Raw genomic sequence first — 57,671 nt, 5'->3', positions numbered from 1 at the left:
ATCTTTCGAACATTTCAAAAGGAAACAAAAAGAACAACTATCAACAAAAGCTTTTGAATCCACTCCCATTGTCATCCAAGATACAGACCCAGCTTTAGAGAGTTATTGGTCAGAAGAGTTCAGGCGTTGGAGAAAAATAATCCAAATTTCAGATTGGGATCATAGTATTTCTGATTTTTTAAGAACCTTTCCTGTTTTACCGGAGGGAAGTTCAGAATTTTCTCATTACTTTTTGCCTTTGAACCCGCCTTACGGACTCCGCAAACACGAAAGAACTGGACCCGAAGAAAAACTTTATTCCAAGATTGGAAAACGTTTAGAAGAACTTTTAAAACTCACAAAAAATCATCCCAAACTCATTGGTTTTATCCTTTGTCCTACGGAAGAAAAATGGAGTGATTGTATGAGGGAACTTCGAAGTTTTTCAAAAAAAACGATTCATGTCACTCATGGAGGAATCGACTTACGAGTATTATACTTTCATTCGGAGGGAAAAAATGAAAGACGTACAAATTGAGTCGGGATGGAAAGAAGTCCTGAGAGATGAATTTGAAAAACCTTATTTTTCCAACTTACGCGAGTGGGTAAGAGATCAATATAAATCTTCTACTGTATTTCCTCCGGCAAAATTAATCTTCAATGCATTTGATTCTTGTCCTTTTGACAAAGTCAAAGTGGTGATCCTTGGCCAAGATCCTTACCATGGCCCTGGGCAAGCACATGGACTTTGTTTTTCCGTCAATGACGGAGTTCCCTTCCCACCATCCTTACAAAATATCTTTAAAGAAATCGCGGATGATTTGCAAAAACCCATTCCTAAATCAGGAAACTTAACTCATTGGGCAAACCAAGGTGTTCTTCTTCTGAATGCCACTCTGACTGTACAAAAAGACAAGGCAGGTTCTCACCAAAATAAAGGTTGGGAAGAATTTACGGATGCTGCGATCAAAATCCTTGCTGAGAAAAAATCCAATATTGTATTTTTATTATGGGGATCCTTCGCGCAGAAAAAAGAAATTTTAATCCCACCAAACAAACATTTGATTTTAAAATCGGCGCATCCTTCTCCTCTCTCTGCCTACAGAGGATTTTTAGGAAACAAACATTTTTCCAAAACAAACGAGTATTTACATTCACAAGGAAAAGAACCCATTGACTGGTAACGAAAAAAAGGGATATTTTTTTGTCTTCCTAACGGGAGTATTCTTTGCTTTCGAAGTAATTGGTTTTAAAGAACTTTTTCGTAGATACAATTTGGCTCCGGAAATGGCAGCTTTATTTGGAGTTGGATTTGCTTTTTTAGCGGTCACACCATTTTTTCTGAGTTCTTCTAAACGAAGAAAAAAAGTAATCCTCACAATCCAAAGAGACGGTTTGGTTTTACTCCTTGGTACCTTTTCCAATGCGATGGGAATTGTTTTGTATTATTATGCACTCAAACAAACCGATCTTGGTCCCGCGGCAATCCTCATCAAAACAACGGTTTTATACAATGTGATTTTGGGTGTTGTGTTTTTAGGAGAACGTTTTAAAGATCGCGAAGTATTTGGCATTGTACTGGCGATGGTTGGAATTTATTTAATTTCCACTTTAGAAGGTCAGATTAATCTTTTATCTGCGTTTTGTATTTTGATTAGCGCATTTTTATTTGCTATCCAAAGCTATATGATCAAAAAATACATTCCCGAGATTCTTGGCCTCGAGTATGCTTATTTGCGATTGTTTTTGTTATGTGTGTTTTTCTTTTTATATTCGTTAAGTATTGGTTCTTTTTTAATTCCTAAGTTGCCAATCATTGTTATGCTAGGATTTTTTTCGTTATTAGGTTATTTTTTAGGTAGAGCTTTTTATTTTGAAGCGCATAATTTTTTACCGATTAGCAAACTCAATGCAACATTACTAATTGAACCAATTTTTTTAATGTTTGTTGGGATTTTCTTTATGAATGAACCATTAGACTTGCAAAAGTTAGTTGGAGGAGGAGTGATTCTACTTGGACTTTATTTAATTGTTTTTCATAAACGGAAGGGGAAACCATGAGAGAAAAACCAACGAATCTTTCTGAAAAGGAAATTGAAAGTCTCTTAGATACCTACAAAGAATGGGAACTTGATACAAAAGATGGGATTCCTTTCTTAAAAATGGAAAAAGAATTTCGTAATTTCACAGAAGCCTTTTCGTTTATTACAAAAGTAGCCTTGGTTTCTGAATCAATTGACCACCATGCAGAAATTTGGAATGTATACAACAGACTTCGATTGCAGTTGTTTACTCACGAAACAAATTCTCTTACCACGAAAGATAAAGAATTTATCACCTTACTCATGAAATAAAAAAAGCCGGGGTTGGAATCCAACACCGGCTTTTGATAAAATCAGTAAATGACTGATTAGATTTCGATTTTGTAACCTACGCGGTAAGTTTGTCCACCGATAACCACTGGGTATGCAACCCAAGGAGCAAGAGCAGAAGCACCACCAAGTGAAGCAACACCACCAACTCCCATTCCTGCAGAAAGGATCGTTTCCAATTCGAAGAAAAGGTGACCTTTGTCAGTGATTTTTGTTTGTGCACCCACTAACCAGTTTAAGCCGATTCCGCTAGCACCAAAACGTACGTTTTCTTTGTGGATTCCAGAAGTAGGAGCGTCACCAAGTAAAGAACCACCAGGTCCAAGAACTCCCGGAGCAAAAGTTTGAAGTCCAGGGTTGTTGATTGTTCCAGAAACTCCCCACCATCCTTGGAAGTAGTTCACACCAGCACCAACGTAAACAGCAGTGTCGTTAGCAGCGTTGTAAAGTTTGATTCCTAGGTAAGTAGGAACAGTCCAAGCAGTATAAGACCATTCTTGGTCTAACCATTTGTAACCCATTACAGTTGAAGATGTATCACCACCAGCGATTTTGGTAGTATAGTTTACGTTGATTCTCCAGAAAAGGCTATTGATTCCAAAAACCCCTTCTTTTTCGTAACCTACGTTGATGTTACCACCCACCATAGCTCCGTTTGTTTTTGCACCGATTGCACCACCAGTTGTTCTTTTCAAACTGATGAGAGTGTTTTCAGCGTAGATTGCTTTTTGTGGTGTTCCGTAAGCGGTTCCGTCTGCACGGAGTCTAGGTTGACCAGAATCGAGACCATCTTTTGTGATGGTTCCACCGAGTTGAGCAAGGTCAAATTGAGCTCCAAGACCGATCATAAAATAAGAACGAGGACCTGTTTGTGCGCTTAAGCTACCAGCTAAGCACAAAAGTAAGAACCCCATCATTCCAAAACGTAGAGATTTCAGCATGCGATGATTACTCCTTAGTGAGTTGTTTCCTGAATTTTTTTCGTACCTGTGGACAAACGAATGCAAGTGAGCAGTCGTTCATACCGACAATTGCAATGAAACTAGTCGTTCTTCTAGGATTTGTCAAATAAAATTGTTAAATTTAAACGAAAATTGTGTTAAATGTGGTAAATCGAATGAGTCTAATGCCGTCTAAACAAGTTTTCCTTATTTGCAGATTGTTCTTGCTTTTTGTTCTGTTTTCGACCGAACGGTTTGGATTGGAACGAAAGGTGATTCGTTTTTCAGGCGAATTGGTGCATTGGGAAGCATCTGGTGAAGATCCACAGTTCCGATTCCTCGACCAAACCAACCTCCGAGAAAAAACCATCCATTGTGATGCAGAAACCATGAGGCTTGGTCTCGGAAACCAACCGTTCGAAAAACGCCATATTGAAGGAAAGGCAACACAACTTTCGCCCACCTCCGATGTTTGGTTATGTGTTGGCCGGCTTCATATTTTCCAGAAATACCAAGTTTCTGTTAGTTCCCCTTCTCCTCAGTCCAAAAGAATCCAAGGCCAGGTCATTGAAGCCGATGGGGAAACTGGTCAAATCGTTTATTTGGTCAGGGGGAAACGCTCCTATTTGACCATTGAACCTGGACTTGCCAGGGAAATGGCAGAGGCACTTTCAAAAATGCAAACAGTAGAAATCAACGGAGACTACCATTACGATCGGATAAAACGTTATTACCGAAAAGACTGATGAATTTTTGTTCGTCATTAGGGCCCATTTCTTTGGAATGGACTGGATGCAGGCTTTTTTGGTTTTAGCAAACGGAACGGTCATGAAGGGCCGATCCTTCGGTGCAAATAAGAATTCGATTGGTGAGGTAGTCTTTAACACCTCTATGGCGGGATATCAGGAAATCATCACTGATCCTTCCTACAAAGGCCAACTCGTGACCCTCACTTATCCCATGATCGGGAACTACGGTATCAATCCAGACGATATGGAATCGGATAAGATTCAGGCTTCTGGACTGATTGTCAAAGAATATGTCAAACGACCTTCCAACTTCCAATCCAAAGAAACTCTGAGTGAGTTTCTGATTCGGTTTGGAGTTCCGGCAATCGAAGGAATAGACACACGAAAACTAACACGCATTATTCGAAACTCTGGTGCAATGTCTTGTGGGATTTTTATTAGCGAAACCTATGAAGATTCTTTTTTAGAAGCAGTGAAAAACGCACCTTCCATGGAAGGACAAGACCTTGCTCAAGTGGTCACTTGTGAAAAACCATATGTATTTGGTGCTCACTCTCCTAGCAAATTTAAACTTGCTGTGTATGACTACGGAATCAAAAGAAATATCCTCAAACTTCTAGACGCAGCAGGATTCAACGTTCATGTATTCCCTGCCAAAACCAAAGCAGAAGACTTATTAAAAGAAGGATTTGATGCTTTTTTCTTATCCAATGGGCCAGGGGATCCTGCACCTTTGGATTATGCCATTTCTTCTGCAAAAACAATTATGGATGCAAAAAAGCCTCTGTTTGGAATTTGTTTAGGGCACCAAATCATCGGTTTGGCTCTCGGAAAAAAGACAGCCAAACTGAAGTTTGGTCACCGCGGCGGAAACCACCCTGTTCGAAACGAAGAAACTGGAAAAATTGAAATCACATCCCAAAACCATGGATTCCATGTTCTTGGTGAGTCAACAAGTGAGATGCCAATCACAAGGATCAATTTGTTCGATCATACGGTTGCTGGTCTAAAAACCAAAGGCCTTCCTGTGATGGCAGTCCAGTACCATCCAGAAGCTTGCCCTGGCCCACATGATTCCGCTTACCATTTCCAAGAATTTTATACTATGGTAGAATCCTCTAAATCGTAAGATTTGGCTAAATAGCGAGGTGATTCATGTCATACGGTGAAGATAAAAATTTTTGGGGAATCCCATACGGAACTGAAATTTCAGCAGAAGCATTTGTAAAAGATATTTGGGACCCAAGTACAGACGAAATCCTAACACCAAAACAATTTTTTGGACTTGGTTGGGGAGTCAACCTACATGCCCTCGGTAGACGAGTGGGCGTGATCAAATAGTACTCTTTTCAAAATTACAGAAAACGCATCTCTTCCTTTTTGGTTGAGATGTGTTAAGTCAGCAAAATACTGATACTCATCTAAAAACACAGATTTAAAATCTAAAACTTTTATATTCTTTCGATTGGGATCTGCCGAAATCGTTTTAAAAAACCCATCGGCAACTAAGTTCGCATCTGTTTTCAATATATCCTTTTCCATCTTAGGTGAAAATGGAATCCGAAGGAATACTATCTCTAAATTTTGTTTTTCCCAAAGGCGAACACATTCGAACCACAACTGAATGGATAAATCCCGCTTTCCTGCTAATATCTGAGTATTTAAATTTGGAAAAACTTCTGATTCTAATAATGTGGGATCTTCACCTATCGATTTCCATACCCAAGCACCTTGTTTGTTTTTTATACTATCTTGAATGTATAAATACTCTTGTTTTCTTCTTGAGATATCATTTTGTGCAGCCGGATCATACACCAAACGATTGATATTTGAACTAAGGCCAAAATATGGAAAAATCTTAACAATCAATTTCCAGCTCAAATCTGTTAGGTTAGAAAAGTATGCCTTCCTGAGCAAAGGATGTGTGATAGTATATTTGGACAAATTTCCAAAGGAATAAAACAATTGTCTGTTTGCATCGGTGACTGAGTTTTTACTCGTATTTAAGGGAGATAAATTTACATAAACTTTCTTTAGTTTAGGTAGTTTGTAGACAACATCTAAAGAATCGGAAAGAATTCCTTCCGGTTGTTGGCTTGGTTTCGGTAGGTATAAAATTTCCTCTTTAGACAGTCCTTCGATTTCTGCAATTGTCTCAGGTGAAATCCCACTAACAATCTGACTGTCCCCTAAAACTAGAACCTTTGCTTTCGTCCGAATCGTACGTTCATTTGCAAAATACCAATAAACAGAAGTTGTCTCACAGAACTGAATGATCCATTCTTCTGTCATATGCATAAAAAGGGAAATAGCCAATAAGGTGATAAAAAGCAAACGTAATTTCATAATGAATTCTAAAATTGAAAATAGAAAAAATCCTGTTTTCCAAACGGAGAAAATAATGAAAACCAAAGGAACAAAAAGAAAAAGATAAAAAGAAATGAATATGGCTTTGTGGATATAAAAAAGTTCGGACGGTCTGTATCTTTTTTTTCCTGCCAAAAATCAAAAAGAATTAATGGCAATGCTGTCCAAAGAATCATCAAAGGTATGGAAGAAAGATTTGGAAAAGAAGATAAATTTTGTAAAATTAACTTTGTTTCAAAAGGAGACTGGATACGAAATAGTAACAAGCCCATTGAAAAACTATAAAAAGTAAAAAAGACACCGAAAAGAGATATAAAACCTATATTCTCCTTCACCAAACCGTAATGTTTTAGACAGCGATAGAGAACCAAACATAATCCCAAATAAATTCCCCAAATCACAAATCCGTAACCTGCTCCATGCCAAATTCCGGCAAGAAACCAAACCACCATTAAGTTTGTATTTTCCCGAAGAAAACCATGACGATTTCCACCTAACTTAATATAGACGTAATCCCGTAACCATGTTGAAAGAGAGATATGCCATTTGGACCAAAACTCGGATGGATTCGAAGAAAAGAATGGCCTTTTAAAATTATTCATAAGCTGAAAGCCCATCATCTCCGCAAGACCCATAGCACAAAGGGAGTAACCAAAAAAATCCGCATACACTTGAAAAGCAATGACTGGTGCCACAATCCATAAAATTCCAGGTTCCAAAGATTCAAAAGACGGAGCATGGATTTCTACATACCGGGAAAATGGATCAGCGATTGTGGATTTAATGAAAACCCCCCATAAAAATAAAGAAATGCCATTCCATATCTTTTCTTTGGTGATGGTTTGTTTCGATTCTATTTGTGGGATTAGATTTCCTGGTCTTTCAATTGGCCCGAGCAGTAAAAGCGGGAAAAACAAATCATAAATTGCAAAAGTGAAAAAGTTTTTTGTAGGATTGATTCGTTTGTCATAAACTTCAATTAAGTAACTAATGTTATGAAATGTATAAAAAGAAATTCCAATTGGTAAAATAATTTCAGGTTTCCAAATAACTCCAGGAAAACCAAAACTAATCTTTAAATCAGAAAACAACTGCCAAACAAACACAAAATATTTAAAGGCGGCAAGATAGAGTAAATTTGCACTTACACCAAATATAAATATTACCTTACGTTTTTGACCCAACTCATTCGCAAGGTATCTTGCCAAAGAGTAATTAAAAATTACGGAAGTTAGCAGTAAAATGGTGGGTTTAATTCCCCACTGCGAATAAAAATATATTCCAAAGAAAAGAAGTAGGTACTTTCGAATTCGGTTAGAAACGAAATAGTAAATTGAATAAAAGAATATAAAATGAAAAAGAAAAGAAATCGAATTAAATAACACAAAGTTACTTAGGCTTCTTCAACCATTTCCAAAAATTGATTTTTGTCCTTGGTATCATCAGGATAAGACAAATTTAGAACCCGGTAAGTGGCACGAAACGAACCAATGATGGCTTCTTCTTTTTTTGCAAAAGAGGATTTGATTTTTTTGATGACTACTTCGGTTTCTTCTTTGTCTTTTCCATGAAGAACCATTGCAAATTTTCCTTGCCCAACTCTAGTAAAAAAGTCCAATTCCCCGATATGATCCATCATTGTTTTACGAAGAACATCCGCATAACGAGCGAATGTTCCAGCCCCTACCAAATGAACCATTCTGGATACATTTTGAATTTTGAATAAAGAAACGGTAAAATTTAAATTCATCTGAGATGATTTTTCGATCTCGCTTAAAATTCGAGATTCTAAAGGGTTGAATGGGTTTCTAAACAATGCTTCTTTTTCTTGTAGGATCAAAAGATTTGCAAATACAGGAGCAGAAGTTTCAAGAAGAGCTACGGCAACATCCCTTGTTGTGTCAGTCCAGGCAGTACTAGTCGAATGGACAACTACCATTCCCACAAGCCAATTGAGATTGATGATGGGAAGGATGGTAAACTCGCTCATAATCCCTAACTCATCATTTGTAAAAATAGATTTCAGCTCCGAGTCTTCTCTAAAATTTTCTAACTTATAAACACCAGGAACGTTGGATACCATCCCTACAATATCCGAGTCCTTACTGAGTTTAAAATCTTTGGCTCTTTCTGGCAAAATAAAATTAGAACCAAACACGATATAGTCGGATCTTGTTTCGGAATCCAAGACCAAAAAGGAAAACTGTTTTACGCCCAATTTGTTTTTAATGTTATCAATAAGAAGATCATAGGCTTCGTCCATTTTACGTACACGGGCGAATTCTCTTGCAGATTGTAAGACAGATTCATTGATTCCAATGACTTCTTTTGCCTGTACTAAATTGTCATTCATCAACTCAAATTCAGATACTCTTTCAAATACTGAACCCGCGATATCACCAACAATTTTCGCAAATTCTAAATCATCGGTGATATACTCTTCCCCATTGATCAGTTTACCAAGAGACAATACTCCAAAACACTTTTGACCGTGCCGAATGGGAACGAGGATTTCAGAACCCATTTCATTTAATAAATTCAATTCTCGGTTGGGCAAACGAGACGATTTAAATTCACCTGCATAAATAACAGTTTCAGAATCAGAAATACGGGAATAGATTTCATCGTTTGGAGAAAGATACCAAGAATCCTTAGATGGAATTCCTTGTGCAGCGACAGCTTCCCATTTCGGATTTTTGGGGTTTGTAGAAGTTAAAACAACAACTGAATTGCAACCTACTTGTCCAATTAAACTATAAACTAAGTTGTCAAAGTAATCAGAAAATTCTTTGGAAGAAGCAATTTCCTTTGTGATTTCAAAGATGGCTTGGTAATTTTCGATTCGTTTTTTGGAAGCAAGATGATAAGACATTGGTGCAGTTCCAAAGTCAGACTCATCATCAAATAATACATCTTCGCCGATCGGAGCTGGATCATCCTTTGTTTGTCTTAACGGCTGTTTGGCCGCTTCTCTTTTTGCATCGTTTTCCCACTCATCAAAAATGTTTACTTCTGGAAGTGGGGCATCGGGTTCTGCAATATCATCATGATAATCACGATCAATTAAATCATCACCAAACTCTGGTTCGTTTGCCTTTGTTGATTCAGGAGTTGGTGTTGGCTCCGGTGTTTCTGGAGATTCAGCTTCAAGTTCAGGTAATGGCTCTTCATCGGTAGGCAAATCAAAATCTAAATCTGGCTCTACTAAAGACTCGGAATCTTCGTCTGAGATTGGTTGGTAATCATTCGGACCATTTTCTAAATCGTTTTCTAATTGTGGGAGAGGGTTTTCATCCCATTCTTCATCCGCCAAGTCACCAAAGTCGGCGTCGGTCAACTCGGGTATATCACTTAGATCAAACTCTTCTTCTCCATCGGGATTTGGAAGATCACCAATTTCTGTAGCAAGAGTATCTGGAAAACTATCGTCTAACCATTCTGAGTCGGAATCTGCAATTGGAACCGAGTCTATGATTGGAGATTCAGGTTCTTCTCGAAAGTGTTCTGCCTTTTTCAATAAAGACGGCTTGTCTTGGGAATTTGTTTGCGATTTTGGAGTCTGGGAACCCGAAGTCTTTTTAATTTCTTCGGCTCTATCGAGAAGTCCCACTTTATAACTCCAATTCTTTCATCATTTTTTTATATAACTCGAAGTATTGTGATTTCGAGAACTCTCTGATGACCTCATCAGGAAGATTACCAAGTAGGTTGTCTAAATATCCTAGAACCTTTTTGCGATCTCCAACAGATAGGTTTTCACCACCTGCATCAGCAAACGCGTTTTCTGCGGAAGATCGTTTTTCTTCTGGCGCAGAAACATCGGATTTACGGAGTTCTTCCAATGGAGAAAGTTTTCCCTCCATTGCATATTCATCTAGATCAACTTCAAATTCTTCTGAGTCATCGCTTGCAAGGGTTGGTGTTCTTGTTTCTTTTGATAAGTCAGGAACGGATAAATCAAAACTATCATCAACGGTCGAATCAGAAGTGAAATCACCAAAATCCATTTCGGCTTCATGTTCTACTAGATTATCTTCATCATCAATTTGTTCGGATAAAGAAAATTCTTCTTCGATTGGAAGATCTGCAATATCATCCAATCCTTCTCCAGGAAGTTCTTCACCAAGAATTTCATCTAAACTTTCTGGTGAAAGAGTGATATCTTCCTCTTCCACATCTTCTTCTTCAGAGGCAGTAATGTTTTCTAATTCCTCCATCGATAAAGCGATGGATTCGTCTTCTTCATCTTCTGCCATCAAATCGGATTTTGGAGTCAGTTCCTCTTCGTATGGGAGTGGTGCCCTATCAAAACTATCAACAAGCTCTTCTTCTGAACTTTCTTCCGTATCAGAAGCAGAAGCAATGGATTCCAATTCTTCCATGGAAAGAGCAATCGGACCTTCTTCCTCTTCCTCAGAAGATTCAAATCCTTCCATCTGGCCTTCAAGACCTTCGAGAGAACTTTCTTCTTCAAGTTCTGATTCGGTTTCTCCTAAATCAAAACCAAAGTCATCACCAAGATCTGTTTCTAATTCATCGGTTTCTTCAATATCCAAATTTACAGAATCATCAGACTCTTCGATTGGATCACTCGCAATGATATTTCCTAATTCATCTGGACTTAAGGTAATGGATTCATCTTCTAATTCTTCGTTTAAGATGTCGGAAGTTGGTTCTTCATAGCCCTCTTCTTCCTCTTCAACTGCTTCGCCAGAAATATTTTCTAACTCTTCTAAAGATAATGTAAGAGGACCTTCATCCTCTTCTTCTTGCAAAGTAGGTTCTTCTTCAGGTGTTTCAAATTCTCCACCTAACAAATCAAATCCACTGTCGTCATCAGAGAAACTTGGTAACTCTGATTCTTCATCTGATGTTAAAAATTCTTCTTCAGAACCTAATGTTTCTTCTAAACTGGCTTCTCCACCTGCTCCAAGAATACTTCCAAGTTCTTCATCAGATAAAGTAAGATTTTCGTCTTCTTTGTTTTGACCAAATAATTCTTCTTCTTCTGGATCCACAAGAGGTTTGAATTCACTGTCCTCTTCTTCATTTCCAGGACCTAAATCATCTTTAGGTATAAACGAATCTTCATCATGATCGGTTAAATCAAACTGTGGTTTACCTTCTTCATCGAACGTAAGGTTTGTATCAATTTCCGAATCGTCTAAATCTAAATCAAGATCAGATTGTTCATCGATTAGATCATTTTGATGATCTTCTTCTTCAAACTGAGGACGTTCTGGTTCCCCTAAATGATCTTCCTCTTCCAAATTTCCAGTGATGTTTTCTAGTTCTTCTAGAGAAAGGGAAATTGGGCCATCTTCTTCCTCTTCTAAATCCTGTTTGGATTTTTTAGAAGTTAGAATTCCATCTTCACCATTAAGAATTGATTCAATTTCCTTATCCAGATCGATCAAATCATCATCGAACTCTAATTCAAGGTCTTCATCATCAATATCGTTATGTGTTTGTTTGGTGGGAGTTTTGGGTTTTTGGTTTTCTGACTCTTCTTCATAGTCAGAAAAATCAGCATGAATGTCTTCATCATGCAAAATGGGGTCTTCTTCCCCAAGTAAATTTAAGTCAGAATCTAAATCTATATCTAATAAATCATCATAGGAATCGGAGGAAGCAACCATGTCCGAAATGGAATCATCTTCATCATCAAAAGCAGAGATATCATCTAGGTTTGGGGCTTCGATTCCAGGTGAAACATCCAAATCATCATCACCCATATCAAAATCATCCAAATCCAAAGAAAACGAGTCTTCATCGAGTATAGGTTCGATGTTTTCTAGATCTTCGTTTTTATTCTGTTCTTGATCCGCCATTCGCCTCGATTACCGTTTTCCCAAATTTAGTACCTGGCCATCCTCTAACGGCTGTTCCAAGATACTGTCCTCCATTTTGATTTGCGCTCCGGGTAAGTATCCACCCGCCATTTCAATCAAATCCTTTCCATTTGAACCCGCTTCCAATGAATAAAATCCGGGATTCAATACGGGTCCCTCAATTCTAACACGAATCGGCTCTTCAGAATAGATTCTTTTTCGCAAATCAGGGTTTTCCTTTAAGTAAAAGAATCCGGCAAATAGTATCGTTACCAATACGGAACGTCGAATCCAATCTATAGCCAAAGGAAATCCCCCTCTGGTTTATTTTCGGCAAGAAGGGGGGAAAAAAATTAACGTTCGTGCAGTAAAATGCGAACTTTTGCTTTCTTTAGTAGAATTTCTTTGTCTTTGGAAATGGGAAGGGCTTCCGCTTCCTCGAGGAGTTCTACCGCGTGGTCATGGGACAAATCGTCTTCAGAATCCCCACCTTCGGTGAGAACTCTGATTTGGTCATTTCTCACTTCACAGAATCCTCCATCGATGGCGATTCGGAACTCTTTTCCAGCAGTATGCAATTTGATCAGCCCAAAATCGAGTTGGGAGACAAGAGTTGCATGGCCTGGTAAAATTCCAAAATAACCGACAGAACCAGGCAAAATCACAGATTCTGCCTTGCCCTGGTAAAGGATTTTGTCAGGAGAGATGACTGTTAAAGTCAGTTCTTTACTCATCCGAATTAACCTTTGAGTTGTTTCGCCGCTTCGATTGCTTCATCAATCGATCCGACCATATAGAATGCTTGTTCTGGAAGGGTGTCATACTTACCTTCGATGATTCCTTTGAAGGAACGAATCGTGTCTTCCAATTTTACATACTTTCCAGGTCGACCAGTGAACTGTTCTGCTACGTGGAACGGTTGAGAGAGGAATTTCTCCAAACGACGAGCACGAGATACTAGGATTTTGTCATCCTCTGAAAGTTCGTCCATACCAAGGATCGCAATGATATCTTGTAGGTCTTTGTATCTTTGAAGGATTCTTTGTACTTCACGAGCTGTGTTGTAGTGATCTTCCCCAACAATTTGTGGGTTCATGATTCGTGAAGTGGAATCGAGTGGATCCACAGCAGGATAAATCCCTTTTTCAGAAATGGCACGAGATAATGTCGTTGTCGCATCTAAGTGAGCAAACGCAGTTGCAGGAGCCGGGTCAGTTAAGTCGTCGGCAGGAACGTAGATCGCTTGCACCGAAGTGATGGAACCACGAACCGTAGAAGTAATCCGCTCTTGTAATCCACCCATTTCAGTAGAAAGAGTTGGTTGGTATCCTACCGCAGATGGCATACGACCAAGAAGTGCCGATACTTCGGAACCTGCTTGAGAGAAACGGAAGATATTATCTACGAAAAGTAAGATGTCTGATCCGGATTCATCACGGAAGTTTTCTGCCATAGTCAAAGCAGAAAGTGCGATACGAAGACGAGCACCTGGTGGTTCGTTCATCTGGCCAAAACAAAGAACTGTTTTGTCAATTACGCCAGATTCTTTCATTTCGTTCCAAAGGTCGTTTCCTTCGCGAGTTCTTTCACCCACACCAGCGAACACAGAGTAACCACCATGTTGTTTTGCGATGTTGTTGATGAGCTCTTGGATGAGAACGGTTTTCCCTACCCCAGCACCACCGAATAGTCCTGTTTTTCCCCCTTTGATATAAGGAGCAAGAAGATCGATGACTTTGATCCCTGTTTCAAAGATCTCAGTTTTTGGTTTAATTTCTTCGTAAGAAGGTGCATTTCTATGAATTGGTAATTTTTTTACGTCTTTTGGAAGGTCACCGAGTTCGTCGATTGCCTCACCGAGTACGTTAAAGATACGACCAAGAGTTTTTGTTCCTACTGGAACAGAGATGGGAGCTCCTGTATCAACAACTTCTAATCCTCTTTTTAGTCCGTCAGTGGATTGAAGGGAGATCGCACGAACTGTGTTGTCTCCAATGTGTTGTTGCACTTCTGCTGTAATTGTTACGTCTTTGCCGTTTACTTTCGATTGAATTTCTACAGCATTGTAGATCTCAGGCATATTCCCGGAATCAAAACTGATGTCCATTACCGAACCGATGATTTGTTTAATTTTACCTTTATTCATATATACTCCGAAAGACCTTTGTTAGGAGATGGCTTCCGCTCCCCCTACGATTTCTGAAATTTCCTGTGTAATTTTTGCCTGACGAACTCGGTTGTAACCGCGGGTTAGAAGTTTGATCATCTCACCTGCTGCGTCTGTCGCCGCTTTCATCGCCACTCTTCGTGCAATGTGTTCGGAAGCTACCGACTCCAAAATGATCTTAACAAAAGTTGTTTTGATCACCATTGGGAGAAGGTTTTCCAAAATTGTTTTTGGATCCGGTTCATACAATACTTCCGGACCAGAAGAACCTTTGGCACTTGTATCTTCCATAGATAACGGAAGAACAGTTGTTATTTCCGGAGATTGAGTTGCTGCCGAATAATAATGAGTGGAAATAATTTCAACAGAATCCACTGATTCATTTGCAAAACGTTCCATAAAGTAAGAAGCTAGATCGTTTGCTTCTTTACTGCCCGCTTTGTCATCAATATTGGTATGTGTTGTTACCAACTCAATCTTTGCAAATTTAAAGAAAGCAATGGCTTTTTTTCCTGCTGCGTGAACTTCTACTTCCACACCTTTTGACTTCAAGTCTTCGATACGGTTTTTGACCATACGAAGAAGATTGGAGTTAAAACCACCACATAACCCACGGTTTGCGGCAATTGCAAGGATAGCAACTTTACGGATTTTGTCCGGCTTCCTTAAGTAAGGGCTGTGAATGATCCCAGCAAGGCTAGACAAAGAAGATACTAACTCACGTGTTAAGTCAGCGTATGGTTTCGCCGCATTCACTTTGTTAGTGGCTTTTTTTGCCTTTGCCGTGGAGACCATCTCCATGGTTCGAGTGATTTTTCTCGTATTTTTAACCGAGTTAATCCTCTTTTTTATCTCACGCGGTGTCGCCAAGATCTTTCCCCTTAGTTATTCTTTGCTAGAAAATGTTCAACAATCGATTTGATTGTTTTTTGTAGAGCCGCTTCTTGTTTTACTTCTTTGGCAGTTCTAATTTCTTCCAAAATTTCAGTGTGTTGTTCTCTCATCGTTTTCAAAAGGAAAGATTCAAATTCTCTAACTTTTGCAGTAGGAATTGTATCCATAAATCCTTTTGTTACAGCAAAGATGGAAATCACTTGTTCTTCTACTGGAGATGGAGAGTTGTTTGGTTGTTTTAGAATTTCAAGAACTCGGTATCCACGATCAAGCTGAGCTTGAGTTACTGGGTCAAGTTCTGTTCCTAACTGTGCAAACGCTTCTAAGTCACGGAACTGAGCCAAGTCAGACTTGAGAGTTCCCGCTACTTTTTTCATCGCTTTGATTTGCGCAGCAGATCCAACCCTTGATACAGAAATCCCCACATCCACCGCAGGGCGAAGGCCCGATGCAAAAAGGTTGGATTGAAGGTAAATCTGACCATCAGTGATGGAGATTACGTTTGTAGGAATGTAGGCAGATACTTCCCCTTCTTGTGTTTCAATGATAGGAAGTGCTGTCATAGACCCACCACCGAATTTATCATCGAGTTTCGCTGCTCTTTCAAGCAAACGAGAGTGAAGGTAGAATACGTCCCCAGGATAAGCTTCACGACCTGGTGGGCGACGAAGTAGGAGTGACATTTGGCGGTAAGCTACGGCTTGTTTCGAAAGGTCATCATACACAACAAGTGTTGCTTTTCCTTCTTCATACATAAAGTATTCAGCCATTGTCGCACCAGAGTAAGGTGCAATGTATAACATTGGTGCAGGTTCCGATGCGTTTGCAGATACGATGATCGTATACTCAAGAGCACCTTTTTCGCGTAACATTTCGATGGTGGAAGCAACAGTAGAAGCTTTTTGTCCAATCGCTACATAAACGCAGATCACACCTTTCCCTTTTTGGTTGATGATGGTGTCGATTGCGATGGAAGTTTTTCCTGTTCCACGGTCACCGATGATAAGCTCTCTTTGTCCACGTCCAATTGGGATCATTGCATCGATTGCTTTGATACCTGTTTGCATTGGCTCATGAACCGATTTTCTCATCGCGATTCCAGGAGCTGGAGACTCAACCGGTCTTGTTTTTTTAGCGTTCAGAGGTCCTTTTCCGTCGATCACTTCCCCGAGTGGGTTTAGAACGCGACCGAGAAGTTCTGGTCCTACTGGAACTTCGAAGATCTTTCCAACACGTTTAACGGAAAAACCTTCTTCAATTTTAATATAATCACCAAAGATTACAACCCCTACGGAGTTTTCTTCTAAGTTGAAGGCTTGTCCTCGAACTCCGTTTTGGAATTCAACAAGCTCTCCTGACATTACGTTAGTGAGTCCGTAAACTCTCGCAATCCCGTCCCCTACTTCGAGAACCGTTCCGACTTCTTCAACTTGAAGGTCTTTTTTGAAGTTTTTAATTTCTTGTTTTAGTACCGACGTTACTTCGTCTGTTTTAATTTTCATTCAAATGCTCCGACTGGGATTTTCTTTTGGAGGAGAGCCTCGCGGGTTCCGGCAAGTTTTGCACGGATCGAGGCATCGATTAAAAAGTCGTCTATAAAGAGTTTGAATCCACCGATAAGGGCTGGATCCGTTTGTTCTGTGACACGAAGATCGCGTCCGAACTTGGAAGAGATAGACTTGGTGATTCGATCTACAGCTTCTTTGCCAAGAGAATCTTTGGAAACAATGCGAAGAGAACTACGATTTTTAAGTCGGTCCACTCCTGTTCTATAATCTTCCAAAATATCCTTGAGGTAAAGGAATCGATTCTTGCGAACCACAAGTGTAATGAAGTTGGCAACAAATTCTGATGCCTTCCCTTGAACTGACTTTTCTGCAGTTCTTTCTTTCTCAGAAGGATCAACTAATGGAGAAAGGAAATAATGGCGAATTGATTCATCAGAAAAGAAAACATCAACTAAGCTTGAAAGTTCCTCTTCTGTTGACTCAAGTGAGTTAGCTTCCTGAGCTAACTCCAAAAGTGCCGTTGCGTAAACCTTTGAAATTTGGTTCAGACTCATTTGATTTTAAGTTTATCGAGTTTTGCGATCTCTTTTTCGACAAAGGAAGCATAGTCTTCCTTCTTCAATTGTTTCTCCAAGATCTCACTCGCGATGAGAACGGACATTTCCACAATTTGGTTTTGCATTTCAGACAAAGCTCTGCTCTTCGCTAAATCAATTTCGCGAATTGCGTTATCTTTAATGCCTTTCACTTCATTGTGTGCTTCTTCCGTCAATTTTGTGCGGAGAGCAACTGCATCTTTTTTAGCTTCATCTACAATTTTATGAGCTTCTTCCGTCGCTTTGAAGAGTTGGTCTTTGTATTCTTTTAAAGACTTTTCTGCTTCTACACGAAGGGTTTCTGCTTTGTTGATATCGCCTTGGATGCCGGAAGCACGTTCTTCGAGAGCATGAAGGATCTTGTCCCATGCAAATTTTTTAAGAACGAAGACAACAACCGAGAAAGTGACCAGGGTCCAGATGACCAGACCCGGATTGACTTTCAGCAAATTGAAGCCGGAAGCCGCGAGGATAACCAAGACTATTGTCCTTGTTCTACTTTTGTGGCACCAGCACCAATTGTTTTGTCAATTGAGCCATTGAGTTTGAGCGCGATAAGAAGAGCGATTACCACTGCGAAAAGTGCTGCACCTTCAATCATACCCGCTGCTACGTAAAGAACGAGTTGGATCTTTCCCGCTGCTTCTGGTTGGCGGCTAATGCTTTCTGCCACTGATCCACCAATTCTACCAATACCGATTCCTGCTCCAAGTAATGCAAGTCCTGCTGCGAGTCCTACTGCGATGTATCCTAAACCGAATTCCATTGTTTTCGTTTCACTCCTGTGTGTTTTATAATATAAATAAAACCAATGTTAATGTCTATGCATCACAGTTCCGATGAACACGGTTGTGAGCAGAGAGAAAATGAACGCTTGTAAAAAGGCTACAAGTAGTTCTAAAAAGTAAATGAGCACCGAACTGAGAACAGATACAGGTGCGATGAGCCAACTTTCGCTCATAAAAATAAACCCAAGTAACGCAAGGATCATTACGTGTCCCGCAGTCATGTTGGCAAGTAACCTCATGGTTAACGCAAAAGAACGTGCAATGTGTGTGACGATAAACTCTAAGGCCCACATTAATGGCCAGAGTGGGAGTGGAACTCCCTTAGGAACCGCATGCGCTACGAAGGAAATTCCTTGATAAGAGAATGCAGTACCGTAGATGGTAAGTAGTGTAATAGATGCAAGAGACAGAGTGACACTGATGTCCCCTGTAGGTGTGATTCCTGACCAAATTTCTCCGAATGTATGGAGAGAATGTGGTGTGTGATCCACTGCCCCGACTGCCACAAGAGCATCAGAAGCGGCAACAGTTAGTTCCCCCACAGATGGGATGAGGCCAAACAAGTTACAGAAAAGGATAAAGAAAAACAAAGAGAAGATGTAATGGTAGTAAGAATGGCCGTGGTGATCAAGAGATGCATCCACAACATTTTCTTTTAAGTAACTAACGAAAGCCTCTACACCCGATGTGAATTTATTATGAACTTTTTTAGGGTTTTTTGAAATCAAATTGGCTGCTGGAATAAAAACGAGGAACATAAAGAAACAAGCAATCCACATCATGGTCACTCGTTTTGTAATGTGGAGGTCAAGTCCACCTACATAATGGTATTTTACGCCGTCATGGTTCACGAAAACATCGTGGTTTTCGGCATCAAAACCATGTTGTCCTTCTGTAACAATCGTACCACCAAAGTTGAGAGGGAAGATAGGAGCATCACCCAAGTGGTGTGCCATGACTTCACTGAAATCGAAGCCCTCTTCAGAGCCGTGCCCTTCCGAATCGTTTGCAAAAACATTCGTAAAACTAAGGGAAAAAACTAATAAAAATGATAAAAAAAACCGATATTTAGACTTATTTTCCACTGAAATAGCTCGCAAATACAAGGAAAAGAAGGTGGACGAAATAGGCAATTAAAAATCCAGAAGTTGCCTCAAAAGGGTACTCTAAGACCTGTAAAGCAGTCAAAATGCCTAGATTTAGAAAAAAGGAGAGAAATACCGTAAAAAAAGGGAACCCTGACTCTGACAATGCGGGAATTTTTCTAGGAAGGAAGCGAAGTTGCAAGATGGCCATTTGGATGGCAAAGGACATGGCACCACCGAAATAAAAAATCAGACGATATCCATCCTCCACCAAACCAGCAGTTAACGGAAGACTTAGAATGAATATAAGAAATAGGTAACTAAAATAGTGGAGATGGAACCTTTTGAGATTGATGGTATTTAGATCCATTGGTTCAAGATGGGAGGTTAGGGATTTGTGGGCAAGTAGGATTGGGGGTGTTTGGGGGATCGGATGGTAGAGATCCCCGCCCTAATCGAACTGGGTGGGGTTATCCACCCGCCACCCAATGGCTACCATATATCACATGTTTGTCGGTTTGTGAAGGCAAATTTGGATCTCCGCATTTTTTATTGAAGAAAGTTCATGTTTTGGTTAATTAACTAAAAAATAATTCTAACTTGGTTTTTTATTTTGGTGAAAGCCCATATTTTGTATTGAGATAAAAGAAAACTTTTCCTACATCTGCATCCGAAAGATCCGTATTGAAGTATAATACTTCTGCAATGTCAGCATCAAGATTTCCATTGCCTAAATAAATAGAATTTGGAGTATCACCACCAGCATAATCATACGAGATAGGAGCCTGTCCTTTTAAACTACCATTCCAATACTCTCGACCAGAAGTCATCAGCACTTGCACTGAACCTATCGCAAGGAAATCATTTTTTGGAATTGGTAAAGCTGAAATTGTAGCGCAACTTGCACCATTCCGACATACGAGATATGAGGAAATTGGATGATCTATAGAAATCTCTCTTCCTTGGCCGCCATGTATATTGATCAAAGTAACCCCACCAGTAATCGTATTGACTAACTTCATTACAAAAAAAACGCTTCCACTATTAGTAACATATAACCCAACTCCACCGGATAAATTCATCCTTGAAACATTTACACTTCTAAATTCAGCTACTGGGTATCCATTGACTTGACCTTTTCTATAAAGTGTATGCACAGTCGGTGCTGAAGCTTGAACAATATGATTTCCATAACCACTAACATCGGACCAAGTCAAAATCGGATCTCCATCATTTAGTGTTAGTTGATCTGCTTTGAACCAAAGCCGAAGGGAACCAGAACCTAAAACGCGAGGAGCCACCATTTGTACAGTGTATTCATTTATACTTCCATCAGCTCCCGTCACAACGTATTTCAGTGGAGAATTATAGTCATTTGAAGTCACTCCAGTCGTTTGTGGGACACCATTGACCGAAACAGATACACCACTTGTCTTAAAGTTAGCAACATAAGATGAAATCGAAACAATGGTTTCGGAAGTAATGACAATCTGATTCCCTTTGATGATCCCCGTGACTCCCAAACTAGGAATCGAATATTCTAAAATTTCTTTGGGGATTGTCGGGAGGTATACTTTACCGCAAGTGGCGCTGCTATCCGAAATTGCCCACTTTAATAGTAAACTGTCTATAAACTTCTGTCCTTTGGGATCGCAGGGATTTTCAGAAAATGGATTTTTGCAAGAAACTATAGATAGTAAGACGAAAAAGCAAAGTGACGAAATGAGTCTCGGCATATGTGATGAACCTTCACTTTCTCAGGAAAGAATGGAAATGAACCTAAACGATGTTAGATCCTTTTCAGGAGTCGGTCCAACGTCAAGAATAAAGCCGAAAATTATTGGTAGAAATTTTGTTTTCTTTCAAGCTTGGCCGAGTTCGTCTAAAATTGCTTTCAGTTGGATTGCTTGGTTTTCTTCGATCCCTGACAAACAAAAAATCTGTTCAGGTATGTCCTTTGCCTTTTCGCGTAAATGTTTTCCATTTTTTGTAAGAGACACAACCACTACTCGTTCATCTTCAGAACTTCTTTTACGCTCTACAAACCCACTTTGTTCTAATCTCTTTAACAAAGGAGTTAGTGTTCCAGAGTCCAACTGCAACCGTTCTCCAAGTCCACTCACAGTCATTTTCTCTTCTTCCCAAAGTACCAACATCACGAGGTATTGCGGATACGTAAGCCCCACCGCCGCAAGAAGTGGGCGGTAGATCTTCATCAAACGGTGCATGGAAGAATATAAAGAAAAACAAATTTGGTTCTTCAAAAGAAGAACCTCATCTGTGGGATTCTTAAGCTTGGACAAGTTTTTCGATATCCTTTTCAATATCTTCGGGCTTCGTGATAGGTGCGTATCGTTTGACCACATTTCCTTGTTTGTCGATCAAGAATTTTGTAAAATTCCATTTAATGTCTACAGAACCAAAAATCCCTGGTGCCTGTTTTTTAAGATGTTGGTAGAGTGGATCAGTATTTGGTCCATTCACTTCTAGTTTAGAAAAAATTGGGAATGTAGTTGAGAACGTTCTTTCGCAAAACAACTTGATTTCTGCATCTGTTCCTGGCTCTTGTTGACCGAACTGGTTGCACGGGAATGCCAAAACTTCCAATCCTTTTCCTTTATAACGATCGTAGGTTTCTTGAAGCCCTTTGTATTGAGGGGTGAAACCACATTCACTTGCAGTATTCACAATCAAAAGGACTTTGTCTTTGAACTGCTCCAAAGGAACTTCCTCGGATCCGCGTTTCACTTTAATTTTGTAAAATTCTTCTGACATGTATTTTCTCCCTAAGTCTTTATCATTTAGATTGCGCACAATTTAATTTTGTTCAATCTTTTTATCAAAAATTTCTCGGATTCGTGCGGTTTTTTTGGGCGGTTCAGGTTGGAATTTATCTATCCCCGCCCTGACTCGGGTGGGGAACTAGACCCGCCACCCAATACCGTCGCCTTAACACAGCCGCACAATTCAGGCTACCACCTACTCGATTCCCCAATATTTTTTACAAAAAAGTTCCTAGTTTTGCAGAATTGACTCGCTTTCAAAAGAGAAACCAATCGTAATGATACGAATTTTATTTCGCATCTCGAAAAAGATATTTGGAGCAAACAATGAATATACAATTGGTCTTACGGCCTTTGTTGGTATGTGCCCTTTTCCTTTTGCCTGGTTTCCTGGCGGCTGAAGGAGAACTACCATCCCCCCCTACCATCGATAAATCTGATACAGCTTGGATGTTAGTTTCTTCCGCATTTGTGTTTTTTATGATCCCTGGACTTGCCTTGTTCTATGGTGGTATCGTCCGTTCCAAAAATGTTCTATCAACCATGATGCATAGTTTCGTTGCCATCATCGTGATGACATTACAATGGACTATCTTTGGGTATAGTTTTGCTTTTTCAGGTGAGAACCCGTATATTGGAAATTTCGATTTAGCTTTTCTAGCTGGAATCAATCTTGATTCCGTAAAAGGTTCGATCCCTACTTATGTGCATTTTTTATTCCAAGGAATGTTTGCCATCATCACACCCGCACTGATCTCTGGGGCAATTGCAGAAAGAATCAAACTATCTGCTTATATAGTATTTATTCTCGTTTGGTCAACGTTAGTTTATGATCCAGTAGCACATTGGGTTTGGGCGGATTCGGGTTGGCTGTTAAAAATGAATGCACTTGATTTTGCTGGAGGTACTGTAGTCCATTTAATTTCAGGGATTGCTGGACTTGCCGCTGCTATTGTCATCGGGAGAAGAAAAGGAGATTCCGGCCTATTAACTCATCCAAATAACATGACTTATACGTTACTTGGATCTGGGTTATTGTGGTTCGGATGGTTTGGTTTTAATGCCGGTTCTGGACTTTCTGTGAATGGACTTGCAGCAAGAGCTTTTTTAGTGACACTCATTGCACCAGCGGCTGCTGGAGCCAGTTGGTTACTCATTGAATGGTTACATACAAAAAAGGCAACTGCACTCGGTGCCGCTTCCGGAATTGTTGCAGGTCTTGTGGTCATCACACCTGCTTCTGGTTATGTGGGCGTCCAAGGAGCTTTAATCATGGGAGCCTTAGTGTCTCCATTATGTTATATGGCGATTTTACTCAAAGGCAAACTTGGGTATGACGATACACTCGACGCATTTGGAATTCATGGTGCAGGTGGTGCCTTTGGTGCGATTCTAACTGGAATTTTCGCACTTGAACTCGCTGAAGGAATGACTTTAGGAAATCAATTGACTGCACAGGTTATCAGTGTGGTTGTCACAGGACTTTATTCTTTTGTTGTTTCCTATATACTTGCACTTGTAATTGAAAAAACAATCGGTTTCAGAATCGAAGAAGATAAAGAAATCACCGGACTCGACCAAGAGATTCATGGTGAAAAAGGATATGATATAAGGTAATCAGTATGAAATTAGTAGTCGCAATCATCCAACCACATAAGTTAGAAGAAGTAAAAAACGAACTTACTAAAAACGAAATCTATCGTTTGACCGTGAGTGACGTACAAGGGTATGGCCAACAAAAAGGAAAAACAGAAGTTTTCCGTGGGCATGAATACCAAGTGAATCTTCTTAGAAAAGTGCGATTAGAAATCGCAGTTAATGATGAGTTCGTCAAACCGACTGTGGATGCCATTCTAAAAGCGGCAAAAACGGGACCAGAAGGTAAAATCGGAGATGGAAAAATTTTTGTAATGCCACTTGAAGAAGTGATTCGCATTCGTAGTGGAGAACGCGGAAGCAAAGCCATCTAACAAAAACTTGATGATCCGAGGGAATTTTTCCCTCGGATTCAAAACTCAGGTTGTTACTTGGCCGAGGATGTATTCCTGATTGGACTTTCCACCTGGAACAAATGGATACACTCCCCAATCAGAAGGGATTCTTACTTCAACTAATGCCGGGCATTTCTTTTCTAAAACTGTTTCTAAGTCCTGAACTCCCGATCTCCAATCCCATTCATAATACCCAATTTCGAATGAATCACATAACATCGAAAAATCGGGATGGAAATGAAATCTAGAACCAGAGTATAAACTTCCATAAAACAAGTCTTGTTGTTGTTTCACTAACCCCAAATGTTCATTGTTGATTAGGATGATCTTTACATTTAGATTCTGTTCTCTAAGTGTAGACAACTCTTGTAAGTTCATCATAATTGAACCATCACCTGTAAAACAATACACATGAGAATCTCGATGGCTTAAGGCAACACCAATCGCAGTTGGAAGACCAAACCCCATAGTCCCTTGTCCACCTGAGGTGATCCAAGACATTGGTTGATGAAATGGAAAATACTGAGCCACCCACATCTGGTGTTGGCCCACATCCGTTAGGACAAAATGTTCGCCACTCGGTAATACCGAAGCAAAATCCAAAAGGATAGATTTCATCGGATGTTCTTCTGGGATCTGTTTCCAAGTTTCAACTTGCAACAATGATTCCTTGTTATGGACCAGGAAATCCTCTTCTAATAAAAAAGGGAGAACCTCTGAAATATCTTTTTGTAAACTTAAAGTTACAGATTTATTTTTGCCAATTTCACGGGCATCAATATCTATATGAATGATTTTGGCTTGGTTACAAAACTTCTCTATGGCTCCTGTCGCACGATCATCAAAACGAACTCCAATGGCAATCAAGAGATCACAAAGACCCAGAGCTTCATTGGCGGCAACTGTTCCATGCATCCCCATCATCCCTAAATTCATCGGATCGTCTTTTTCAAAAATCCCAAGTCCCATAAGAGTGGTCACAGCAGGAATTTGAAAACGAGAAACAAATTCTCTTAAACGCAAAAATTCTTTTTTAGCTCCACCACCTAAATATAGTAAAGGGAACCGAGAACTCTTTAACAAGAATTTAAACTCATCTAGAAAAATATCCATACTTTCAAAAGACAAAGGATCTGCCTTACTTACCTGTTCCAAAAAATCCAAATGAGATGATCCACCAAAATGAATGTTATTTTCAGGTAAGTTGATCTTTTGAGTTTGTATATCTTTGGGTAAGTCAATCCAAACTGGGCCTTTTTTCCCTTCCCCGCATAACAAGAATGCTTCCTCTAAAATTTCAATGATTTGATTTGGATCTTCTACCAAATATACCTTTTTTACAAGAGAAGAAACTATCTTTACTGTTGGTAATTCTTGGAAAGCATCGGTCCCCATTAATCCTAATGGAACTTGTCCCGAAAAAATAAGCAAGGGAACAGAATCCCTTTGTGCATCGGCTACGGCTGTGATGAGATTGGCCACACCAGGTCCAGAGGAAACAAATACGGCACTCACATCTCCAGTGCTCCTTGCCCTACCTTGTGCGATAAATCCTGCACCTTGCTCATGTCTTGCTAACACATGTTCAATGTTTGACCCCGCCAAACTTTCGTATAATGGCAAGATGGTTCCTCCAGGAACTCCTGGAATCCAAGTTATCCCTTTTGATTCTAAAAATCGTATGATGTATTGACTTACGGTGATTTGTTCCGACATAAAGATCCTCTTCTTGTTGGTTTCCCCGTCGACTTTCAGCTTTCTGTCGACCGAGGAAACAAGTGAGAATTATGACAGAAAGCTACGTATGTATGAGGAGACTACGACGACGACGAGAGTAGAGAGGACATAGCTAGACAATCCAAGAACGGGCATGGAATCCATGAATTCGTTATTTGTGGTTGTCCAAGAGGCCATTACAGTAAAAAGTTTTTTGTAAACTTGTGATCCGTCAAGAATTTATTTGGAGTGGCTTAGTGATTTTCTGCAAACATATCTCTGCCAAAGGATGGATTTGATGGATGCAGATGTAACAGTAGAATGGATCGAATATTTATTCGTTTTCTTTGGCTCGTTTGATCAGAGAATAAAAAGCAAAAATAAAACCCAGGAAAAAACCAACCAGGAGCCAAAGTGGTTCCGTTTTCATATAGTCATCAAGGTAGTATCCTCCCACCACAAAAAGTGCGATGGAAGATACAAATTCAAAACCAGCACCTGCCATCGCCATCGGTGATTTCTCCGATTTTTTACCCGATGGCTTTTCCGATTCTTCGCTCATTGGAGGATACGACCAATCCGATCCCACCTAACACTGAGTCTCCACAATCGGTAACGAATGGTTCTTTCAATCCATCCGAACCGAGACTCATCATCTCTATAACGAGCATTATGTGAAGAAAAGATTTCGGTATAATGACAACGATTTTCTAGTTTTTCCCCTTCATATCTTTCTGCAATTTCAGGTCCTTTCTCAGCAAGTTCCTGTCCGTCTTTGTATTCACATGTGGAATCTTTCCAATCGATGGAAAAATAAATGATGAGTGCCTTACCTAAAATATCTTCCCGTTTTACAAATCCCCAAGCGCGAGAATCATGGGAATCGTCTCGATTGTCCCCCATTACCATATACTGGCCTTCTGGAATTTGACAACCATGTAAAAAATCACAAAATTCAAAGATATGAGCACGGCGATCATCCTCAAATCCTTCTAAAATAAAATGTTCAAACCCTGGTTTGACTTCTTTGAAGAGTGCTCTTTGTGTGGCTTCTAAATTATCCAAATCAGAAAGTTCTTTTCCAATTGGAACTTCCTTTGGTTCGTAAGATCGAAACTCTTCGGAACCTTTTTCTTTGTATTCGATGAGTGCAAAGTGTACTCGCCCTCTATCTTTTGTATCAATGTATTTGCGAGTGATTCTGATTGTATCTCCAGGAAGTCCCACCACACGTTTCACAAAACGTTTTGCAAAGATTCCAGTCCTTGATTCTTCTTGGGCCAGTGCCGTTGCCGGTGGAATAAAAGTAACAATGTCCCCACGTTTGGGATCATCAATACGAAAGAGTTCCTTCTCTGTAAAAGGCATTCGGAAGGAATAACGCATTTTATTCACAAACAAAAAGTCCCCAATTTTGAGTGTGGGGATCATCGAACCGGAAGGAATATTATTGGCATCTAATATAGATGATTTGAAAGCAAATACAAGAACCACAATGATTCCGAAAGAAATTCCAGAGGCAGCGGCTCCCTCTTTTGGCGGTACCTTAGAATCTTGTTTTGGTTTGGATTGGAAGATGGTGGAGAATATTCCCATAGGTTCGAAGCTAAGGAATTGGAATTTTCTGTCAAGAAAGGGGGAAAAAAAGCGCAAAAGACTTGTACTATTTTCGGGAATCGACGATACCATACATGGAGATCTTCTACTTATGGAAACATCAATCCACGTTTTACGCAAAACCTTACTGGAGATGAAAGAAAACTACTCTTTTGTCTGCATCAAAACAGGTACGGAAACCGAGGACATGGGAGAAGAAGAAATCTCCCTTTTAAAAACGATCACTGCCGGAATTTTGCCACTCTATGTCAAAATTGGTGGCCCGGAAGCTAGAAACGATATCCGAATCTGCAAAAGAATCGGAGTATCGGGGATTTCTGCACCAATGGTGGAATCCGAATATGCATTAAAAAACTTCATCCAGACCATGAAGAATCTCCTCACACCTTCGGAATACGAATCTTATAACAAATCAATTAACATGGAAACCATCACTGGATACAGAAACTTGATGGATATCTTTGATTCCGTTCCATTCCAAAGTTTAGAGCAAGTAACAGCTGCTAGGTCAGACTTAAGTGCTTCTATGGACAAAAAACCAGATGACAAAGAAGTCACTCGTGTTTCTAAAAAAATCATTTCAGAAGCTAAGAGTAGAGGGAAAAAAACTTCCGTAGGTGGAACCATCACCAAAACTAATTTTGAACTGATTGCCAACGAAATTGAACCCGACTTTATCAACTCACGCCATGTGATGGTGGATACAAAAAAAGCAATGTCGATTGGTGCGACGGATGTGGCCGAATGTATGTTGTTATTCGAAATGGATTTATTTGAATTTTTCTCTAAAACATTTCCAGAAAAAGGTTATTATTACCGCAACCGAGTGGAAATCAACAGAGAGCGGATCGGCGAAAGAAAGGTATTGTACTTTATCCGTTAAGTGGTTTATTTATTTTTTTTACTCAGTTTAGTTTCTCCTTTTCTCTTTATTTCTCCTAAAAACTTTCATGCCCCCTTCCAAAAGGGGGTGTTTCTTTTTTTGTTTTTCCTTACCATCTTAAACTTCTGGAAAGAAAAAAAAACAAAATCTGAGGCAAAGCCGAATTATAGTACAACTAATATTGGTTTGTTATCTGATAAACAGATAACCATTCTCCCTTATTTACTTTTTGCCAGTTGTATTTTCTTTTTTATCACAAGCACCTACCATGCGTTTCATTTAACAAAGTCACTAGCCGATGCTTTTTTGTTTCAAGATGCGGATTATATTGGCATTTCGGATATCCTTCTCGCTATTTCTCGTGGAGAAGGATTCACTAGCGGCTACTATTCCCCATCAGGTGAAGGAAGTTATCTCCACCACCACTTCGCACCAGGGATGTTTGTTTTGACACCGTTTGTGAGTTGGGTTCCCGAACGGTGGGGACTTGCTGTAGCAGTGTTTTTTGTTTATCAACTAACTACCATTCTTTGGATTTTCTGGGCCTATCAAATTTCCAAACACCATCTAAAAGAGAAGGGAATCAAATTTCTAACTTTCTGGGTTCTTTTGACAAACCAATTGTATTTGTATCGGATTGGGTCTAGTTTTCATTTTGAAGTGCTTGTTTTAGTTTTTGGTCTTTTCTTTTTTTATGTTTGGGAGCAAAGGGAAAAAATACAAAAGGGTCCATTCCGCTGCCCTTGGATCTATCATAGCGTTTTAGCTTTAGCAATCGTTCTCTATCTCTCGCAAAAAGAGGATATTGGCATTTATCTTCTTCTATTTTTTCTACCGACTGTTTTCGGAATTTCATATAATCTTTGGAAAAAGAAAAAGAATGAAAATAGGGATGCGCAACAGTCCAATGGATCCGTTAGAGGCAACTCTCAAGAAGAGACGACCATCCGATCACTAACACTTGTTTACAGTATTATCTTTGTATGGCTTGGGTTTGTTTTTTTCATTTATCCAATGTTTGGTGACAGAACAAAATCCGTCTCTTGGACCCAAACACTCACACAAGAATACCATTCCGCATTCAAACAAGTAACAGGTGCCAAAAAATCTTTTCAGATTTTTCTAGAGTTAATCATCAGCGGGGGACTCGGAATCTTTCAGATGATACCCGAAGTCATAGGAATCGGGCTAATATACGCTACACATATATTTTCCTCAAGGCCATGGCACCATGAGGTTTATACGTATTACAGTTATTCGCTTGTTCCATTTTTACTTTATAGCGGAATTTTATGGATCCGATCAGAGAAAAAAATAAACCTATCCTTTGCCTTCCTCATCCTTACTTGTCTCTTTTGGAAAAATTCTCTGGATGGGAATTTTCCTTTAGATTCAAGAATAGAAAGTCCGTGGAAAAATCCTACGATCCAAAAGGAAATCCACTCAGATCTGAAAGAAGCAAATTTGACTCTAATCTCCACTCATAAGGGACCAATTTTTGGTGAGCCAGAAGAGAAACCAAATCCCAAAAATCCAACATACCCAAATGAGCTTTTGGATCTCAAAGAAAACGCAAACCGAATATTAGTATTTGCACAGTACAATCTTTCCTTCTATATCACTGACAAAACGACAACCTATCCGTTAGAACAAATCAAAAACTCCTCCTCCATTTGCAAAAAGGCGAATGTTTGTTATGTGGTAATAGCCCCAGAGTTTACTGATGAAATTCTCTGGCCGAAATCTAGAATTTTGGAATATAAAAAAGAATTAGAAACCCAAAAGGGAGTTTCCGTTTGGAAAGGAAAACAAATGGAAGTTTGGAAGTTACCGCAAAGGAACAAGTCATAATGACTTAGGTTGGTGCTGATTCTCTGAGAGAATGGGAATTAAATTCTTTTAGCCTATAAAATGAAAGATTTCATATCCATTCTCACGTTTTTCGATACGAATCTGTCCTTCTAAAACTAATTTCTGAATGATGCTATACACAAGCCCAAGTGCAGTTGGCAAGTGACCGCCATTATGGACTTTTTTTCCGATGGCAGCTTCCATAAGCACCTTTAAGTCGGATTCCCCTTCTCTGAGCCTTCGGAGAACGCCTTTTTCCAGAATGCTCAATGTTTTTTTCACAAGAGTGATGGTTTTTTTCGGATCTTCAATTTCGCTACCATGAGCAGGTAACATACGTTTGATGGGTTCTTCCAAAAGTTTGGAGAGTGTAAAATAATAATCACTCAAATTCCCGTCCATTTCAGAGTAAATGGCGGTGAGATTGGCAATGATCAAATCTCCCGAAAAATAAATTCCCGTCGAAGGATCTACAGGTGTGATATGATACAAATTATGACCAGGTGTGTGTAAAAACCTTAGAAGTCTTCCACCAAACTCTAAACTGTCGTTATGATCAATTTTGACATCAATTCGTAAAACAGGATCCCCTTTTTTGGTTTCACTAAATTTACTATAAAACTGTCGCCAACCTTGGCGCGATTCTTCTAAAATCCGATCCAGTTCTTCCTTATCCCCAAATGCTTTATGAAATAAGTCTTCTGTTGCTTCTTCAAAAAGCACCATCGATTCTAAATAATTTCCGACTCCATCAGCCATTGCACGATACCCATAATAGGTTACGTTTTTTGCATAAGACTTAAGGACCAAAGAAGAGGATATATGATCCAAATGATTGTGAGTATAAATGATATGACGAATGTCTTTAAATGAAAAGCCCTTAGTTTTTAAGGATGCTTGTAACATCGGTATGGATTCAATATAACCAGAATCAATGAGGGTTAAACCATCATCACCTTGATACAAATAGATATTGTTAGGTGCGTAAAAGGGTTGGGGGAGAATGATTTTAAAGACACCATCCCCGATGTCTTCCATGTCCGGAATTCGTTTGGGGATGGTAACTTTCATTTTTTCACCTTATGGTTGTTTTTTGATGATCAATCTTCTTTCAATTTCGAAGATTTTCTCTGGGATTTTTTCTTTCCCTAGTTTCTTTTTATCGTTTTCTTTGAGGAAAAGATCGGCACCGAATTTATCGAGTGCATCGTTTGCTTTGATATTTTTCAAACCAATGAACTGGATTTGTACTTCCCCAGCAGGGATTCCATATTCCGTTCCTTTGTCTTCTGTTGTCAGAATTCGAGAAATACAAGTCACAGTGTCACCAGAAAAAGCAGGTTGTGTATGATATCCTTCTGTGAATCCAAGTTCCCAAATTGCGTTTTCAGAAATATCACGGGAAGCCATACCAGCTAACCAACCAAATACGAGTCCACCGTATACTACTGGTTCTCCACCCATTGGGCCAGAGATTCCCGCTGAATACAATTTATCATAGTGAAGTGGATGAGTATTTCCTACACGGAAAGTCCATTGGTAGTGTTCGTCAGTAATGGTTCTTCCATTTTGGTGAACATAAATTTGACCTGGTTTGAAGTTTTCAAAGTAAGTATGGCCCCAAGTAACATCTTTCATCTCTGTAGGGAATTTGAGATTTGGAAGTTTGAGGGCGGGAGTTTTTGACTCTGGAAAAAATGCAGAAGCATCACCCGGTTTTGGATTACCTTTGGGTTTTCCATTGGATTGGTAAATCATGATTTTACGTTCGTATTGTAAAACAACTTCATTCTTTTGATTCAGACAAAGTGTTCTTACGTGAACGATCCCTGGTTTGTCCGGACCTTTGTCATCGACTGCTAAAATTTTTGTGCGAGAAGAAAGTGTATCTCCTGGATAAACAGGTAGTAAAAACTGTGCGTTGTAATAACCAAGGTTTGCTAGCGCCTTCTCACTGTTATTTTGTACACCAATCGAAAGTGCTAAGTTAAACACCATGAGTGGATGAACTAGTAAATCAGCAAATCCATGTGCCTTTGCATATTCTGCAGATAGGTAAAGTGGGTTTGCATCCATAAACACAGTGGCAAATTCTTGGGCAAAACTTCTGTCCACAGTGAATTGACGAGGGTGAACATATATATCACCTACATTGAATTCTTCGAGGTATCGTCCATAAATGTTCTTTTTGACATCAGAGAGAGAAGCAGGTGTGCTGGGAGCTAACTCACCAAAGGGGGACATAGGTTTTTCGGCCATGGGAATTCCTTTTTCGAATGGGATAGGACTAATTTTCCAAGAGAGGTCCTACCGAAAACGATTTTTCAGACTCATCCGGTCGCTCGTTTCGCGTATTCCTCCTTCCAGGCGCTATGCCAATGGTACCATTCTTCACGCACAGCGCGGTACCGAACCAAATCACTACGAACTTCTAACATAAGTGATTCTAATTCTTCGACACGGCGGAAAAGTCGTAAGGTCAAAGCCTCCCACTCTTCTTTGTTTTGGTCCATCCATGGTTCCATAAATTTTATATCGGCTGTTCTTTTCTGTAAAATGTTGCTTTTTTAGTCACCTGCCCATTCGATTCATGGATCATGAGCTTTGTTTTTCCTTCTGAAGATTCCATTCCAGAAAAATACAGGATCCAACCGATCCACCAAAAAGAATACCTCCTGGGTGGTGAAATTCGAATCTGGGAAGGAGAATCACAAATTGTCAAATCTCCGATCTTTCTAAACAAAAATGGGAAACTGGAACAAGTGGTTTTAGGATCCTATCCTAATTTTGATGAAAAACAAAGTTTACTCGCACTAGATGCCGCAGTGAAAGCTTATAACCACGGAACAGGCGTTTGGCCCATTGCCACTACAAAAGAACGAATCGAAGCGGTTCGAAAATTCATCACACTAATGAAAGGGAAAAAAGACCAAATCATCTTACTTCTTATGTGGGAGATTGGCAAAACAGAAAAAGACGCCACAAAAGAATTCGAAAGAACTATCGAATACTTAGAAGACACAATTGAATCTTTACAAGAACTCGAAACAAGTTCAGCAAACTATATCAAAGAAGGAGGACTCATTGCTCAAATCAAACGTTCTCCCTATGGAGTGGTCCTTTGTATGGGACCATTCAATTACCCTTTAAACGAAACATTTTGTACTCTGATCCCTGCTATTCTTATGGGAAATACAGTAGTTTTTAAACCGGCAAAATATGGAGTATTATTACTACAACCACTCCTCGAATGTTTTCAGGAAGCTTTTCCTCCGGGTGTCATCAACACAGTGTATGGTGATGGTTCCAAAGTCATTTCTCCTATTATGGAGTCAGGCAAAATTGATGTTTTTGCATTTATTGGATCTAGCCAGACCGCAAACCTCATCACAAAAAAACATCCAAAACTAAACCGCCTAAGATCCGTTTTGGGCCTGAATGCAAAAAACCCAGCAATTGTTTTACCTGACACCGACTTAAAAACAATGGTTCCTGAAATTTTATCCGGATCACTTGCTTATAATGGACAAAGATGTACAGCACTCAAAATTTTATTTGTCCACAAAGATATTTTAGATGAATTTACAAAACTTTATTTAGAAGAATTCACAAAATGGAAAGCAGGAATGCCTTGGGATCAGGATGTGAATTTTACTCCTCTCCCTGAAGAAGGAAAAACACAATGGTTAAAAGAACTATTGGATGACGCTCTGGGACATGGTGCAAAAATTTTAAATCCTGGAGGGGGAGAAATTCAGGAATCGTTTATGTTTCCAGCAATCCTTTCCTCTATTTCACCAAACGCACGTTTGTATCATGAAGAACAATTTGGGCCACTGGTTCCTATTGTTCCCTTTTCTTCTATCGAAGAACCATTAAACTATATCTATGCTTCCAATATGGGCCAACAAGCGAGTATCTTTGGAAAAGATCCAAAAACCATCGGCAAACTCATCGACATTCTTGTGAACCAAGTGGCAAGGGTCAATTGGAATGCGCAGTGCCAAAGGGGGCCAGATTCCTTTCCTTTTTCAGGAAGAAAAGATTCTGCTGATGGAACACTTTCGGTTTCCGATGCTCTTCGAGTTTTTTCCATTCGCACTGTTGTGAGTTTCAAAGACAATGAGATGGGACGTAATCTTCTAGGGGAAGTACTGAAAGAAAGATCTTCGAATTACTTAAGCCAAGAATTTCACTTGTAACTCCCTTTCTTTCTCCGATATTTGAAAAAGGTAAGTCACTTACTTGTTTTAAGTATTGGGGAGGGGGTTGGAAACATGCGTTGGAATTATTTCGTTTCCTTCCTTTTTTTGGGTTGGTTCCTTTCATGTAACCAAGTGAATCCACGAGATGAGTTGCTTTTCACGCTCATCAGCGGACTAAATCCCGTCAGCTCTACCTCCACTTCCGTTTCTGTCTCTTCCTCTGCAAAGATCAATGTATCAAGCACAAGTGTTTTATTGAAATATGGAACTCCACAAAACTTCGGAATCTCTCTTGTCAAATTACCAACAGCGAATGTTACTGCTTCTTTTACTTTCACCAATACAAAGCTAACTGTTGATGGTTCGGCAACTTCGCCGAGTCCAACCGTGCTTACGTTTACTCCTGCAAATTACAACGTTGTCCAAACAATCAGTTTGAATTCAATTACACAAATTTTGGATTCTTCTTCTCTCACAATCACAGTCACGAGTTCCGACCCTTTTTACAACACCAGTGGTGCCGTTTCCATCAGCCATCAAAATATCTACATTGCTTATACAGGAAATTCCTTTATCTTTCAGAATGCGGTAACCGCACCAACTCTCACTCCTTCTGTCACCTTTGTGATCACCAATTGTTCGGTGACTCCTTCTCTTCCCACTGGATTAAGTTTGAATGCAAGCAATTGTGTGATTTCAGGAACACCTACTGGTGGTACACAACCTGCAACCTCCTATGCAGTGACTGCGACAAATGGAACCGATTCCAATAGCCATAACATTTCGATCCAAATTGAACCAACAGTTTATAAAGTGTTTATTACAGCTGCGACATACAATGGGAATCTACAAGGAGCCGCTGCCGATGGTCCTGCTGGCGCCGATGCAAAATGCAATGCAGACACAAACAAACCTTCTACTGGAAATTATAAGGCAATGCTTACGACAAATGGAGGAGCAAGAGTCGCTTGTACTTCTGACAATTGCAGTGGCGGCGTTAGTGAAAACACAGATTGGGTTTTCCAATCAGGGAGGATTTACATCCGCGCGAGTGATTCAGCAAGTTTACTAAGTCCCAATATTGCGGGAATTTTACCAGCAGATGGTTCTGGCAATTTTACATTTAACCCTTACAACCTAAACCATTCCTTTGATTCAGGATCTACTATTAAGGAATATTGGACTGGATTTGCCCAATCCACTAATTTCTGGCAAACTGCAACTGCACAATCTGAAAATAGTTGTAATGGTTGGACAACGAATGCTGTCACGTCTCCCGCAAGCAATGGTGGGCGGGTAGGAACATCCAATAGCACTAATTATACTGCATTACGGAACGGAAGTGGTAGGAGTTGCAGCTCCACATACTATTTAGTTTGTGTTGAATATTAATGATTCCAACCTATTATATCTAAATTGAATGACCCTAATGATAAAGTTTTAAAATCGATCAAATCATCAGATTTCTTTTGGTGTCCTCCCTGCCTTTACTTTTCCCTAAATGGACTTTTTTCAAGATGAATCCCATGGACATTCTATTTCCGCAAATACCTATCATGACGAATGCAAACGTTTGACATTAAAATTCGAATCATTCTCACTCTCCCGATCTACTTGCTAACCCATTACAGTGACTTTACAAATCCACCCACTTTCAAAATCTAGCGAGTTACTAGTGATACTGGATATCTTATTGCAACGATTTCCCTTTCTTTGGGACTTTCGATTTCCAGCAAATTCTCATTTCCAATCACTCCCTCTTTTAGGCTGATTTCCTTTTGCAGTCACGCGACCTTTTCCCCGACTGGAAAAGGTAACTCACTTACTTTTTTCACTCGCTTTCCAAAGAAACTGAGTTACAATCTTTCCCCGTGATCCAAATCCTCATCAATTCCCTTGCTGGAAAAACAGTATCCCTCACACAAAAGACAACGGATTCCCTTTTGAAAGGAATCCAGGTTTTAGTCAAAGGTAGCCTAACAAGCACAGGTGGAGGGTTAGACCTACTTTCCAATGCTTTTTTTTATAAACCAGAATGGCGAGAGGCATTACAAAAAGCCGGGGTCCAAGTCAAAGAAACGGGGCAAAAATCAAATGAAAGTTTACAAAAAACAATCGAACAAACGAACCAAGCCTTTGACAAAGCACTCTTTAAGGTAGAACTGACCGCCAAACAAAGCGATGATATGATATTTGATAATCGAATGATATCAAGTATTCTTGGAAGTTCGCATGATCAAAAATTTAAACTCACAAAAATTGATATGAGCTTTCGTACTTTTGGTAAAGACATTACAGCAAAAGAAACGATCGGGGAATATAAAAGTTCAAAAAAAACAAAATCGGTTTTATTTTTGCCAGGTTTATTTACCGATGAGTCCGTCTGGCAGGAACAAACAGTGGAATATAAAGATAGAAAAATAACCTCACCAGGTCTTGCTACCGACTTGCAAGAAGTAGGTTATTATCCATTTTATTTGAGATACAACCACGGCCTTCCCATCCACGAAAATGGGAAAAAACTGATGCATCTTTTAGATATTTTTTTTAATGAAGACCCAAACATTAAACCAGATATCATTTGTTACAGTTTAGGATGTTTAATCTTTCGTTCTTGTTTGTATCATGCCAAATTAGAAAACAAAGAATGGCTCAATCGATTTGGGAAAGTGGTGCTCATCGCAGCACCAAACAAAGGTTCGTATTTAGAAAAAATTGGATTTTGGCTTGGATTTCTATTTGAAAAAAGCCCCAATGTTGCTCTTAAAATTATTGGGATGATAGGCAACCTTCGTAGTGATGCCATCAAAGACCTATCCTTCGGACTCATTCGCAAAGAGGAAAAAGGATGGATAGAAACTATATCCGGTTACTTTGGCGAAACTTATTTTGGTGAATTGGATGAAATAGATGTTTATCAAGCCTATGCTCTTATGGAAGGAGTAGAAAATCCGTTACAAAACTTTCTTGGTGATGGGATTGTGGAGAAAAAAAGTCTTACTTATCTGACCGATAAGGTATTTACCAAAAAACCGAACCCCGCATTACGAACATTAGAGCTAAACAAACAAAATCATTTTTCTATTATTAGTGCAAGGCCACTCATTCATTGGGTGAAGGAAGTTTTTGAAGTTGTGCCTAAAGTTTAAATTTAAGATGTTAAAATGTTAAGATGCTAAGGTTTCCAAATGCAATTTAACTGATTCTGCAAGAGCTTTAAAATCATATCCGCCTTCTAAAAAGGAGATCATTTTTCCGTCAGCATAAGTATTTGCAATGTTTTGTATTTCCCTAGTAAAAATTTCAAAGGAGGATGTGGGCAAATTCATTCCTCCCAACGGATCTTGTTTATGAGCATCAAAACCTGCTGATACCAATACAAATTCTGGTTGGAATTTTTCCATTTCTCTTTGGATGGAAGGAAAACAAGATAAATATTCGAATTCACCTGCACCACGTGCCAAAGGAATATTCATAGTGGTTCCAAATCCCTTCCCTTTGCCTCGTTCCGATAAAGCACCCGTACCTGGATAAAAAGGAAACTGATGGAGGGAAATGAAATAAACGGAATCATCTTCGTAGAACTGGTGTTGTGTGCCATTCCCATGATGGACATCCCAATCTAAAATCAAAATCCTTTTGATTCCTTTGGACTGAAGGTATTTTGCGGTAATAGCAATATTATTAAAAATACAAAATCCCATTGCATAGTCAGCTTCCGCATGATGGCCTGGTGGACGTACCAATGCCATTCCATTTTTCAAATTTCCGAGTAATACTTCATCGGCAAGATAAAGGCCAGCACCTACGGCAAGATTTGCCGCCAAATAAGAACGAGGGGAAAAAACAGTATCACCATCCAAATACCCCGAACCTTTTTCTTCGCAGGTTCTACTCACCAAACGAACGTAATTTGGATCATGGATGGATGAAATCACTGATAAGGGAGCTTCTTTAAAATCTTTTTTCCATAAAAAATTTTCGGAAGGTAAATCGGAAAGATGGTCCAAAATGGATTCCAACCTTCCATGTGTTTCGGGATGACCTGGCCCTGTGTTGTGTTTTAAAAATTCTTCGTGAAAGGTGATTCCTGTTTTTAATGATCCCACTTGTCCTCCAACTTATCGTTTTTCACTTCCCGAATTTTTTACTGAAACAACATAAAACGTTCGATAAACACAATCATCTCCACAATTTCGGCAATGATGCGATCGATTTGTTTTGTGATTTGTACCTTTTCATCAGGTGTGATCAATTGGTCGTGTCCAGCATTTCCATAAATGGCATAGAAGGTTTTGATATCTTTCGAAAAAGAGGAATTAAACCATTCTTTGAATGTCCTCTGTTTCATTTTGTATTCTGGTTTGATGGATCCCGTAAGTTCCCAAACAGATCCTTCGGTGAACCGCAGCCTAATTTCAAATAAACCTCGGTCCTTGCGAATATAGGTTTCTTCATCGACGGGTGAAAAATCGATTTTACGCAACATAACAAGGACAAGTAAAATACTTTCTAAATACTCAATGAGGTTCTTCTTTTCAGACCCGCTGATTTTGGAATCGTCACCAAGGTGTTGCAAATACGATTCTCCCATACCCTGGAAAAGACGGGAAACTTCCACCATTCGGTCTTTAAAACTTTTTGGATCCGATAATTCCTCAGGGAACCTTCCGTAAGATTTTAAATTGAAGTCGTTGGAAATTTCTAACATGCCCAAATTTTCTGAAAGTCAGTCATTTTCGTCAATCGATTCGATTTGAATTTTCAGAACCAACCCAAATTCTTGTCATTACTACCATGAAACAGGCAACTTTTTTCCTTCTACTTTCATTCTTCCTTTCCTGCCAGTCAGCATCCAAAACCGAAAGACGGCAAAACGCAGATTCCTCGGGGATCACTCCTGATTTTATTGAAGGGCTCTATATCAATACCAAAACCATTCGTGATAAAAAAAGATGGAGCCTATTATTCCAAGTAATGAAAGACGCAGGGATGAACACTGCTGTTGTCGATATGCAACCATATCCACCCACTCCCGAACAGGTAGCAGAAGCAAAAGCATTAGGTTTCTACATGGTAGCAAGGGTGGTTAACTTTGAAGGTGGACTCATCGAAAAAACACCTAACGCAAATTTAATGGTGTCTATTCAAAAATCCATTCGCAAAGCCTGCGAATTAGGTTTTCCAGAAATACAATTGGATTATATACGTTATGCTGATGGTGGCACTAATTTTAGTATGAGTTATGAAAAACGGTATGAATCCATTCTCGGAATCATCAAAGATCATAAAGAAAAAACCAAAGATAGTTGTTCCAAAGACACTCGATGGACAGCCGATGTATTTGGTAGAGTTCCTTTTATTGAAAACGATGTGATTGGTCAAAAAGTAGAACCGTTTAGTGAAGAACTGAATGGGTTATATCCCATGTTATATCCATCTCATTTTTACGGATTAACCAAACGAGTGGCAGATCCGTACGGAACCATCAAGGACGGTCTTGACCTTACTGTTAAACGTGCCAAACAAGGAACCAAAGCCATTGCTTGGGTACAAGGTTTTAATATGATGGTAGGCCCAAGCAAACTAACTTATACAGATTATATAAAGGCACAAATGCAAGGGGCAAAAGATTCATTAGGACATGGATTTATTGTTTGGAATGCTGGAAACGAATACATTGATACAATGAATGCATACGAAAAGTATAAATCTGAGCCAAACCCTAACAACCAGAAACTCACAAAAAACGAAAACTAATTGTAAGCTTCTGTAAGTGACAAACCAAAGCGGGGATTTATTTTCCCGCTTCTTCTATATTTTTCCGCCTCACGTAAGCATCTGCTTCTTCTTCTGAACCCAAAACCTGAATCCGTAATTCTTTCAGTTTCTTTTCTTTTTCTTGTGGAGAAAGGCCACCATTCTCCTTTAAAAATTCTTTTTCTTTGGATTCATACTTTGCGATGGATTCATAAAATTTTGTCTCCTTTGCCCTTTCTTCCGACAAACTAGCCGCTTTTTCTTTTCCAAAGTATTTGGTTTCAATTTTATTTAGGTATTTTTCTTTTTCTTTTGGATCAGTGAGTGCATTGAACTCTTTATCACGAAGGCTCATTTCCACTTGGTAATGATCATATTTATCTTCTCTAGAGACTAAAGCATCATAATAAGATCCATATGTTTTTTTCTTTAGATCTTCAAACTGTTTCACTCGTTGTTCAGCCGGTACATTGGAAGATTGTTTGATAAAGTTTTGTGTACCTTCTAAAAAAGATACTTGGGATTCTTCCATTCCAAAAACCAGATCTGCCTTTTCTCCCAGAACATCTCTTCGTTTGGCTTTGATTTTTTCATACAATTCTACAAAGGATAAGTCCGTTGGCTGTTCCCATTTTCTGTATTCTTCTTCATAACGAAAGTAGGATAGAAACAAATCTTTTACTTTTTCCTTATCTGGAGATTCATATTCCGAATCAAGATAAGCAAGGATGGTTGCATTGCACTGGTCAGGTGTATATTCGGGTTTACATTTACGTCGTAATGCCCAAACTTCCCAAACAAAATTAACCTTACCTGTTTTTAAATCTTCCAATAACTCTAAATAAGGTTTGGTTCGATCTTCTCGAAAAGGAGAAATGGCTTCATCCCAAAAACCTTCCCCTGTTCCCAGAGGCGAAATTCGATCTCTAACCATTTGTTCTTCTGGACTTAGTGATTGTTTCGACTGATCTGTAGTTGAGTTTTGTTTTAAAAAGTAAAGTAAACCCAAGAAGAAAAAAAGAAATATAACAATGATGATAATAATTTTTTTAAAATCCATTCTGACTGTATAAAAACCTAATGCGGATGTGTTTTGAAATTGATTCGAAATAAAAAAGCCGGATGGACATCCGGCTTTGGTTGTTGGTTTTTATAAACCAGCTTTTGCGTTTTTTGCGATGTTTAAGTACCAACCTTGCACATCATAATAGTTTTGTCCGCTCCAAGCCAAGTTTGTTGCTTGTAAGTGGTCAATCCCAGTGGCAAACCAATAAGAAGAAGGTGTTCCTTTCCAAGCTCCCCATTTTTGAGAATTCAACGGAACCACACCATCATTACCACCACCTAAACCGTAATACAAACCACCAGCCCAAGTGATTGGGTGAGTGAGTGCCATGATTGGGTGTTGGACAAGGTCTGCCCAAGCCATTTCACTTCCATAAGAGTAGTATTTGATTCCAGATGCATTTGGTGAATTTGAATTAAAAGTCTTCACATAACTTACAGTCAGTGATTTTCCCATAGCAATTACATCTTGTGGGCGACCATCACGGTAAACTAACTTTGCAAGTAAACTGAGTGCAGAATTTGCGAACGGTTGCAACCAACTTGGAATGGCAGCCAGAACGATATCAGCCATTGGTGCTCCTTGGTGAAGCGAATTGATGGAAGTTACCGTTTGTGTTTTTCCAGCAAAACCTAAGTTGGAAACCATATAACGAACAACAAGTCCACCTTGGCTATGGCCCATCAAGTGCACCTTGGAACAACCGTTTGCTGTCATCCAAGTAGATACAGAAGATTGGATTTGGCTTGCACGAGTAGGAATGGAGTTGGTTGCCGAACTTCCAGGAGTGGTGACTTTTGCACCTTGGCTACGAAGATAACCGTCTAGGCCTCCCCAATACTTGACTAAACCACCTGCAAGACCTTGGGTATCATCAAAACCAAGGATTCCATGGACAAGTGCGATACACTGACCATCAAGAGGACCAGCAAACAGACCGGAGGTGGGAACGGAGAGAAGGGTCGCTAAAAACCCAATCAAGATTTTCTTTTTCATATTTCACCTGAACTTTCTATGTTTTTTACAATATAAATCCACAAGAATGACATCAGTCAATAACTTATGGCAAATTTAGGTCAAATGTTTCGGAACGATGTTCTTAGTTAACACCGTATGTTCTCTCTTCTTGGCTGCGAATTCTAGTACTTACCACAAAGGGATGGGACAGACAAAATGGAAAACTGTTTTGACGAACTTAGTTCGTCCATAGACTTTGATGGGAAAAATGAGAAACCAATGGCAACGCCTCTTCCTTTTGGGAATTTGTTTGGGACTAACCACCCAACTTGTACAGTGCCAAAAAAAGTCAGAAGACCAAACAACAGAGATTTTAGCGGGAACCTTACTTGCGTACCAAGCAGCTACGACTATCACTTGCACCAGTGAACAATTGACGAAAACCCAACAAGGAAGGATCTTCCAAACTAGCTTTGAGTCGGCTTCCGAATTTTCTTCTTTCTATATTGTTCCCTCACCTTACCAATCGGTAGCCACTCATGGACAAAGTACGGAACAAAAACGTACGGGCACATATTCCCATAAAGCATCTATTTTATCTGTCGGCCCCAGTTGTTTTTATCCACAAAATTGTAACCATAGAGGGTATCCAACCATCCAGCTCAACAAACTTCCGTCAGGTGGATTTAAAACACCAGTCCTAGTTGAGTTTTATGCCTATTTGGATATGAGCCTTCCGAATAGTGCCGACTGGTTTAGTTTTGCGACTTTTTCAGCAGATCCCAGCGACCAATGGAGACGAGTGGTTCTTGTGAATATAGATTCAAAAAATTATGCTTATTTAATGCATGTTCCCAATCACAACCAAAACCAACATACATTCCAAAATACAAATACAAGTTTTCCACAAAGGCAGTGGACAAAACTCACAACCTGTCTCGACTTTTCTCCTTCGGGAGGAATGGCAAAAGTGTGGATGGATGGAACTTTGATTTCAACCGCCAATGTTTCTGGAGGCTGCGGTGTATTAGAACAAGCTCATTTTGGACTCTATGCTTCACCAACGGTCAGTGCTGGAGCCATTTATAATGATGATTTAAGAATAGAAGAAGTTTCTGTTTGTCCTTAAAAAAGAAGACAAATTTCTAAAATCAAAAACCTAACTCTTGTAAGTGTTTAACAGGAATTAGTTCCAAAGAAGAAAAAAGTCCATCCACTTCTTTAAAATTCCCTTGGGGAATATAAACTTTGGAAATTCCAATTCCTGCCAATTCTTTTAGTCGCAAACTGATTTGGCCGACACTCCTCACTTCTCCCGAAAGCCCTACTTCTCCAAGAAAACCAATTTCTCTGGAAACCGGTTTGTCTTTAAAAGAAGAAGCAATAGATGCGGCAATTGCTAAGTCGAGACTTGGTTCGTCAATGCTCAGGCCACCAGCAAGATTACTAAAGATATCTGATTCGGACAAAGGGAATCCCAAATATTTTTCAAGAACAGCAGAAAGTAAAATCACACGACGATTGTCCAAACCTTCTGCCATACGACGGGCTTGCCCATAAGATGACTTGGTGACAAGGGCCTGTACTTCTACACCAATGGCCCGGGAGCCTTCCATCACAGAAGACAAAACACTACCAGATCTTTCTTCTGATTCAGGAGAGATAAACAAACGATGACGATCGAGTACTTGTTTTAACCCACCTGAAACCATTTCAAAAATAGCAGTGTCACCTACCGCACCAAACCTGTTTTTAACAGCACGGAGGATGCGGTAATAATTAAATCTGTCCCCTTCAAAATAGAGAACTGTATCCACCAAATGTTCCAAAACTTTGGGACCGGCAATCTGGCCTTCTTTTGTGATATGGCCAATGAGAAAAATAGGAACGGATGTCCTTTTGGCGGTTTCGAGAAATACCTGAGAAGATTCTCTTAGTTGAGTGATGGTTCCTGCTTGGTTGACCAAACTTTCTTTCAAAATGGTTTGGATGGAATCGACAAAGACTACTTTGGGTTTTAAATCCGAAATCATCTGCGAAATATTTTCCGCATACACTTCGGATGATAATAAAATGTTTTGGGAGGTGACTCCCATACGTTTGGCTCGAAGTCCAATTTGAGAAGCAGACTCCTCTCCCGAAATGTATAAAACAGAACCTTCATTTGCAATATTTTTGGCCATCTCCAAAACCAGAGTGGACTTTCCCACACCCGGTTCTCCGCCAACTAACACCAAACTACCGGGAACAATCCCTCCACCAAGCACCAAATCCAATTCGCTAAAACCAGTAGAGGTGCGAACATGAGCATCACTCACCACAGAACCAATCGATTTTGGATCTGTATATTTTCTATCTTTTGGTTTTTGAGAGATGGGAGAATCAAACCTTCCAGAAGAAGTATTTTCTACTTCTTCAATTTGGTTCCACTCCCCGCAGGAAGGGCATTTTCCAGCCCATCGGCTGAAACTATCCCCGCAGGATTTACATTGGTATTGGGGGAGTTGTTTTTTTGCCATCAGTGTTCGAAAAGATTAGGCACTTCTAAAAGATCAAGTTCCACTTGTGTTTCCAAAAATCCAAAACAACGCTCTGCAAGTGCAAACCTATTTTCGCGAATCATCATCTCCGTTAGGATGGATTCAAGAGCAATTAAAAACCGAACATCTGTCGATGCATAGTCTACTTGGTCTTTGGTAAGGATCTTTTTTCCCCAATCAGAACTTTGATTTTTTTTATCGATGTTTTCTTCAAAAAATTCACGAATGAGTTCTTTTAACCCATGTTTGTCGGTATAGGTTCTAGCAAGTTTACTACCAATTTTGGTACAGAATACATTTTGTACTTTGATCCCGAGCCTTGCACGTAAAAAGGTCATGTCCATTCGTGCAAAATGGAAGATCTTAGTGATCTCTTTGGATTCAAATAATTTTTGGATGTGCGGGGCTTCTTTTTGGCCAGGAAGAATTTGAACGAGAGCGACTTTATTTTTAGAATCGGAAATTTGTACGACGCAGAGTCTATCCCTTCTAGGATTGAGTCCCATCATTTCACAGTCCACGGCCAACCGGTCATCCTTTTTGAAGGCTTCAAAGAAATCTTCGTTCAGGTCACCCTGGAGGACGACTGGTTTTATAGTTGAACGTTTTTGGGTCATAATGGCTTACTATGGAAACCACCCTAACAAAATCATCAAATAGATTTTTCCAAGATGAAAATTCAATACAGAGTTCATAATTCCGTCACCATTTCTAACTTTCTTCCTGTAAAGGCGGGGGTTTACCAATCCGAATGTAAAAAATTCGAACTTTTATTACCTTCCACTACGGATCAAAAATCAGGTACCGTCCTTAGTCCCAAACTCATTTGGAGAGAACCGACAAGACCCGAAGTAGGATTTTCAGTAGATCATTTGGAACTAGAATTGTCCCTACTCCCAGAAGGAAATGGATATTCTCTTTTCCAACATGGATACCAATCCTGGTCCATCTCAAGAAAAGTCGAAAGTACATCCGTCGACAAACCACCTTTTTTATCTTTTTTACAATACTCTCAAGAGAATATTTATTCAAAACATGAATCAAAGGTCGGAAAGTTTATTTCTGAATACCTCGCTCTTGTTTATAATAAGGAAACAGGTAATGGTGTTTTGTATGCTCCCATCGAACAGGGAGAATTTGGAACTAAATTTGAAATTGTCTTTGGAGAATCCGGCAATATAACATCCGTTAAAGTCGTTTACGATGTTCATTGTTTACCTGACCTTCGTCCCAATACAAAACTTAGCATCGCAAAAATCAAAGTTCTAACGTTTAAAGGAAATCCAGAAGGAAAACTAACAAAATACTTTGAAGAGTTAGGAAAAAAAGAAGGCCCAGGAAACTTACCAAAAAAAGTTCCGACTGGTTGGTGTTCTTGGTATTATTATTACACCAAAATTGACCAAAAAACAATTTTAGACAATTTAACAAAAGTTAGAGAATTAAATTTACCTTTTGAGTTCTTTCAGATTGATGATGGATACCAAAAAGAAATTGGAGATTGGTTAGTTCCAAACGATAAGTTTCCAGGAGGGATGAGAATCCTTGCTGATGAAATCAAACGAGTGGGACTAAAACCAGGGATTTGGCTTGCTCCTTTCCTTGTTCGAAAAAAATCAGAGTTCTTTCGCAAGTATCCTGAAGCCATCCTCAAAGACCAAAACGGAAAACCTGTTCCTGCCATTTACCAACCACTTTGGGGAAGAGGTTATACTTATGCCCTTGATATCACTCACCCAACTGCTTTGGCTTATATAGAAAAAGTGTTTTCTACCCTTGTCAAAGAATGGGGATATCCTTATTTAAAATTGGATTTTCTTTATGCTGGTCTACTTCCCGGCGATGTGTATAACAAAAGTTTGTCGCCTCAAGCTCGTTATAGAAATGCATTAGAACTCATTCGTAAAGTTGTTGGGAAAAACACATTTTTACTCGGATGTGGAGCTCCCATGTTGCCATCCGTAGGTATTTTTGATGGAATGCGTATCTCTTGTGATGTGGCTCCATTTTGGTATCCTGAAAAACTTCGTGTATTCTTAAAAGATAGAGATGCACTTTGTACAAGAACCGCCCTCATCAACGATATCACTCGTTCCTCGATGCACAGACATCTATGGTTAAACGACCCTGATTGTTTACTCGTTCGTAAAAAAAGAAACAAAATGAATGAAGCACAAACCAAATTGATGGCTTCCGTCATGGCTGTGTCAGGTGGGATGTTACTTGTTTCAGATGATTTGACCAAATTAGAAACAGATCGTTTGGATCTTTTAAAAAAGGCCTTCCAACTCAACAGAGAATGCCAGGCATATACACCGATACCTATCGGAATTTTTGAAGAAGAATTCCCTACGGCAATGTACAATCCAGCAGGTTATCTTGGAATTTGGAATCCAACAGAAGAAGAACGCACCATTCGGGTGGCCATCCCACAAGGATTAAAAACCAAAGAGCCGTTTTTGGACTTCTGGACAGGAACAATGGTAAACCTTCGAATGATTGGTGGCCACTTTGAAATCACACTGCCTGCTTTTGGGTCGGTGGTAGTTTCCGTTTGATTCAGAAAATTAATTGACGGTTTCTAAATTGGACTTAGAATCTTTGCAATTCGTCGTAAGAGGTTTTTTATGCGTATGTTCAAACATTTGAGTATAGTTTCCGTAATTGCGGTACTAATTTCATTTAACAATTGTTCTATTCTTGATTCGGCTTCAGGAAGTATCAGTCGATTAGGAGTTTCTGTTTCTGACTCTGCTTCCGCACTAGTGAAATCAGTTTCGAATAGCATCTCTTCAATTTCTGATAGCGGAAAAGAAAAAGCAATGAACGAGTACAAAGAGGATATCATTGCAAGCGTAGCATTACAAATTCGTTACGGAAACCAAAAACAAGAACTTGAAAACCAACTTTCTTTAATTGCAAAATCTCACGGTGTTGTTGCGTGGAGATCAAACAGCGCAACTTACATTGCGATTGGACAAGGGTTAAAACAAGCAAACCTTTCTCCTTCTGAAATGAAAATCGTAGCGGAAGATGTAGCAAAACAAAATGTTACAGTCGCAAAACTAATATTAAACGGGTACAATCTATAATTCAGATCCACTTTGGGCGGAGAAATACCGCCCATTCCTTATTCTTTTCACTCATCTATTTTTTATTTTTTCTTCCCATTCAATCAAAGCCGAATCCAAACCCATTTGGTTTTTTATACATTGATTCAAATTCAGGGCAATCCAGTGGCGGGCATTCTGCACTGCGTTTGGGAGATAGGGTTTACCATCTGCAGTATTCCTTCGAAGACAAAATCTTCCACATCGTCAGAGAACCATGGGATGAGTTTCGATTCCAATATGGAGTTGTACAAAATCGCAATATAGAACTTTACGAGTGGGATTTATCGGAACAATCCAAACGTCTTTTAAGACAAAAATGGAACGAACTGTATCTCGTCCAAGAGACACATATCCAAAATCAAAAAAAACTGGAAGAAGAATGGGAAAATTTAAAAACAAAAAGAACTGAAAATCAATTTTTATTACCCATTTCAGGATTTGGTTATTTTACAAATATACATGATCCAAACCCTTCCTTTCTGAATTTATTTTCTTTTTCAGAAGAAGAAAAAAGAGAGTTGGAAACTACCATATTCAAATGGGAAAAATTTGAAAAAAGTCTACATTTAACAGACGATATACGATCATTACCAAAAACTGAATCACCTTACCCTTTGGTCTCTTCCTTACAAACAAAAACAGAACAATACAAAATCATACAAAAAAGAATTTTTGTTCGCAAGTTTCTCTTAGATCCTGTTTTAACTTATGACCAAGCCTTTCTACAATTAAAAGGACCTAATTTCCAACTGGATGAAACCGAAAAAAAAATCTGGGGAAGATACCTCGATCATTTGGCAAAGGACCTAAGATCCTGTCTTTTTGAAATAGAATGTAATGATTGGGAGGAAATGACCTTACTCATTCGGATCCTCTATGTACAAAAATCGATCAAAGAAGGAAACATTGTATTTCCCAAAAAAAATCTAGATGGTTTTACCTATCTCCCTGAAATAGAAATACCTGAATCAATAAAAATCACCAAACAAGAAGAATATGCTATTTTATTTGAAACAAACAAAAAAATCTTTTCTTCAGGTTATGACCCCATTCTTTTTTTTAATTGGGAATCTTTTTTAACGAGATACCAAGGTTTTTTAGATTCAAACTATTTTATCGAAGGGATTGAATTCAATTGGAAAGGATACAATCCATACCAAAACAAATTGAATCAAAACATAGAACCAATTGATTTGAATAAAGATATTTCAATAAAAGAAGAAAATCTAGAAAGATACACAAAAGGAATTCAAAATCTATATTCTTATCATTTGGTGGATCAAAATTGTACAACAGAACTCATTCGTTATTTGAACGAAATGTTTCCCGAAGGTAAAATTGGGAATGATGTTTTTTGGAAACCAATTTCAAACAAGGTGATTAGTTTCAATTTTATCCCATCCGTAGCTGCTTTCAAATTAGAATCCAGTGATTCTACAAAACAAATCAAAGTTTATCCATCATACAGAAATCTCAAACGCAAACAACTTGACCAATTTTCAGAAAGGTATTTCCAAGATCGATTTGTCCCCACCTCAAAAATCTATAAAACAAATCCCATCGATCATTCGTTTTTATTTTTTACGGAAGAAACCATTTGGGATCGCCCAATTTATGGTTTGTTTAATACAGTGTGGGGGATTGGTTATACTACAGTGGGAGTGATCACCGCTCCTTTTGATAAAGGGAAAAGATTTTCGAAAGGAACTGAGACTGTATTTTATAGCCTTCCAGAACTTGTCTTTTTTAATATCCGTAAAGGTCATTTTCCTTTCATAACAGCAAAAGAAATTCCAGAAGAGTACTACGAAAAAGATTCCTTATGAAAACAGCATTTTTATATGTCCCTTATCTATTCCTTTTGGTTTGCCAATTTTTACCTAACAAACCTTGGTTTTTTCCAGCAAACTCCCTAGTTTACATTGTCATTGCCCTCTTTTTCATTTTTCTCCAATCCGTAGTTCTTTATGGAAAAACGAAGGGTCTCGTTTTCTTCAAAAATTTGGAACAATATAAATATCCGGATTGGATCGTTGCATTTATTTTCTTTGTCTGTTTAGTTTTATTTCCAATTCGCAATATGGATTGGGGTGATGGACTTCTTCTTTTAGAAACCAATCTTTTAGAAACCAAATTATTTGGGTTTCAATTCACCTTAGATGAAATTCTAGAAACTGTCCTTCATAGCCTTGGTTCCAATTTTTTATCGAATTTGGGTTTTTCCGATGACCCAAGAATTTCTTATACTTTTTTATCCCAACTAGCAGGAATTTGTGTGATTTTTGGTTTTTTATGGGCAGCCAGAGAAAATTTAAAATCAAATTCATTATCAATACTCATCTTACTTTCGTCAGGTGGTATATTGCTAAACTTCGGTTATGCAGAAAACTATACTCTTGTAACAGCAAACCATTTATTTCTCTATATTTTTGTCTCAAAATTTGTAAAAAATCCGAAGGGAAATGATTTATTGTTATACGGTGCAACTGCTTTGGTTGCGATATCGATGTTATTTCATTTGGTATCAGGATATTTGGTAATTCTTTTGGTTTACCTTTGGTATTTTCATTCTCCAAAGGAAAAGAAAATCAAACATTTGATTGTCTGTAGTTTCATCGGATTTTCTATCCTTCTTCCTTGGTTTTTGTATTTTTTATTTTTGCATGATCCATCCATTGATAGAAATAGTACTCATTTAATCCATCCTCCATTTTATCCGAAAAGTCGATTGATTTCTTTAAACCACATCAAGGAAATCCTTTCTGTTTTGTATTGGAATGTATCCATTCCTTCCTTATTTTTACTGTATCAAATTCTTTTCTCCCGATCTGAGTGGAAAAATTTTTTCAGACTCCCTGAATCAAAAGTCACTGTTGTTGCTATTTTCGCTTTTTTTCTCCATGGATTTTTCCATAACCCACAGTTAGGTTTTCCTGCGGATTGGGACTTAATGGGTTTTTATTGGTTACCCATTACCTTTCTAACTCATCAATTTTGGATTCATTCAAAAGAGATCCACTTTGAATGGATCCCTGTTTTTTTATTTGGCACAGTGATTGTTCTTGTTTCTGCAGTGAATTTAAATAAAACAAATCAAAAAAAAGAAATTTTATGGGAAGTAACAAAAACAACAATTCATAGTTATGTGGCAGAGAATAAAGACTATATCAAGACTCTTTCTAAAGAAGATAAAAAGTTTTTTGCAAAAGGTGATTTTTTATTTTATAAAGGACAAGTCATCACAAAACAACTTTGTGATTTCCCTGGAAAATTAGATATCATTCGCGAAATGAACACACATAGAACCAATTGGAAAAAAGGATTTGAAGATGGAAGGTTTCAATCCAAAGACGTACTGAGCCAGTTTCTGACAGAAGCAACTAAAACAAATATAAAATATATTAAATCTCTAGAAGTAAATAGGATATGTCATCCGCAGCTTTAGAAGAAGTTTCTAAATATTGAATATAGTTTGTGATCTCCGTTTTCATGCCTTCAATACGATTGGTTCCACCAGGAAGTTGGATCAAAGTTTGAACCAGCGGATGTGTGCTAGAAGCAAGAAGTCCATCGGAATATAAAAAGAGAAGATCTCCTGTTTCCACTTGGATTTCATTTTCCGCAAATTCCATTTCCTTCAAAATTCCTAAAATTTGTCCCGATTGGTCTTGTAAAATCAATGGGGCACGACTTTCTTTTTGAAATACAATTGGGAATGGATGACCACCTCTAGCATAGGTGATTTTTTTCTTAGGATGGTCCACAACAATACTAATTGCTGTCATACTATGAGTTCCGATAGCATTACAAAGTTCTCCATTCAACCGAACTAACAATTCAGAAGGAGCAACCGTTGTGGTTCTAGCCAATTCTTTATGAATCGTTGTCATCAAAATGGCAATGAGGCCAGAAGTTACACCATGACCTTCAATATCACCCATCAAAATTAAAGTACGATCCTCATCCAAAGGCAAAACTTGAAAAAAATCTCCTGATACAAAACTTACGGGTTTAATATCAGCAAATATCTTGTGACTGATTTGGGGAAGGTTCATTGTTTTTGACTGAATTTTTGCAGCCAACCGAAGATCCCTTTTGATGGACTCATCGATCGATTCCTTATCTTTCAAAAAATTATAATATTCAAATGCTCTTGAAATTGCTGCTTCAATCGATTTTGTATGGAAGGGCTTTAGAATAAAATCGGAGGCTCTATGATAAAGAGAGGAAACAACGGTTTGAATATCGTGTTCCCCTGTCATCATTAGAACTTGGGTTTTGGAATCATAGGTTTTGATTTTTGGTAACAGATCCAAGCCAGAAGTATGCGGCATATTGACATCCAAAAAGACGATTGGATTTCGTTCTGCTTCAAAGTATTCCAAACCTTGCAATGGGTTGGTAAAATACCGAACGAAGTAACCCAATCCATTGATAATGAGCTCTAAGGTTTCACAGATTTCTGTGTCATCGTCAATGATTAGGATCTCAGGTTTAAAAGAATACTCGGACATCTACTAGATGTATCGGCAAAATTTAGTCTTATTTTGAGACCAATGTGAATTTTAGTTTTTCTTTGACCTCATCAACTTTTTTAAAATAAGCCTCATGAAAGACTTTTTTTTCTAAATAAGGATCCGTGCAGGAAATCATCTCTCCATACTTCCACTCATATGGTTCTCCATTTTCATAACGAACTCTGTTCTGATGGATCTGGGATGACAAACTTCTCAAATTAGTGCCACGAAAATTTTTCACAAGGGCTCGAAATGTTCCTTCTTTTTCTGGATCGATAAAACGAAACTTTCGTGAAAATAAAACTGCATCGTGAAAGTATTCAGGCACATTAAAAGCACCTGATGTTCCGAGTCTTTTGGAAAGGACTCGAATGAAATCGGTGAATTCGTTTAAAACATTGAGTCCAGGATATTCTTGTCCAAAGTATAATTCTTTTTTGATGTCCCCTGGTTCAAAGTTAATATTTTGAGTCAGAAGCCAGTCGATATAAATCATTGGAAATTGTTCGTCATCACCTTTCATCTGAAATTGAGATACTTTCAAGCGAGTATGAACCAATATCTTTTTAGTTTCTGTTTTAATATAAATGCGATTATCAAAGTTGTTAAGAATTTCTAATTCGATGATTGGGTTTGGAAATCCGCGTTTTTCAACGGCAGAAATTAATCCAGCGCTTACTAACAGTTGTTCTACTTCATAATGAGTAAACCGGTTAAACAACCGTGGTTCCATGTTGAGAGAAGTGTTTAGTTCTTTGGAGACATCAACTAAAGACAGATCATCTAAATTCAGCCAATCAGATTCGTTTTTCTTTTTGTCTGTAGACGAAAACACTCCCATTATTTTTCTCCGAATGCCGTAATTGTATTAAAATGAATTTCAACGGTATCACGAAAATCACGAGCGTAACCGCCAGCAAGTGTCACAACACATGGAACGTTCAACGACTCTGCAAATTTGCGAACCATCAAATCTCTCTCTTTCAATCCTTTCATTGAAACTTTCAATTCTCCAAGAGAATCATCTTCATAAGGATCTGCTCCTGCAACATAATAAATCATATTGGAATCAAAATCTTTTCGGATTTTATTTAAGGATCTTTCTAATGTAGCTAAATATTCATCATCTTTTGTATTCGGTTCTAAGTTCACATCTAAGTTAGATTCTTCTTTTTTTGGGTAAAGATTACCTTGGTGCATCGAAAATGTGAAAACTTTGTCATCATATTGAAAAATATAAGAATTCCCATTACCTTGGTGCAAATCTAAGTCAATGATAAGTGCATTTAAATCTGGATTTGTTTCTTTTTGTTTTCGTATAGCAATTGCTACATCATTCAAATAACAAAACCCTTCTGCTTTATCCGGGAAACTATGGTGGTAACCGCCGCCCATATTAAAAGCAAATCGCGAAGTTTTTGAAAGTTCTGCCGCCATCATAGTTCCACCCACACCATACATAAAACTTTCCACAATACTTCGATTAAGTGGAAGTTCTGAATACATTGTTCGCGAGGTGTGTTCGTAACTAAACAAATCGTCTAAGTATTCTTTTGTATGAACGAGTTCTAAATCAGCCTCTTCTGCTTTTTTTGGTAGCAAAATGTCCCAAGATGCATAAACAGGATCCCTTTTCACACGATTATAAAGATGAGAATACTTATGTGCCGGGAACACATGACCCGGCAATTCGAGATTGTACGAAGAGTGGTAGATAAGAGCGAGTGCATTAGATGCCATTAAATTGATATTTTTGCGAAAAATGACACAAGTCAATTCAATCCGTACAATTTACTTGCAGGAAAAATCAAAAAAGCTAAGAATAGGGTCTATGCCGGAAGACAGCAAAATCCCGAACAAACGCACAAAAATCATCTGTACCATAGGCCCTGCCTCAGCTAATCGCGAAACCATACTAAATCTTATTTATTCAGGAATGGATTTGGCCCGGATGAACTTTTCCCATTCTACCCATGATTATCACAAAGAAATCTTCGAATTATTACGTGAATGTGAGCAAGAATCAGGTAAGTCCATCGGCATCCTTGCGGACTTACAAGGTCCAAAAATCAGAACTGGAAAATTAGGCACGGGACCTTTGGAGCTCAAATCGGGTGACCAAATTGCCATTAATAACAAGTCAGATTTCCTTGGAACAAGGGAAGAAATTGGATGCACTTACCAATACATCTTAAATGACATTGATGTTGGGCACAAACTTTTGATTGATGACGGCAAACTTTCGTTTGTTGTAAAATCCAAAACAAAAGAAAAAGCAATTTTAGAAGCGGTCATTGGAGGAACCTTAAAAGATAACAAAGGGATCAACCTTCCAGGAACTCCCATTTCCGCACCTGCTCTTTCTGAAAAAGACATCGAAGATTTACAATTCGCTTTATCTCTCGGCGTCGATTACATAGCTTTATCATTTGTTCGACGAGCCAGTGATTTAGAGATGGCAAGACAATTTATGAAAGATAGTTATGCAGGACTCATTGCAAAAATTGAACGGCCTGAAGCCATTCAGAATATTGAAGAAATCATTGAAAACTGCGATGGGATCATGATTGCAAGAGGTGACTTAGGTGTGGAGTTAGACACACAATATGTTCCCATCATCCAAAAAGAGATGATCACAAAACTAAACCAACAGGGAAAACCTGTGATTACCGCCACACAAATGTTAGAAACCATGATTGATAACCCACGTCCCACTCGTGCAGAAGCAAGTGATGTTGCCAATGCTGTTATGGATGGAACAGATGCTGTGATGTTGTCAGGAGAAACTGCCTCGGGAAAATATCCAATAGAAACTGTCAAAACCATGACAAGTATCATCCAAGCTGCAGAGGAATCAGAAATATATTTATCTCATCTTAGAAATATGGATAGAACTGAGTTTGAAGTAGAACGAACCGCACTTGGGAGCGCTGCTGAATCTATTTCTAGATTGATCAATGCAAAGGCAATTATCAATTTTACAAGATCAGGCTATTCATCTCTACTATCATCTGAGTTTCGACCTTCAAAACCAATTTATTCATTCACACCATTTTTAGGTACAGCAAGAAAGATGCAGTTGTATTGGGGTGTAGAAGCTTATGTGATGCCGATGATGGATAAGTTTCCTGATATGATTGCCTTTATGAGCAAAACTCTAAAATCTGAAGGTAAGTTAAAATCAGGAGATACTGTTGTAATTCTATCAGGTGCACCTGGATCTGTCGCACAAACTGTTGATTTTATTCAAATACATAGAATCAAATAACAACTGCTTTACGAATGCCTCGGGCTGCGATGGTCGCCGTAGTCCAGGCATTTTGAAAATTAAATCCACCAGTAATTCCATCTACATCGATTACTTCACCAGTAAAAAAAAGTCCAGGTGTTTGTTTACTTTCCATGGTTTGAAATTGTATATCCTTTCTAGAAACTCCGCCTGCTGTCACGAACTCTTCTTTGAAAACACCTTTTGCAACCATTCTTAATTTAGTTTGTGTTAGATTAAGACTCAAATTCCGAATTTCCGACTTGGAAATATCTGAATAACGTTTATTTGGTTGGATCTTTGTTTCTTTCAATATCCATTCCCAAAAGCGGGAAGGAAGTTTCCAATCCGGGTCTGGAGTCAATTTTTCTGCAGGAGATTTTTCTTTTTTAGAAAGGTAAATTTCTTCAATGGTTTGAGTCTTCTCCCCTCCAACCCAATTGATAGACAAATCTACTTTGTAATCTTCTTCAAATAAATTTCGAGCTTCCCAAGCTGACAACCGTAATGCGGCAGGACCACTCAAACCCCAATGAGTAATAAGAATCGGTCCTTTCTGTGGTTTGCCTTTGGGCAAAACTTTGATTTCAGTAAAAGGAACTACAAGACCAGTAAGTTCCATAATATCTGTATTTTCCAAGGTCAAAGTGAAAAGGGAAGGAACTGGAGGAATGATTTTATGTCCTAATTTTTCAAGGATGCTCCAAACTTTTCTATTAGAACCAGTTGCAATGACAACAAAATCAAAAGTATCTTCCAGACCACCTTCCCAAAGAATCCGAAATCCAAGGGAAGGATCTGATTCTGAATTTACATAAATGCCAACTAATCCTTGTTCAAAGTGAATTGGGATTTTTTTGGATTTTAATTCGTTTAAAAAACATTGGATGATAGTATCTGAAGAATCTGTAGTAGGAAACATCCGACCGTCTGCTTCCGCTTTCAGGGCCACTCCCCTTTTCCCAAACCAATTGATTGTATTCTTGGGTCCAAAACTTTCGAAAGCCCATCGCAGTTCTTTATTTCCTCTCGGGTAACGATCAGAAAGAAGTTCTGGATCAAAAAGGTTATGGGTTACATTACATCGCCCACCACCGGAAATCCGAAGTTTAGAAAGTGGTTCTTTTGATTTTTCAAAAATTTGGATTTCACATAAACCTTGTAACTCGGCTTCAATCTGTAGCGCAGCAAAACAACCCGAGGCACCTGCACCGATAACGGCGATTTTTGGTTTTTTTTTCAAACCTACCACTCACCAGTATTTGGCATTGAGGCCCAAGGTTCTTTTGGAGGTAAAGGACTACCTTTCTGTAAAAGTTCAATTGAAATAAGGTCAGGTGACCTAACAAAAGCCATACGGCCATCACGCGGTGGTCGATTGATTACAACTCCCAATTCTTTGATTCGTTCACAAGTAAGATATATATCATCTACTTCATATGCCAAATGGCCAAAATTTCTACCGACTGTGTATGGATCTGTTTGACCCCAATTGTATGTGAGTTCGATCTCAGGTGCGTCCGCATCACCTGTAGACAAAAACACAAGAGTGAATTTGCCTTCCGGGTGTTCATTCCTTCGTGTGACTTTTAAACCAAGGATCTCCACAAAAAAATGCAAAGCACGATCCAAATCCAAAACACGAATCATTGTATGTAAATATTTCATCTTTTCCTACTATAAGAAAAAGTAGCCGAGAAGCACAAGCCAAGAAATATATTTTGGAATCTCAAATCGAAACCATATCCTTTCTCCTTCTAGAAGTTTTCCCAAGGAAACAAAGGAAAAAACCAAAAGATAAAACACAGAAACAATTTCTCCTAAAGAATAAAGATGCATTCTTTTTAAAAAATATAAAGTAATAACAGTTGGAATCAAAAATGAAATCAAAAGATAAATTCGATCCATTGAAGTTCCGGCTTTGTGTCTGTATTGAGGTAATCTGGATTTTCTATCTATATCCCATCTGTTGTGATTCAGCCAAATTTTTGGATCTCTGACACCACGATCAAGAATCGATTGTAGGTCATCAGGCCGAACTGAAGGATAAGAAAAAAAAGAACGGATCCCTTGCCATTTATATTTTGTTTTCCATAAATCACCAAACAAATCACGGAACACATGAAG

Annotated in this window: 57 protein-coding genes (2 of these 57 cut by a window edge); 21 read left to right on the top strand and 36 right to left on the bottom strand. The window is 38.8% G+C overall.

Translation table 11 applies throughout. The features are described 5' to 3' along the window. The 4 genes in view from EHR01_RS18775 to EHR01_RS18760 are tightly spaced (each overlapping or abutting the next) and all read left to right on the top strand, a layout consistent with a single transcriptional unit that may run on beyond the window. Positions 1–517 carry the final stretch of a hypothetical protein gene (locus EHR01_RS18775; protein ID WP_135697179.1) on the top strand. 698 nt of this gene lie to the left of the window's left edge, so 517 of the gene's 1,215 nt are visible here — the last part of the coding sequence; its start codon lies off the left edge, out of view; it ends in the stop codon at positions 515–517. Then, positions 498–1,163: a uracil-DNA glycosylase gene (gene ung, locus EHR01_RS18770; protein ID WP_135697177.1), complete on the top strand. Its 666-nt coding sequence runs from the start codon at positions 498–500 to the stop codon at positions 1,161–1,163. Before EHR01_RS18775 ends, ung begins: the two co-directional genes overlap by 20 nt. Continuing rightward, positions 1,153–2,040: a DMT family transporter gene (locus EHR01_RS18765; RefSeq protein WP_135697175.1), complete on the top strand. Its 888-nt coding sequence runs from the start codon at positions 1,153–1,155 to the stop codon at positions 2,038–2,040. The genes ung and EHR01_RS18765 overlap by 11 nt, the downstream gene beginning before the upstream one ends. Further along, the gene (locus EHR01_RS18760; RefSeq protein WP_135697173.1) at positions 2,037–2,333 is read left to right on the top strand and encodes a 4a-hydroxytetrahydrobiopterin dehydratase; all 297 of its coding nucleotides are present in this window, start codon (positions 2,037–2,039) and stop codon (positions 2,331–2,333) included. The genes EHR01_RS18765 and EHR01_RS18760 overlap by 4 nt, the downstream gene beginning before the upstream one ends. A 56-nt stretch (positions 2,334–2,389) precedes the next feature. Here the strand turns inward: EHR01_RS18760 and EHR01_RS18755 are convergent, their stop codons facing one another. Beyond that, positions 2,390–3,292, bottom strand: coding sequence for a porin OmpL1 (locus EHR01_RS18755; protein WP_135697171.1), 903 nt, complete (start codon positions 3,290–3,292; stop codon positions 2,390–2,392). 272 nt (positions 3,293–3,564) lie between these two features. Here EHR01_RS18755 and EHR01_RS18750 point away from each other — a divergent pair, with 272 nt between their 5' ends. The 3 genes from EHR01_RS18750 to EHR01_RS18740 are packed head-to-tail and all read left to right on the top strand — an operon-like array spanning position 3,565 to position 5,382. Next, positions 3,565–4,038 carry a hypothetical protein gene (locus EHR01_RS18750; protein ID WP_244310192.1) on the top strand — a complete coding sequence of 158 codons (474 nt, stop codon included), beginning with the start codon at positions 3,565–3,567 and terminating at the stop codon, positions 4,036–4,038. 46 nt (positions 4,039–4,084) lie between these two features. Further along, complete coding sequence (gene carA, locus EHR01_RS18745) at positions 4,085–5,170, top strand: glutamine-hydrolyzing carbamoyl-phosphate synthase small subunit (RefSeq protein ID WP_135697469.1); 1,086 nt, start codon at positions 4,085–4,087, stop codon at positions 5,168–5,170. A gap of 26 nt (positions 5,171–5,196) precedes the next feature. After that, positions 5,197–5,382: a DUF5808 domain-containing protein gene (locus EHR01_RS18740; protein WP_004787592.1), complete on the top strand. Its 186-nt coding sequence runs from the start codon at positions 5,197–5,199 to the stop codon at positions 5,380–5,382. On the opposite strand, the gene EHR01_RS18735 is transcribed toward EHR01_RS18740, so the two are convergent. The 17 genes from EHR01_RS18735 to EHR01_RS18655 all read right to left on the bottom strand — a co-directional run bounded on the left by EHR01_RS18735 (position 5,344) and on the right by EHR01_RS18655 (position 22,052). After that, the gene (locus tag EHR01_RS18735; protein WP_135697167.1) at positions 5,344–6,387 is read right to left on the bottom strand and encodes a hypothetical protein; all 1,044 of its coding nucleotides are present in this window, start codon (positions 6,385–6,387) and stop codon (positions 5,344–5,346) included. The two genes, EHR01_RS18740 and EHR01_RS18735, sit on opposite strands and share 39 nt — an antisense overlap. Before the next feature lie 8 nt (positions 6,388–6,395). Further along, complete coding sequence (locus EHR01_RS18730) at positions 6,396–7,793, bottom strand: MBOAT family O-acyltransferase (RefSeq protein WP_208721807.1); 1,398 nt, start codon at positions 7,791–7,793, stop codon at positions 6,396–6,398. An 8-nt stretch (positions 7,794–7,801) separates the two neighbouring features. Further along, on the bottom strand, positions 7,802–10,018 hold the full coding sequence (locus EHR01_RS18725) for a GAF domain-containing protein (protein ID WP_135697165.1): 2,217 nt from the start codon (positions 10,016–10,018) through the stop codon (positions 7,802–7,804). Position 10,019: 1 nt separating this feature from the next. Next, the gene (locus EHR01_RS18720; protein WP_135697163.1) at positions 10,020–12,239 is read right to left on the bottom strand and encodes a hypothetical protein; all 2,220 of its coding nucleotides are present in this window, start codon (positions 12,237–12,239) and stop codon (positions 10,020–10,022) included. 9 nt (positions 12,240–12,248) lie between these two features. Further along, a complete protein-coding gene (locus EHR01_RS18715) occupies positions 12,249–12,464 on the bottom strand; it encodes an SLBB domain-containing protein (protein ID WP_244310191.1) in 216 nt (71 codons plus the stop codon). 128 nt (positions 12,465–12,592) lie between these two features. Then, positions 12,593–12,973: an ATP synthase F1 subunit epsilon gene (gene atpC / locus EHR01_RS18710; protein ID WP_004784107.1), complete on the bottom strand. Its 381-nt coding sequence runs from the start codon at positions 12,971–12,973 to the stop codon at positions 12,593–12,595. A 5-nt stretch (positions 12,974–12,978) separates the two neighbouring features. Continuing rightward, the gene (atpD, locus tag EHR01_RS18705; RefSeq protein WP_135697160.1) at positions 12,979–14,385 is read right to left on the bottom strand and encodes a F0F1 ATP synthase subunit beta; all 1,407 of its coding nucleotides are present in this window, start codon (positions 14,383–14,385) and stop codon (positions 12,979–12,981) included. Positions 14,386–14,406: 21 nt separating this feature from the next. Beyond that, positions 14,407–15,276, bottom strand: coding sequence for an ATP synthase F1 subunit gamma (gene atpG / locus EHR01_RS18700; protein ID WP_135697158.1), 870 nt, complete (start codon positions 15,274–15,276; stop codon positions 14,407–14,409). 11 nt (positions 15,277–15,287) lie between these two features. After that, positions 15,288–16,802, bottom strand: coding sequence for a F0F1 ATP synthase subunit alpha (gene atpA / locus EHR01_RS18695; RefSeq protein ID WP_135697156.1), 1,515 nt, complete (start codon positions 16,800–16,802; stop codon positions 15,288–15,290). Then, complete coding sequence (gene atpH, locus EHR01_RS18690) at positions 16,799–17,362, bottom strand: ATP synthase F1 subunit delta (protein WP_135697154.1); 564 nt, start codon at positions 17,360–17,362, stop codon at positions 16,799–16,801. Before atpH ends, atpA begins: the two co-directional genes overlap by 4 nt. Next, positions 17,359–17,883: a F0F1 ATP synthase subunit B gene (locus EHR01_RS18685; RefSeq protein WP_135697152.1), complete on the bottom strand. Its 525-nt coding sequence runs from the start codon at positions 17,881–17,883 to the stop codon at positions 17,359–17,361. Before EHR01_RS18685 ends, atpH begins: the two co-directional genes overlap by 4 nt. Positions 17,884–17,885: 2 nt before the next feature. Continuing rightward, positions 17,886–18,170: an ATP synthase F0 subunit C gene (gene atpE / locus EHR01_RS18680; RefSeq protein ID WP_002975055.1), complete on the bottom strand. Its 285-nt coding sequence runs from the start codon at positions 18,168–18,170 to the stop codon at positions 17,886–17,888. Between the two features lie 48 nt (positions 18,171–18,218). Then, the gene (atpB, locus tag EHR01_RS18675) at positions 18,219–19,298 is read right to left on the bottom strand and encodes a F0F1 ATP synthase subunit A (protein ID WP_425269999.1); all 1,080 of its coding nucleotides are present in this window, start codon (positions 19,296–19,298) and stop codon (positions 18,219–18,221) included. Next, a complete protein-coding gene (locus EHR01_RS18670; protein ID WP_135697148.1) occupies positions 19,267–19,647 on the bottom strand; it encodes a hypothetical protein in 381 nt (126 codons plus the stop codon). Before EHR01_RS18670 ends, atpB begins: the two co-directional genes overlap by 32 nt. A 238-nt stretch (positions 19,648–19,885) precedes the next feature. Beyond that, positions 19,886–20,800 carry a hypothetical protein gene (locus EHR01_RS18665; protein WP_244310190.1) on the bottom strand — a complete coding sequence of 305 codons (915 nt, stop codon included), beginning with the start codon at positions 20,798–20,800 and terminating at the stop codon, positions 19,886–19,888. A 339-nt stretch (positions 20,801–21,139) separates the two neighbouring features. Next, a complete protein-coding gene (locus tag EHR01_RS18660) occupies positions 21,140–21,580 on the bottom strand; it encodes a MarR family winged helix-turn-helix transcriptional regulator (RefSeq protein WP_135697145.1) in 441 nt (146 codons plus the stop codon). Continuing rightward, positions 21,567–22,052 (bottom strand): glutathione peroxidase, encoded by a 486-nt coding sequence (locus EHR01_RS18655; RefSeq protein ID WP_135697144.1) that lies wholly within the window; start codon positions 22,050–22,052, stop codon positions 21,567–21,569. The genes EHR01_RS18660 and EHR01_RS18655 overlap by 14 nt, the downstream gene beginning before the upstream one ends. Positions 22,053–22,387: 335 nt before the next feature. Here EHR01_RS18655 and EHR01_RS18645 point away from each other — a divergent pair, with 335 nt between their 5' ends. Beyond that, entirely contained in the window at positions 22,388–23,677 is a 1,290-nt protein-coding gene (locus EHR01_RS18645) for an ammonium transporter (protein WP_135697142.1), read from the top strand. Between the two features lie 5 nt (positions 23,678–23,682). Then, positions 23,683–24,030, top strand: a complete 348-nt coding sequence (locus tag EHR01_RS18640; RefSeq protein WP_135697141.1) for a P-II family nitrogen regulator — start codon at positions 23,683–23,685, stop codon at positions 24,028–24,030. A 45-nt stretch (positions 24,031–24,075) separates the two neighbouring features. Here the strand turns inward: EHR01_RS18640 and EHR01_RS18635 are convergent, their stop codons facing one another. From EHR01_RS18635 to lepB, 3 genes are all read right to left on the bottom strand, one after another. Further along, on the bottom strand, positions 24,076–25,767 hold the full coding sequence (locus EHR01_RS18635; RefSeq protein WP_135697140.1) for a thiamine pyrophosphate-binding protein: 1,692 nt from the start codon (positions 25,765–25,767) through the stop codon (positions 24,076–24,078). A gap of 334 nt (positions 25,768–26,101) precedes the next feature. Next, the gene (locus tag EHR01_RS18630) at positions 26,102–26,329 is read right to left on the bottom strand and encodes an AtpZ/AtpI family protein (protein WP_135697139.1); all 228 of its coding nucleotides are present in this window, start codon (positions 26,327–26,329) and stop codon (positions 26,102–26,104) included. Beyond that, on the bottom strand, positions 26,326–27,363 hold the full coding sequence (gene lepB / locus EHR01_RS18625) for a signal peptidase I (protein ID WP_425269996.1): 1,038 nt from the start codon (positions 27,361–27,363) through the stop codon (positions 26,326–26,328). Before lepB ends, EHR01_RS18630 begins: the two co-directional genes overlap by 4 nt. Before the next feature lie 112 nt (positions 27,364–27,475). Between lepB and EHR01_RS18620 the strand changes: the two genes are divergently transcribed. Together EHR01_RS18620 and EHR01_RS18615 are read left to right on the top strand one after the other, a co-directional pair. Continuing rightward, positions 27,476–28,267, top strand: coding sequence for an aldolase (locus tag EHR01_RS18620; RefSeq protein WP_135697135.1), 792 nt, complete (start codon positions 27,476–27,478; stop codon positions 28,265–28,267). Continuing rightward, positions 28,268–30,118 (top strand): DUF2079 domain-containing protein, encoded by a 1,851-nt coding sequence (locus EHR01_RS18615; protein ID WP_135697133.1) that lies wholly within the window; start codon positions 28,268–28,270, stop codon positions 30,116–30,118. A 48-nt stretch (positions 30,119–30,166) separates the two neighbouring features. Here EHR01_RS18615 and EHR01_RS18610 read toward each other — a convergent pair whose 3' ends face one another. The 3 genes from EHR01_RS18610 to EHR01_RS18600 form a co-directional block, all read right to left on the bottom strand. Continuing rightward, positions 30,167–31,189 (bottom strand): MBL fold metallo-hydrolase, encoded by a 1,023-nt coding sequence (locus EHR01_RS18610; protein ID WP_135697131.1) that lies wholly within the window; start codon positions 31,187–31,189, stop codon positions 30,167–30,169. Between the two features lie 9 nt (positions 31,190–31,198). After that, positions 31,199–32,377 (bottom strand): MaoC family dehydratase, encoded by a 1,179-nt coding sequence (locus EHR01_RS18605; protein WP_135697129.1) that lies wholly within the window; start codon positions 32,375–32,377, stop codon positions 31,199–31,201. 71 nt (positions 32,378–32,448) lie between these two features. Then, entirely contained in the window at positions 32,449–32,631 is a 183-nt protein-coding gene (locus EHR01_RS18600; RefSeq protein ID WP_100720202.1) for a hypothetical protein, read from the bottom strand. Positions 32,632–32,715: 84 nt separating this feature from the next. Between EHR01_RS18600 and EHR01_RS18595 the strand changes: the two genes are divergently transcribed. From EHR01_RS18595 to EHR01_RS18585, 3 genes are all read left to right on the top strand, one after another. Further along, positions 32,716–34,320 (top strand): NADP-dependent glyceraldehyde-3-phosphate dehydrogenase, encoded by a 1,605-nt coding sequence (locus tag EHR01_RS18595; RefSeq protein WP_135697128.1) that lies wholly within the window; start codon positions 32,716–32,718, stop codon positions 34,318–34,320. Between the two features lie 75 nt (positions 34,321–34,395). Then, a complete protein-coding gene (locus EHR01_RS18590; protein ID WP_135697126.1) occupies positions 34,396–35,715 on the top strand; it encodes a DUF1554 domain-containing protein in 1,320 nt (439 codons plus the stop codon). A 479-nt stretch (positions 35,716–36,194) separates the two neighbouring features. Beyond that, on the top strand, positions 36,195–37,472 hold the full coding sequence (locus EHR01_RS18585) for an esterase/lipase family protein (RefSeq protein ID WP_135697124.1): 1,278 nt from the start codon (positions 36,195–36,197) through the stop codon (positions 37,470–37,472). A gap of 18 nt (positions 37,473–37,490) precedes the next feature. Here EHR01_RS18585 and EHR01_RS18580 read toward each other — a convergent pair whose 3' ends face one another. Further along, entirely contained in the window at positions 37,491–38,432 is a 942-nt protein-coding gene (locus tag EHR01_RS18580; protein ID WP_135697122.1) for a histone deacetylase family protein, read from the bottom strand. Between the two features lie 38 nt (positions 38,433–38,470). Beyond that, complete coding sequence (locus EHR01_RS18575) at positions 38,471–39,034, bottom strand: hypothetical protein (RefSeq protein WP_135697120.1); 564 nt, start codon at positions 39,032–39,034, stop codon at positions 38,471–38,473. Positions 39,035–39,120: 86 nt separating this feature from the next. On the opposite strand from EHR01_RS18575, the gene EHR01_RS18570 reads away from it, so the two are divergent. Beyond that, positions 39,121–40,083 (top strand): putative glycoside hydrolase, encoded by a 963-nt coding sequence (locus EHR01_RS18570; RefSeq protein ID WP_135697118.1) that lies wholly within the window; start codon positions 39,121–39,123, stop codon positions 40,081–40,083. A 37-nt stretch (positions 40,084–40,120) separates the two neighbouring features. Here the strand turns inward: EHR01_RS18570 and EHR01_RS18565 are convergent, their stop codons facing one another. Both EHR01_RS18565 and EHR01_RS18560 read right to left on the bottom strand, forming a co-directional pair. Beyond that, positions 40,121–41,143, bottom strand: coding sequence for a lipase secretion chaperone (locus EHR01_RS18565; protein WP_135697116.1), 1,023 nt, complete (start codon positions 41,141–41,143; stop codon positions 40,121–40,123). A gap of 90 nt (positions 41,144–41,233) precedes the next feature. Beyond that, positions 41,234–42,145, bottom strand: a complete 912-nt coding sequence (locus tag EHR01_RS18560) for an esterase/lipase family protein (RefSeq protein WP_135697113.1) — start codon at positions 42,143–42,145, stop codon at positions 41,234–41,236. Positions 42,146–42,374: 229 nt separating this feature from the next. Between EHR01_RS18560 and EHR01_RS18555 the strand changes: the two genes are divergently transcribed. Further along, a complete protein-coding gene (locus tag EHR01_RS18555; RefSeq protein WP_244310189.1) occupies positions 42,375–43,235 on the top strand; it encodes a heparin lyase I family protein in 861 nt (286 codons plus the stop codon). A gap of 22 nt (positions 43,236–43,257) precedes the next feature. Here EHR01_RS18555 and radA read toward each other — a convergent pair whose 3' ends face one another. Both radA and EHR01_RS18545 read right to left on the bottom strand, forming a co-directional pair. Continuing rightward, entirely contained in the window at positions 43,258–44,625 is a 1,368-nt protein-coding gene (gene radA, locus EHR01_RS18550; RefSeq protein ID WP_135697109.1) for a DNA repair protein RadA, read from the bottom strand. Continuing rightward, complete coding sequence (locus EHR01_RS18545; RefSeq protein WP_004786512.1) at positions 44,625–45,263, bottom strand: ribonuclease D; 639 nt, start codon at positions 45,261–45,263, stop codon at positions 44,625–44,627. Before EHR01_RS18545 ends, radA begins: the two co-directional genes overlap by 1 nt. A 54-nt stretch (positions 45,264–45,317) precedes the next feature. On the opposite strand from EHR01_RS18545, the gene EHR01_RS18540 reads away from it, so the two are divergent. The 4 genes from EHR01_RS18540 (at position 45,318) to EHR01_RS18525 (ending at position 51,204) form a co-directional block, all read left to right on the top strand. Further along, positions 45,318–47,204, top strand: coding sequence for a glycoside hydrolase family 36 protein (locus EHR01_RS18540; protein ID WP_135697107.1), 1,887 nt, complete (start codon positions 45,318–45,320; stop codon positions 47,202–47,204). A gap of 75 nt (positions 47,205–47,279) precedes the next feature. Next, the gene (locus EHR01_RS18535) at positions 47,280–47,738 is read left to right on the top strand and encodes a putative lipoprotein (protein WP_135697465.1); all 459 of its coding nucleotides are present in this window, start codon (positions 47,280–47,282) and stop codon (positions 47,736–47,738) included. 167 nt (positions 47,739–47,905) lie between these two features. Next, positions 47,906–49,585, top strand: coding sequence for a hypothetical protein (locus EHR01_RS18530; RefSeq protein ID WP_244310187.1), 1,680 nt, complete (start codon positions 47,906–47,908; stop codon positions 49,583–49,585). Next, complete coding sequence (locus EHR01_RS18525; protein WP_135697103.1) at positions 49,582–51,204, top strand: glycosyltransferase family 39 protein; 1,623 nt, start codon at positions 49,582–49,584, stop codon at positions 51,202–51,204. Before EHR01_RS18530 ends, EHR01_RS18525 begins: the two co-directional genes overlap by 4 nt. On the opposite strand, the gene EHR01_RS18520 is transcribed toward EHR01_RS18525, so the two are convergent. Genes EHR01_RS18520 through EHR01_RS18510 form a run of 3 tightly spaced genes read right to left on the bottom strand, consistent with a single transcriptional unit; the run spans position 51,161 to position 54,016 of the window. Beyond that, on the bottom strand, positions 51,161–52,273 hold the full coding sequence (locus tag EHR01_RS18520; RefSeq protein WP_135697101.1) for a SpoIIE family protein phosphatase: 1,113 nt from the start codon (positions 52,271–52,273) through the stop codon (positions 51,161–51,163). The two genes, EHR01_RS18525 and EHR01_RS18520, sit on opposite strands and share 44 nt — an antisense overlap. Positions 52,274–52,301: 28 nt before the next feature. Further along, complete coding sequence (locus EHR01_RS18515; protein ID WP_135697100.1) at positions 52,302–53,117, bottom strand: hypothetical protein; 816 nt, start codon at positions 53,115–53,117, stop codon at positions 52,302–52,304. Then, positions 53,117–54,016 (bottom strand): histone deacetylase family protein, encoded by a 900-nt coding sequence (locus EHR01_RS18510; RefSeq protein ID WP_135697098.1) that lies wholly within the window; start codon positions 54,014–54,016, stop codon positions 53,117–53,119. The genes EHR01_RS18515 and EHR01_RS18510 overlap by 1 nt, the downstream gene beginning before the upstream one ends. A 91-nt stretch (positions 54,017–54,107) precedes the next feature. Here EHR01_RS18510 and pyk point away from each other — a divergent pair, with 91 nt between their 5' ends. Then, on the top strand, positions 54,108–55,544 hold the full coding sequence (gene pyk, locus EHR01_RS18505) for a pyruvate kinase (protein ID WP_135697096.1): 1,437 nt from the start codon (positions 54,108–54,110) through the stop codon (positions 55,542–55,544). Here pyk and EHR01_RS18500 read toward each other — a convergent pair. The 3 genes in view from EHR01_RS18500 to EHR01_RS18490 are tightly spaced (at most 9 nt apart) and all read right to left on the bottom strand, a layout consistent with a single transcriptional unit that may run on beyond the window. Next, positions 55,537–56,787, bottom strand: coding sequence for a BaiN/RdsA family NAD(P)/FAD-dependent oxidoreductase (locus EHR01_RS18500; RefSeq protein WP_135697094.1), 1,251 nt, complete (start codon positions 56,785–56,787; stop codon positions 55,537–55,539). The two genes, pyk and EHR01_RS18500, sit on opposite strands and share 8 nt — an antisense overlap. 2 nt (positions 56,788–56,789) lie before the next feature. Next, a complete protein-coding gene (locus EHR01_RS18495; RefSeq protein WP_135697092.1) occupies positions 56,790–57,212 on the bottom strand; it encodes a VOC family protein in 423 nt (140 codons plus the stop codon). Positions 57,213–57,221: 9 nt separating this feature from the next. After that, positions 57,222–57,671 carry the 3' portion of a sterol desaturase family protein gene (locus tag EHR01_RS18490; protein ID WP_135697091.1) on the bottom strand. Its footprint extends 735 nt past the window's final position, so 450 of the gene's 1,185 nt are visible here — the last part of the coding sequence; its start codon lies off the right edge, out of view; its stop codon occupies positions 57,222–57,224.

Source organism: Leptospira mtsangambouensis, from assembly GCF_004770475.1.
GTDB classification, from domain to species: Bacteria; Spirochaetota; Leptospiria; order Leptospirales; family Leptospiraceae; genus Leptospira_A; species Leptospira_A mtsangambouensis.
This window is presented reverse-complemented; position numbering and strand designations above follow the sequence as displayed.

Bases quoted from the DNA above. Each gene is read 5' to 3' on its own strand.
- pyk (WP_135697096.1), top strand. From the start codon at position 54,108: ATGCCGGAAGACAGCAAAATCCCGAACAAACGCACAAAAATCATCTGT.
- EHR01_RS18630 (WP_135697139.1), bottom strand. From the start codon at position 26,329: ATGAGCGAAGAATCGGAAAAGCCATCGGGTAAAAAATCGGAGAAATCA.
- EHR01_RS18670 (WP_135697148.1), bottom strand. From the start codon at position 19,647: ATGGATCTAAATACCATCAATCTCAAAAGGTTCCATCTCCACTATTTT.
- carA (WP_135697469.1), top strand. From the start codon at position 4,085: ATGCAGGCTTTTTTGGTTTTAGCAAACGGAACGGTCATGAAGGGCCGA.
- EHR01_RS18605 (WP_135697129.1), bottom strand. From the start codon at position 32,377: ATGGCCGAAAAACCTATGTCCCCCTTTGGTGAGTTAGCTCCCAGCACA.
- EHR01_RS18740 (WP_004787592.1), top strand. From the start codon at position 5,197: ATGTCATACGGTGAAGATAAAAATTTTTGGGGAATCCCATACGGAACT.
- atpH (WP_135697154.1), bottom strand. From the start codon at position 17,362: ATGAGTCTGAACCAAATTTCAAAGGTTTACGCAACGGCACTTTTGGAG.
- atpD (WP_135697160.1), bottom strand. From the start codon at position 14,385: ATGAATAAAGGTAAAATTAAACAAATCATCGGTTCGGTAATGGACATC.
- EHR01_RS18535 (WP_135697465.1), top strand. From the start codon at position 47,280: ATGTTCAAACATTTGAGTATAGTTTCCGTAATTGCGGTACTAATTTCA.
- atpE (WP_002975055.1), bottom strand. From the start codon at position 18,170: ATGGAATTCGGTTTAGGATACATCGCAGTAGGACTCGCAGCAGGACTT.
- EHR01_RS18610 (WP_135697131.1), bottom strand. From the start codon at position 31,189: ATGAAAGTTACCATCCCCAAACGAATTCCGGACATGGAAGACATCGGG.
- EHR01_RS18600 (WP_100720202.1), bottom strand. From the start codon at position 32,631: ATGGACCAAAACAAAGAAGAGTGGGAGGCTTTGACCTTACGACTTTTC.
- EHR01_RS18510 (WP_135697098.1), bottom strand. From the start codon at position 54,016: ATGGCATCTAATGCACTCGCTCTTATCTACCACTCTTCGTACAATCTC.
- EHR01_RS18645 (WP_135697142.1), top strand. From the start codon at position 22,388: ATGAATATACAATTGGTCTTACGGCCTTTGTTGGTATGTGCCCTTTTC.
- EHR01_RS18635 (WP_135697140.1), bottom strand. From the start codon at position 25,767: ATGTCGGAACAAATCACCGTAAGTCAATACATCATACGATTTTTAGAA.
- EHR01_RS18760 (WP_135697173.1), top strand. From the start codon at position 2,037: ATGAGAGAAAAACCAACGAATCTTTCTGAAAAGGAAATTGAAAGTCTC.
- lepB (WP_425269996.1), bottom strand. From the start codon at position 27,363: ATGGGAATATTCTCCACCATCTTCCAATCCAAACCAAAACAAGATTCT.
- EHR01_RS18575 (WP_135697120.1), bottom strand. From the start codon at position 39,034: ATGTTAGAAATTTCCAACGACTTCAATTTAAAATCTTACGGAAGGTTC.
- atpC (WP_004784107.1), bottom strand. From the start codon at position 12,973: ATGAGTAAAGAACTGACTTTAACAGTCATCTCTCCTGACAAAATCCTT.
- EHR01_RS18735 (WP_135697167.1), bottom strand. From the start codon at position 6,387: ATGAAATTACGTTTGCTTTTTATCACCTTATTGGCTATTTCCCTTTTT.
- EHR01_RS18525 (WP_135697103.1), top strand. From the start codon at position 49,582: ATGAAAACAGCATTTTTATATGTCCCTTATCTATTCCTTTTGGTTTGC.
- EHR01_RS18560 (WP_135697113.1), bottom strand. From the start codon at position 42,145: ATGAAAAAGAAAATCTTGATTGGGTTTTTAGCGACCCTTCTCTCCGTT.
- EHR01_RS18620 (WP_135697135.1), top strand. From the start codon at position 27,476: ATGGAAACATCAATCCACGTTTTACGCAAAACCTTACTGGAGATGAAA.
- EHR01_RS18720 (WP_135697163.1), bottom strand. From the start codon at position 12,239: ATGGCGGATCAAGAACAGAATAAAAACGAAGATCTAGAAAACATCGAA.
- EHR01_RS18590 (WP_135697126.1), top strand. From the start codon at position 34,396: ATGCGTTGGAATTATTTCGTTTCCTTCCTTTTTTTGGGTTGGTTCCTT.
- EHR01_RS18755 (WP_135697171.1), bottom strand. From the start codon at position 3,292: ATGCTGAAATCTCTACGTTTTGGAATGATGGGGTTCTTACTTTTGTGC.
- EHR01_RS18520 (WP_135697101.1), bottom strand. From the start codon at position 52,273: ATGTCCGAGTATTCTTTTAAACCTGAGATCCTAATCATTGACGATGAC.
- EHR01_RS18515 (WP_135697100.1), bottom strand. From the start codon at position 53,117: ATGGGAGTGTTTTCGTCTACAGACAAAAAGAAAAACGAATCTGATTGG.
- radA (WP_135697109.1), bottom strand. From the start codon at position 44,625: ATGGCAAAAAAACAACTCCCCCAATACCAATGTAAATCCTGCGGGGAT.
- EHR01_RS18540 (WP_135697107.1), top strand. From the start codon at position 45,318: ATGAAAATTCAATACAGAGTTCATAATTCCGTCACCATTTCTAACTTT.
- EHR01_RS18545 (WP_004786512.1), bottom strand. From the start codon at position 45,263: ATGACCCAAAAACGTTCAACTATAAAACCAGTCGTCCTCCAGGGTGAC.
- ung (WP_135697177.1), top strand. From the start codon at position 498: ATGAAAGACGTACAAATTGAGTCGGGATGGAAAGAAGTCCTGAGAGAT.
- EHR01_RS18640 (WP_135697141.1), top strand. From the start codon at position 23,683: ATGAAATTAGTAGTCGCAATCATCCAACCACATAAGTTAGAAGAAGTA.
- EHR01_RS18565 (WP_135697116.1), bottom strand. From the start codon at position 41,143: ATGGATTTTAAAAAAATTATTATCATCATTGTTATATTTCTTTTTTTC.
- atpA (WP_135697156.1), bottom strand. From the start codon at position 16,802: ATGAAAATTAAAACAGACGAAGTAACGTCGGTACTAAAACAAGAAATT.
- EHR01_RS18570 (WP_135697118.1), top strand. From the start codon at position 39,121: ATGAAACAGGCAACTTTTTTCCTTCTACTTTCATTCTTCCTTTCCTGC.
- EHR01_RS18495 (WP_135697092.1), bottom strand. From the start codon at position 57,212: ATGAAATATTTACATACAATGATTCGTGTTTTGGATTTGGATCGTGCT.
- EHR01_RS18555 (WP_244310189.1), top strand. From the start codon at position 42,375: ATGAGAAACCAATGGCAACGCCTCTTCCTTTTGGGAATTTGTTTGGGA.
- EHR01_RS18655 (WP_135697144.1), bottom strand. From the start codon at position 22,052: ATGTCAGAAGAATTTTACAAAATTAAAGTGAAACGCGGATCCGAGGAA.
- EHR01_RS18595 (WP_135697128.1), top strand. From the start codon at position 32,716: ATGAGCTTTGTTTTTCCTTCTGAAGATTCCATTCCAGAAAAATACAGG.